51 protein-coding genes, 1 tRNA gene, 1 pseudogene and 1 riboswitch (2 of these 54 only partly in view) are annotated in these 57,671 nt (G+C 56.3%); of the genes and pseudogenes, 20 read left to right on the top strand and 33 right to left on the bottom strand.

The genetic code is table 11. The annotated features are described in order from the left end of the window. The 3 genes from KVT34_RS19110 to KVT34_RS19100 form a co-directional block, all read right to left on the bottom strand. Window positions 1–20 carry the start of an MGDG synthase family glycosyltransferase gene (locus KVT34_RS19110; protein ID WP_217560406.1) on the bottom strand. 1,129 nt of this gene lie to the left of the window's left edge, so only the first 20 of its 1,149 coding nucleotides appear in the window; its start codon is at window positions 18–20; the stop codon falls past the left edge of the window. A gap of 64 nt (window positions 21–84) precedes the next feature. Further along, the gene (locus KVT34_RS19105) at window positions 85–1,254 is read right to left on the bottom strand and encodes an MGDG synthase family glycosyltransferase (RefSeq protein ID WP_217560405.1); all 1,170 of its coding nucleotides are present in this window, start codon (window positions 1,252–1,254) and stop codon (window positions 85–87) included. A 295-nt stretch (window positions 1,255–1,549) separates the two neighbouring features. After that, window positions 1,550–2,407: a glycosyltransferase family 2 protein gene (locus tag KVT34_RS19100; protein WP_217560403.1), complete on the bottom strand. Its 858-nt coding sequence runs from the start codon at window positions 2,405–2,407 to the stop codon at window positions 1,550–1,552. A 338-nt stretch (window positions 2,408–2,745) separates the two neighbouring features. Between KVT34_RS19100 and KVT34_RS19095 the strand changes: the two genes are divergently transcribed. Beyond that, the gene (locus KVT34_RS19095) at window positions 2,746–3,444 is read left to right on the top strand and encodes a response regulator transcription factor (RefSeq protein ID WP_042234170.1); all 699 of its coding nucleotides are present in this window, start codon (window positions 2,746–2,748) and stop codon (window positions 3,442–3,444) included. Window positions 3,445–3,557: 113 nt separating this feature from the next. On the opposite strand, the gene KVT34_RS19090 is transcribed toward KVT34_RS19095, so the two are convergent. Beyond that, window positions 3,558–5,408 (bottom strand): ATP-binding protein, encoded by a 1,851-nt coding sequence (locus tag KVT34_RS19090; protein WP_217560402.1) that lies wholly within the window; start codon window positions 5,406–5,408, stop codon window positions 3,558–3,560. Window positions 5,409–5,643: 235 nt separating this feature from the next. Here KVT34_RS19090 and KVT34_RS19085 point away from each other — a divergent pair, with 235 nt between their 5' ends. Both KVT34_RS19085 and KVT34_RS19080 read left to right on the top strand, forming a co-directional pair. After that, the gene (locus tag KVT34_RS19085; protein ID WP_217560401.1) at window positions 5,644–5,883 is read left to right on the top strand and encodes a hypothetical protein; all 240 of its coding nucleotides are present in this window, start codon (window positions 5,644–5,646) and stop codon (window positions 5,881–5,883) included. Window positions 5,884–6,218: 335 nt separating this feature from the next. Next, window positions 6,219–6,878, top strand: a complete 660-nt coding sequence (locus tag KVT34_RS19080; protein ID WP_217560400.1) for a thiamine diphosphokinase — start codon at window positions 6,219–6,221, stop codon at window positions 6,876–6,878. Window positions 6,879–7,202: 324 nt separating this feature from the next. On the opposite strand, the gene KVT34_RS19075 is transcribed toward KVT34_RS19080, so the two are convergent. Further along, window positions 7,203–7,733: a YfiT family bacillithiol transferase gene (locus KVT34_RS19075; protein ID WP_217560399.1), complete on the bottom strand. Its 531-nt coding sequence runs from the start codon at window positions 7,731–7,733 to the stop codon at window positions 7,203–7,205. 230 nt (window positions 7,734–7,963) lie between these two features. Beyond that, a riboswitch (purine riboswitch) is annotated at window positions 7,964–8,064 on the top strand. Window positions 8,065–8,246: 182 nt separating this feature from the next. Between KVT34_RS19075 and KVT34_RS19070 the strand changes: the two genes are divergently transcribed. The 3 genes from KVT34_RS19070 to KVT34_RS19060 all read left to right on the top strand — a co-directional run bounded on the left by KVT34_RS19070 (window position 8,247) and on the right by KVT34_RS19060 (window position 12,120). Beyond that, window positions 8,247–8,858, top strand: coding sequence for a xanthine phosphoribosyltransferase (locus KVT34_RS19070; RefSeq protein WP_217560398.1), 612 nt, complete (start codon window positions 8,247–8,249; stop codon window positions 8,856–8,858). Further along, window positions 8,842–10,176, top strand: coding sequence for a nucleobase:cation symporter-2 family protein (locus tag KVT34_RS19065; RefSeq protein ID WP_217560397.1), 1,335 nt, complete (start codon window positions 8,842–8,844; stop codon window positions 10,174–10,176). Before KVT34_RS19070 ends, KVT34_RS19065 begins: the two co-directional genes overlap by 17 nt. Window positions 10,177–10,518: 342 nt before the next feature. Beyond that, the gene (locus KVT34_RS19060) at window positions 10,519–12,120 is read left to right on the top strand and encodes an S-layer homology domain-containing protein (protein ID WP_217560396.1); all 1,602 of its coding nucleotides are present in this window, start codon (window positions 10,519–10,521) and stop codon (window positions 12,118–12,120) included. Between the two features lie 248 nt (window positions 12,121–12,368). On the opposite strand, the gene KVT34_RS19055 is transcribed toward KVT34_RS19060, so the two are convergent. The 4 genes from KVT34_RS19055 to KVT34_RS19040 form a co-directional block, all read right to left on the bottom strand. Further along, window positions 12,369–12,824 carry a MarR family winged helix-turn-helix transcriptional regulator gene (locus tag KVT34_RS19055; RefSeq protein ID WP_217560395.1) on the bottom strand — a complete coding sequence of 152 codons (456 nt, stop codon included), beginning with the start codon at window positions 12,822–12,824 and terminating at the stop codon, window positions 12,369–12,371. 22 nt (window positions 12,825–12,846) lie between these two features. After that, window positions 12,847–13,326: a glutathione peroxidase gene (locus tag KVT34_RS19050; RefSeq protein WP_217560394.1), complete on the bottom strand. Its 480-nt coding sequence runs from the start codon at window positions 13,324–13,326 to the stop codon at window positions 12,847–12,849. 265 nt (window positions 13,327–13,591) lie between these two features. Next, window positions 13,592–14,329 (bottom strand): UMP kinase, encoded by a 738-nt coding sequence (pyrH, locus tag KVT34_RS19045; RefSeq protein WP_217560393.1) that lies wholly within the window; start codon window positions 14,327–14,329, stop codon window positions 13,592–13,594. Between the two features lie 210 nt (window positions 14,330–14,539). Next, window positions 14,540–14,983 carry an Lrp/AsnC family transcriptional regulator gene (locus KVT34_RS19040; RefSeq protein ID WP_042234228.1) on the bottom strand — a complete coding sequence of 148 codons (444 nt, stop codon included), beginning with the start codon at window positions 14,981–14,983 and terminating at the stop codon, window positions 14,540–14,542. 159 nt (window positions 14,984–15,142) lie between these two features. Between KVT34_RS19040 and KVT34_RS19035 the strand changes: the two genes are divergently transcribed. After that, complete coding sequence (locus tag KVT34_RS19035) at window positions 15,143–15,697, top strand: cysteine hydrolase family protein (RefSeq protein ID WP_217560517.1); 555 nt, start codon at window positions 15,143–15,145, stop codon at window positions 15,695–15,697. 439 nt (window positions 15,698–16,136) lie between these two features. Here KVT34_RS19035 and KVT34_RS19030 read toward each other — a convergent pair whose 3' ends face one another. Together KVT34_RS19030 and KVT34_RS19025 are read right to left on the bottom strand one after the other, a co-directional pair. Then, complete coding sequence (locus tag KVT34_RS19030) at window positions 16,137–17,333, bottom strand: MFS transporter (protein ID WP_217560392.1); 1,197 nt, start codon at window positions 17,331–17,333, stop codon at window positions 16,137–16,139. A gap of 142 nt (window positions 17,334–17,475) precedes the next feature. Continuing rightward, window positions 17,476–17,547, bottom strand: a tRNA-Thr gene (locus KVT34_RS19025). A gap of 248 nt (window positions 17,548–17,795) precedes the next feature. Between KVT34_RS19025 and KVT34_RS19020 the strand changes: the two genes are divergently transcribed. From KVT34_RS19020 to KVT34_RS19005, 4 genes are all read left to right on the top strand, one after another. Beyond that, window positions 17,796–19,070, top strand: coding sequence for an SPL family radical SAM protein (locus KVT34_RS19020; RefSeq protein WP_217560390.1), 1,275 nt, complete (start codon window positions 17,796–17,798; stop codon window positions 19,068–19,070). A gap of 141 nt (window positions 19,071–19,211) precedes the next feature. After that, entirely contained in the window at window positions 19,212–19,874 is a 663-nt protein-coding gene (locus KVT34_RS19015; protein WP_217560388.1) for an NUDIX hydrolase, read from the top strand. A gap of 72 nt (window positions 19,875–19,946) precedes the next feature. Continuing rightward, entirely contained in the window at window positions 19,947–20,846 is a 900-nt protein-coding gene (locus tag KVT34_RS19010; RefSeq protein ID WP_217560387.1) for an SDR family oxidoreductase, read from the top strand. 139 nt (window positions 20,847–20,985) lie between these two features. Beyond that, entirely contained in the window at window positions 20,986–22,464 is a 1,479-nt protein-coding gene (locus KVT34_RS19005) for a basic amino acid/polyamine antiporter (RefSeq protein WP_217560386.1), read from the top strand. A 193-nt stretch (window positions 22,465–22,657) separates the two neighbouring features. Here the strand turns inward: KVT34_RS19005 and KVT34_RS19000 are convergent, their stop codons facing one another. The 3 genes from KVT34_RS19000 to KVT34_RS18990 all read right to left on the bottom strand — a co-directional run bounded on the left by KVT34_RS19000 (window position 22,658) and on the right by KVT34_RS18990 (window position 26,342). Next, a complete protein-coding gene (locus KVT34_RS19000; protein ID WP_217560385.1) occupies window positions 22,658–24,661 on the bottom strand; it encodes a methyl-accepting chemotaxis protein in 2,004 nt (667 codons plus the stop codon). 217 nt (window positions 24,662–24,878) lie between these two features. After that, window positions 24,879–25,205: a DMT family transporter gene (locus KVT34_RS18995; protein WP_217560384.1), complete on the bottom strand. Its 327-nt coding sequence runs from the start codon at window positions 25,203–25,205 to the stop codon at window positions 24,879–24,881. A gap of 141 nt (window positions 25,206–25,346) precedes the next feature. Beyond that, window positions 25,347–26,342 (bottom strand): metallophosphoesterase family protein, encoded by a 996-nt coding sequence (locus tag KVT34_RS18990; protein WP_217560383.1) that lies wholly within the window; start codon window positions 26,340–26,342, stop codon window positions 25,347–25,349. Between the two features lie 735 nt (window positions 26,343–27,077). On the opposite strand from KVT34_RS18990, the gene KVT34_RS18985 reads away from it, so the two are divergent. Together KVT34_RS18985 and KVT34_RS18980 are read left to right on the top strand one after the other, a co-directional pair. Next, a complete protein-coding gene (locus KVT34_RS18985; protein ID WP_217560382.1) occupies window positions 27,078–27,278 on the top strand; it encodes a cold-shock protein in 201 nt (66 codons plus the stop codon). Between the two features lie 128 nt (window positions 27,279–27,406). Beyond that, a complete protein-coding gene (locus KVT34_RS18980) occupies window positions 27,407–27,613 on the top strand; it encodes a cold-shock protein (RefSeq protein ID WP_009674668.1) in 207 nt (68 codons plus the stop codon). A 171-nt stretch (window positions 27,614–27,784) separates the two neighbouring features. Here KVT34_RS18980 and KVT34_RS18975 read toward each other — a convergent pair whose 3' ends face one another. The 4 genes and pseudogenes from KVT34_RS18975 to KVT34_RS18960 form a co-directional block, all read right to left on the bottom strand. Next, a complete protein-coding gene (locus tag KVT34_RS18975) occupies window positions 27,785–28,978 on the bottom strand; it encodes a cytochrome P450 (protein ID WP_217560381.1) in 1,194 nt (397 codons plus the stop codon). 163 nt (window positions 28,979–29,141) lie between these two features. Beyond that, window positions 29,142–30,084 (bottom strand): annotated as a pseudogene (locus KVT34_RS18970) (alpha/beta hydrolase). A 402-nt stretch (window positions 30,085–30,486) separates the two neighbouring features. Continuing rightward, a complete protein-coding gene (locus KVT34_RS18965) occupies window positions 30,487–31,038 on the bottom strand; it encodes a DNA-3-methyladenine glycosylase (RefSeq protein WP_217560380.1) in 552 nt (183 codons plus the stop codon). 14 nt (window positions 31,039–31,052) lie between these two features. Further along, window positions 31,053–31,529, bottom strand: a complete 477-nt coding sequence (locus KVT34_RS18960; RefSeq protein ID WP_217560379.1) for a hypothetical protein — start codon at window positions 31,527–31,529, stop codon at window positions 31,053–31,055. Between the two features lie 176 nt (window positions 31,530–31,705). Here KVT34_RS18960 and KVT34_RS18955 point away from each other — a divergent pair, with 176 nt between their 5' ends. Both KVT34_RS18955 and KVT34_RS18950 read left to right on the top strand, forming a co-directional pair. Next, a complete protein-coding gene (locus tag KVT34_RS18955) occupies window positions 31,706–32,092 on the top strand; it encodes a DUF4183 domain-containing protein (RefSeq protein ID WP_217560378.1) in 387 nt (128 codons plus the stop codon). 22 nt (window positions 32,093–32,114) lie between these two features. Then, entirely contained in the window at window positions 32,115–32,543 is a 429-nt protein-coding gene (locus KVT34_RS18950) for a DUF4183 domain-containing protein (RefSeq protein WP_217560377.1), read from the top strand. Between the two features lie 69 nt (window positions 32,544–32,612). On the opposite strand, the gene KVT34_RS18945 is transcribed toward KVT34_RS18950, so the two are convergent. Next, window positions 32,613–33,518 (bottom strand): polysaccharide deacetylase family protein, encoded by a 906-nt coding sequence (locus KVT34_RS18945; protein ID WP_217560375.1) that lies wholly within the window; start codon window positions 33,516–33,518, stop codon window positions 32,613–32,615. 64 nt (window positions 33,519–33,582) lie between these two features. Between KVT34_RS18945 and KVT34_RS18940 the strand changes: the two genes are divergently transcribed. Both KVT34_RS18940 and KVT34_RS18935 read left to right on the top strand, forming a co-directional pair. Continuing rightward, complete coding sequence (locus KVT34_RS18940; protein WP_217560374.1) at window positions 33,583–34,164, top strand: TetR/AcrR family transcriptional regulator; 582 nt, start codon at window positions 33,583–33,585, stop codon at window positions 34,162–34,164. Window positions 34,165–34,226: 62 nt separating this feature from the next. Further along, on the top strand, window positions 34,227–36,122 hold the full coding sequence (locus KVT34_RS18935; RefSeq protein WP_217560373.1) for an alpha/beta fold hydrolase: 1,896 nt from the start codon (window positions 34,227–34,229) through the stop codon (window positions 36,120–36,122). Window positions 36,123–36,258: 136 nt separating this feature from the next. Here KVT34_RS18935 and KVT34_RS18930 read toward each other — a convergent pair whose 3' ends face one another. From KVT34_RS18930 to KVT34_RS18885, 10 genes are all read right to left on the bottom strand, one after another. After that, window positions 36,259–38,064 carry a glycoside hydrolase family 35 protein gene (locus KVT34_RS18930; protein ID WP_217560372.1) on the bottom strand — a complete coding sequence of 602 codons (1,806 nt, stop codon included), beginning with the start codon at window positions 38,062–38,064 and terminating at the stop codon, window positions 36,259–36,261. A gap of 260 nt (window positions 38,065–38,324) precedes the next feature. Next, the gene (locus tag KVT34_RS18925; RefSeq protein WP_217560371.1) at window positions 38,325–38,630 is read right to left on the bottom strand and encodes a hypothetical protein; all 306 of its coding nucleotides are present in this window, start codon (window positions 38,628–38,630) and stop codon (window positions 38,325–38,327) included. A 147-nt stretch (window positions 38,631–38,777) separates the two neighbouring features. Next, window positions 38,778–39,539 (bottom strand): MerR family transcriptional regulator, encoded by a 762-nt coding sequence (locus KVT34_RS18920; protein WP_217560369.1) that lies wholly within the window; start codon window positions 39,537–39,539, stop codon window positions 38,778–38,780. Between the two features lie 120 nt (window positions 39,540–39,659). Then, window positions 39,660–40,250: a DedA family protein gene (locus KVT34_RS18915; protein ID WP_217560368.1), complete on the bottom strand. Its 591-nt coding sequence runs from the start codon at window positions 40,248–40,250 to the stop codon at window positions 39,660–39,662. Between the two features lie 461 nt (window positions 40,251–40,711). Beyond that, a complete protein-coding gene (locus KVT34_RS18910; protein ID WP_217560366.1) occupies window positions 40,712–41,710 on the bottom strand; it encodes a zinc-dependent alcohol dehydrogenase in 999 nt (332 codons plus the stop codon). A gap of 503 nt (window positions 41,711–42,213) precedes the next feature. Continuing rightward, complete coding sequence (locus KVT34_RS18905; protein WP_217560365.1) at window positions 42,214–44,493, bottom strand: helix-turn-helix transcriptional regulator; 2,280 nt, start codon at window positions 44,491–44,493, stop codon at window positions 42,214–42,216. A 78-nt stretch (window positions 44,494–44,571) separates the two neighbouring features. Next, a complete protein-coding gene (locus KVT34_RS18900) occupies window positions 44,572–45,450 on the bottom strand; it encodes a carbohydrate ABC transporter permease (RefSeq protein WP_217560364.1) in 879 nt (292 codons plus the stop codon). Further along, window positions 45,444–46,409 (bottom strand): ABC transporter permease, encoded by a 966-nt coding sequence (locus tag KVT34_RS18895; protein ID WP_217560363.1) that lies wholly within the window; start codon window positions 46,407–46,409, stop codon window positions 45,444–45,446. The genes KVT34_RS18900 and KVT34_RS18895 overlap by 7 nt, the downstream gene beginning before the upstream one ends. Window positions 46,410–46,496: 87 nt before the next feature. Then, a complete protein-coding gene (locus tag KVT34_RS18890; RefSeq protein ID WP_217560362.1) occupies window positions 46,497–48,089 on the bottom strand; it encodes an extracellular solute-binding protein in 1,593 nt (530 codons plus the stop codon). Window positions 48,090–48,621: 532 nt separating this feature from the next. Then, window positions 48,622–49,644 carry an alkaline phosphatase family protein gene (locus KVT34_RS18885; protein ID WP_217560361.1) on the bottom strand — a complete coding sequence of 341 codons (1,023 nt, stop codon included), beginning with the start codon at window positions 49,642–49,644 and terminating at the stop codon, window positions 48,622–48,624. A 280-nt stretch (window positions 49,645–49,924) separates the two neighbouring features. Between KVT34_RS18885 and KVT34_RS18880 the strand changes: the two genes are divergently transcribed. From KVT34_RS18880 to KVT34_RS18870, 3 genes are read left to right on the top strand one after another with little or no spacing between them, the layout of a single operon-like run. Beyond that, complete coding sequence (locus KVT34_RS18880) at window positions 49,925–51,679, top strand: ABC transporter ATP-binding protein (RefSeq protein ID WP_217560360.1); 1,755 nt, start codon at window positions 49,925–49,927, stop codon at window positions 51,677–51,679. 50 nt (window positions 51,680–51,729) lie between these two features. Then, window positions 51,730–52,407 carry a response regulator transcription factor gene (locus KVT34_RS18875; protein WP_042231977.1) on the top strand — a complete coding sequence of 226 codons (678 nt, stop codon included), beginning with the start codon at window positions 51,730–51,732 and terminating at the stop codon, window positions 52,405–52,407. Then, complete coding sequence (locus KVT34_RS18870) at window positions 52,404–53,477, top strand: HAMP domain-containing sensor histidine kinase (RefSeq protein WP_217560358.1); 1,074 nt, start codon at window positions 52,404–52,406, stop codon at window positions 53,475–53,477. Before KVT34_RS18875 ends, KVT34_RS18870 begins: the two co-directional genes overlap by 4 nt. 547 nt (window positions 53,478–54,024) lie before the next feature. On the opposite strand, the gene KVT34_RS18865 is transcribed toward KVT34_RS18870, so the two are convergent. The 4 genes from KVT34_RS18865 to opp4C form a co-directional block, all read right to left on the bottom strand. Then, entirely contained in the window at window positions 54,025–54,993 is a 969-nt protein-coding gene (locus KVT34_RS18865) for an ArsR/SmtB family transcription factor (protein ID WP_254634987.1), read from the bottom strand. Window positions 54,994–55,103: 110 nt separating this feature from the next. Then, window positions 55,104–56,069, bottom strand: coding sequence for an ABC transporter ATP-binding protein (locus KVT34_RS18860; RefSeq protein ID WP_217560357.1), 966 nt, complete (start codon window positions 56,067–56,069; stop codon window positions 55,104–55,106). After that, window positions 56,066–57,046 (bottom strand): ABC transporter ATP-binding protein, encoded by a 981-nt coding sequence (locus KVT34_RS18855; protein WP_217560356.1) that lies wholly within the window; start codon window positions 57,044–57,046, stop codon window positions 56,066–56,068. Before KVT34_RS18855 ends, KVT34_RS18860 begins: the two co-directional genes overlap by 4 nt. Window positions 57,047–57,051: 5 nt before the next feature. Next, window positions 57,052–57,671, bottom strand: partial view of an oligopeptide ABC transporter permease gene (gene opp4C / locus KVT34_RS18850; protein ID WP_217560355.1) — the 3' portion only. Its footprint extends 310 nt past the window's final position; only the last 620 of its 930 coding nucleotides appear in the window; the start codon falls outside the window, past its right edge; its stop codon occupies window positions 57,052–57,054.

Below are 57,671 nucleotides of genomic sequence, written 5' to 3'. Positions count from 1 at the left end.
GCATCGGGGTTCATGAGCATAACCACGCTTCCTGCTATGGAATAGGGTTATTATACGAAGTTTGCGTAAACATTATTGGCGCTTTTACCAAATTTCTTGTAAAGCCGCCGCATAGCGCCGTTCGCTGCGGGTTTCCAGCACGATGCGCACCGCTTCGGCCGACGCGTTGGACCGTCGCGTTCTGCCCAGGTTCTCCCGCATGGTGTACAGCAGCGACGGACTTCTCAGCAGAATGCCGAGCTGTCCGATCAAATCGTTCATGTTCTTCGCTTTCACGGCGATTCCCGCCTGCAGAAGGAACCGGGCATTGTCCTCTTCCTGTCCGGGAAGGGACTTGTAGATCACGATCGGCAGCTTCATGGCCATCGCTTCCGAGATGGTGAGGCCCCCCGGCTTCGTGACGAGTAGATCCGCCGCGGCCATCCATTCGTGTACGTTGTTCACGTAACCGGTAGCGAGAATCCGATGGCGGGAATGAGACGCCAGCTCCGTAATCTGCGCGCGGAGCTTCTCGTTGTTCCCGCAGACGACGACCAGCTGCGTCCGGACCGGCAGCGCTTCGAAAGCTTCGAGCTTGCTCGCCAGCTCGCCGCCCATCATCCCGCAGCCTCCTCCCATGAACAGGATCGTCGGCAGCTTCGGATCGAGTCCGAGCAGGCGGCGTGTCTGGGCACTCTCGTAGGTGCCCTGGAATTCCGGACGGATAGGGATGCCCGTTACCTCGATGCGTCCTGCGGGCACACCCGCCTGGATCAGGCCATCCCTGACGGTGTCGGAACCGACCAGGTACTTGTCGGTCTCCGGGTACACCCAGTAGCTGTGGTCCGTATGATCCGTTATTACCGTTGCCGTAGGCACATCGTACAGGCCGTAAGCCCGGACGGCGGACATCGCTCCCGCAGCCGGAGGGAAGGTGGACACGACCACCGTCGGCTCCACTTCACGGAGCAGCTTCATCATGCGGCCTAAGCCGAACCGGTTGAACTGCTTCAAAATGTACGAGAAAAAGTTGGCTTCTCTCGTTTTGTTATATACATATCCGTACGCTGACGGGAACGTCTGTAGTCCTTTCAAAAACATGTACCGCCCGATGGAATTCATGAAGGGATGCGTCCACTCCATAAAATCGAGCAGGACCGTCTCCGCTCCCGGATACCTCTGAGCGATCTCGCGGCGAATCGCTTCCGCCGCCTGTTTATGCCCGTCTCCATAGCTTCCCGAGAGAATCAATACTTTATGTCCGTTCTTTTTCATGGTCCGCAACCCTTTCCGTTAACCTTGTTCTTGTCACTATTCTACTCGGTCGGGAGGGGGAATCAGAACCGACTCACGACGGTTTTTATACCTGGTCTTAGGTCCAGGTAGCCCAGGCAGCCCGATTTCCTCCCGTCACTTCGTATATCCGGCAAGAGCAGACAACAAAAAGCCTTCCGGGCAGCAGCGGCTGCAGAAGGCTTCTGTTCTAAGAGGTTGCGCTTGGTTGAGTAAGCTTCTGTGCCGTCCATCCGTGTTATCCGCACCTTACGGGGGATAACACGGATGCTTCCAGTTAAACAGACTCGGGTTGTTCCGCCAGACGCGAGACCACCGGCTCGCCGTCCCATATAATCGTGGACGAGGCTTCTCTTTGACGCATGTGCGGTTTGTCCAGCAGGGTGAAAAAGTTTTCCGAAGGCAGCTCACCCAGACCGTGTTTGGTACACAGCCTGCCGAGGTACGGGTTCCCTTCCTGCCGGTTTCCCGAAACGTTATCCCCTTTCGGAGAAAAAGCGTAGAGTACGCTCGCGACGGGAACTCTGACGATTTTATAAGAGCCGGCGGTACGGAGAAAAAAGTCCCAGTCCCAATAATGATGCACATCGGGGTCGTACTCGCCCAAAGTGTCGTGGATGCCCCTCCGGTACAAGGTGCCCGACGGGACATACGTCGAAAATTTCCTCATCTCCGCGAGATCGAACTCGTAAGCGAACAACCGGCGGCTGACCGGAATACGCGTGCGGCCTTCCACCCGGTAATCAAACAGCTCCACATCGGAATAGGCGAAGTCCGCTCCGGTCTCTTCGAGAGCGGCAAGCATGCGCCTGATATGCCCCGGCGTTAAGAGATCATCGTCGTCGCAAAGCAGAATCAACTCTCCGCGAGCGCGGCGGAGCGCCTCGTTGCGGGCATGCACATGCTTTAAATTGACCGGCTGGTTAATGACCGTGACGGCCAGCTCCGGGAAGGCTTCCGCCACAAAATCCACGGACACGCCGGCATCGTTCACCACCAGCACTTCCAGGTTCGGGTAGTTCTGCGCCGCCAGCGTCTCCAGCAGCTCGCCCAATACGTAAGGGCGGTTATATGTAGGGACAACAGCCGATATCAGCGGTTCTTTGGGTATTTTCGGTGATAGCGATTCTCTCACTTGGGAATCCGTTCCTTTCCGTTCCAGCAGGAGTCATCAAATCGTTTCCTCTTTACTATACATGATGGAACCCGTCCCCGTCTGTATGTTCATAAGCCTGTTGATAAGTATGCCGTTCTATGTCATTATGAATAAAGATTTTGAAAAATAGGGCTTAGTGCCTATATATAGTACCTAGGCATTTACGAAATCAAGGATTTTTCCTTTCATTTTAGGCAAAAAAAGGATAGAATGTAGGGTATAAACCTTTTTTGTTAGGAAAAAAGTAACGGCTTGTCAAGTTTTACTTGGAGTTTTTTTCCTTTTTTAAGCACGGGCAGCAGCTAGGAGGTTTCTTCATGCAGGCAAGTAAAATTCTTGTTGTCGACGATGATCACCATATTTTGGAGATCGTTTCCCTGTATTTACGGCGCGACGGCTTCGAAGTCATTACCGCCGATCACGGGGATCATGTGCTTCAACTGATCACGGAACAACGTCCCGACCTTATTCTTTTGGATATTCTGCTTCCCGGCATGGACGGTATCGAACTGTGCCGCCAACTGCGGAAAACAAGCGACATCCCGGTTATTTTCCTGTCGGCCAAGAGCGAAGACATCGACATCATTCTCGGGCTGAGCATAGGAGGAGACGACTACGTCACGAAGCCGTTCAGCCCCGCGCAGCTTGTCGCCCGCGTGAAAGCGCTGCTACGGAGATGCTCTTCATCCCGCAATCTTGCGGACCAGCACGTGCTGAAATTTCCGGATCTGGAGATTGATCTGCACAGTCATATCGTGAAGGTTCAGGAGCGGCCTATCGCCTTGTCCGCCAAAGAATTCGATCTGCTCAGCCTGCTGGCGCAAAATCCGAACCGCGTCTACCGAATTGAGCAGCTTTTCGAGCAGGTCTGGAGCCTGGAGAGTTTCGGCGATCCCCGGACTCTCATCGTTCACATCAGCAACCTCCGCAAAAAAATCGAACCGAACCCGTCGGACCCCCGGTATATCATTACCGTACGCGGAGTCGGTTACAAATTCAACGGAAGTCCCGTCTGATCGGACGTCGGCACGTTAACGCAGGGCACGGCACGACGGAAAGGCGCCCACGACGGTTCGCCAAAGCATTACGGCCTGACACCGTGGCACGAAAAAACGGCGTAACCGGACGGTTACGCCGTTTTGATATGGACAGGCAGTATGATATCAATGGTCGTTCCGAGACCCAATCGGCTGGAAACCCGCAGGATGCCCGCATGGTTCTCGATAATTTTATTGCTGACCATGAGGCCCAGCCCCGTCCCGTTTTCTTTCGTCGTAAAGAACGGTTCGCCGATCCTCGTAAGGTGGCCGGGCTCGATTCCTTTTCCCTGATCGGCGAAACGGATTCCTACCTTGTTCTTGGGTAGCGCGGACACCGTAATGTGCAGCAGCCCGCCCTCCGGCATCGCTTCGATCGCATTTTTTACCATATTAATGAAGACCTGCTTAAGCTGGTTCGGATCGCAGTCTATTTTCGGAATCGCGCCTTCTTCCTCAAGAATGGCGCTCACCCCCGCCTCTTTGCGCTGGTTATCGAAAAGCTGGAGCGTTTCCCTGAGCAGAGGCAGCACTTCGTGCCGGTCGAAACGGCTGTTTACAGGCTTGGACAGCAGCAGAAAATCGTCGATGATCTCGTTCATCCGGTTTACTTCGGAGCTCATCATGGCCAGATACGGCGCATCCGGCGCCTGCTTCCGCGAAAGCTGCAGAAAACCGGAGATAATCGTCAACGGATTACGGAGTTCATGAGCCATTCCCGCGGACATCTGACCGACGAGTGAAAGTTTCTCCGAGCGTTTGAGCTGGAGCATAATGTCTGCAAACTGGCGGATAAGCAGCACGACCAGCAGCAGGATAAAGACCGAGATCCCCAGATACGTCATAGGCGAAAACTGGATGATAATGTTCAGCCGGTTCTGGAAAATATCGATCAGGCCGGTCAGGCAGATGACCCCGATTCCGACCAGAAGCAGTTTCGCCCCCCGGTTTCCCTTCATCGCGCAGACCGCCGCCCGGACGATCACAAGCGGCATGCTTAGAACCAGCAGCAGCTGGTACCAATCGACGATTTCCACGACGGAGACGACACGGCATGCGTGCAAAAGCAGAGTCCCCGCGCTATATGCGAGATGCAGCTGCCAGGCTCTTCTTATGTATGCGCCCCTACCGGAGCCAAGCAGATGCTCCACAAACATCAGGATGCCGATTACGCCTCCGAACAGGGCGATCAGCTCCGCATAGGTCAATATGGCCGGGTGGTCGAAAACGAGATAAACGACCGAGGAGCGGCAGATGCTGTAAATGCCGAAACAAAAGGAAAATAAGCTGAAATCAAGAAAAACTTTGTGGCTCCGCAAACCGAGAAAAACACAAAAGGCCATGATTCCGACCAGTATGTAGCTGACTCCCAGCACGGCCCGGAAAAACTCCTGCCGGACCATCCGCTTGATAAAACCGCTTTCGGAGCCGTACATGGCCCCGTCCTCTATCCCGATATTCCGCGACTCCGACTGAAGATGAACATACAGCATCCCCTGCGTATTTTCCGGCAGCGGGACAATTCTTCTGGGCGTTCCGTAATAACGGTATTTCCGCCCTTCCTGCCAATCCCCGAAGCGGTAGGCAAGCCCTTGTTCCGTGTATACTTCGACGTTGTCGAAAGCACGGATAAGCAGGCCCGGATCAGCCGCTTTATGAGGAGGGAGCGGCACCCGCAGCCACAAATGGTTGCGGCCCTTCCGGTCCTGCGGATTCAGCAGTCGATCGGCCGCTTTCCAATCTCCGCTGCTGTACGGCGGCCCTTCCGGTCGTCCGGCCCCCTCTTCCTCCGACCAGCAGTACTCCCAGTTCTCCAGCAGGACGGGCGGGGCATTCACACGCATAGGCAGGGAAGTTTCGGCCCGGACGTCTTTCACTCCGATGAATAAGAAAAGAGCCGTAAATACGAGCCCTAATGCAATAGCTTGAATGAACTTAGTCATGTTCTACCCTCTTGCCAACCTCAATTGCCTGATTTTCGACAATTCTTGGTTTTTCTGTAAGTAGATATGGTTCTTTTACCTACTTTTCGATTCGGAAGGACGGTTTCCTGTCCCTCTATCAAATTTTTATGATTTTCAACAATTATCGACATTTTATGCGAAAAAGATTAGGATTCTCCCGAATTTTTTTGTCGAAATAAGGACCATATTATATGAAGAGAAAGGAGGGTGAGTCATGTCCAAAGACAAAACCATGGACCCTATGAGCCACGAAACGGTTGAAACGGACGGCATATATGCGGATGAAGCCGGCCGGGAAGTCACGTTGAAACGGGGCGATAAGTTCCCCGCCGATCTTGTATTGGGCGAAACGACCTGGGAGATGAAAGGCTTCTCCCTGAACGAAGCGGAAATCGATCACCAGCAGACAGAAAATACGCCGCCTCGCCAACATGCCAAAACCGGCGACCGGTAATTGCCGAACAGCGGGCCCCAGGGCCCGTTTTTTTATACACCTCTACCCAATACGGGCTAAGTCAAAATAGGTCGCAAGCCTCCGCATCCGTACTGCCCTGCCGGATTAAGCCGGACCGGAAGATTCCCCTGCCGCTCCGTTTGAACCCAGGGCTGTCGCAGGCCGTCCCCGTCCGCCCGCGCCAGGGTGAGCGTGCCTGCGGAGTTTTGCCGCCTCGCCGCTGTTTCCTTACGTGTCTCAAGTGTTTATCGTGCTTCACGTTCGTTTCCGCTTATCGGCCGCTGTGGTATAATAAAACTTCCATTTCAAAGAACGGAAGGAGCCGTTGTGCCGTTATGACGCTTACGCAGCAGCGGATTTTTATTGTCACCGGGGGAGCGTTCGGCCCTTGGGCGGAAGAGCATCTGAACACGCTGAATCCCGGGACGGATCTACTCGTCGGAGCCGACCGCGGCGCTCTTCATCTGGTCCGCAGCGGTTACCGCCCCCGGCTGTCGCTCGGGGATTTCGATTCCGTCACATCGGAGGAACTGGCCGAAATCCGCAGCGGCAGCGAAGAGTTCACAGCCTGCGATCCCGTGGACAAGAACTGGACGGATACGGAGCTGGCCTATACTTGGGCGCTTGAGCGCAGCCCGTCGGAAATCATTCTTCTCGGCGCACTGGGCACCCGTCTCGATCATACCCTGGCGAATATCCACCTGCTCCGCAAAGGAGCGGATGCGGGAATCCGTTCCCGCATCATCGACGATCACAACGATATCGAGCTGGTACGAGACCGCATCGAGATTACAGCCGGACCTTACGCGCAGGTTTCTCTTCTTCCCTTAACGACGGAAGTAACCGGCATTACGCTGACCGGCTTTCAGTATCCGCTGGAAAATGCGACTCTCCAGATCGGACAGTCGCTCGGAATCAGCAATGTGCTTCAAGCCGGGCAAGGGTCGATCTCCATCCGCTCGGGACTTCTCCTCGTGATCAGAAGCAGGGATTAAAGTCCCGGCCGGAACGTCTCTGAACCCTCAGCCCGGGAATTGGAATCATATGTAATGTATTTGGAGGCGATCGGTCCTCAAATCCTTATATAACAAGCCTTCGGGCAGCATCCCAATTGGAACATTTTAGTACGGACCGGCTTAAAAATCAAACAAGCCCCGGAGCGACAGGGATTTTCACGCCGCTTCCGGGGCTTGTTTATGCAGGCTGCGCCCGGGTTTGTACACATTCTTTGATGAGTGTGTCGTTTTCTTGACTGTGCGGGGGCCCGCAATTTTTTTCCTATTAAAAAAGGAACCGCTCTTTGCTTACCTGCCGCGCCGTCATTGCCAGCTCATCCGCTCTCTGAGCGAGGTGATATGAGCGGTGTGATGCTTGCCGTGCCAGACATACAAGCCGAGACCGCGCGCCAATGTAGTCGGCCCGTTCGCCGGATGCAGGAACGCCCGGGCCCAGCCCGCTTCATCCAAAGTCCGGAGCCACCGCACCCAACGGTCGTGCAGCGCGTCCAGCAGCGCCAGCGAAATCTCTGGCGGAGCCGTCTTCCCGTCTTCGAGTTCGGCCCATAACTGCTCTTCATAGGGCTTAATGACAGGCTCATTCTCCGTCGCGCCCAGCTTGAAGCGGACATAGCTGTTCATATGGCTGTCCGCCACATGGTGGATAACCTGGCGGACGGTCCAGCCGCCGGGGCGGTACGGCGTATCGAGCTGCTCCTCGGTCAGCCCGGCAACGGCCCTGCGCAGCCGAGAGGGAGCGGCCGCAAGTTCTTCGAGCCAGTCCCGAATTTGTTCCGGGGAAATTTCTCCCTCGTATGTAAAAGTTCCGATCGGATAACGCAAATCTTCTCCCATATCGTGAACGCCTCCTCCGCTTTTGGGCCATTATAGCACAAGCCCCTGCCGGCGCTGAACCACTTTTCCCTTTCCCTGGACATTACAAGGGTCAATTCCCTCCTCATCTGCCATGAACTGGCATATAAACGAACAAAGAAATCCCGTTTCTATCGAAAAGTTCGGCTTTTCGACATTTTCTTCTTTTCAACCCTCCACTCTCTGGAGTATAATGAAGCCATCATTCAACAGCCAACCGTAAACAGCCAGCTCGTATAAAGGCAGGAATAGGCCTGCCAGTCTCTACCCGGTCACCGTAAATGACCGGACTACGGGTGATGACAAATTCCGGATCCACGGACGGTTTAATCCGCAGGAAGGCCTTTGCGCCCTCTCTGGGACTACCCGCTTCCGCGCATTTGCGGTTATTTGCCTTTGTCACTCGATGAACACGGCCCTCCGGGGTCCGGTGCAGATTCGGGTTTTTTGCGTTTTTCGTTTCAACTTAATATTTCATTTATGGGGGATGCCAGCATGGAACTTTTAAAAAGAAAAATCGAAGAGGAAGGAACGGTCCTGTCCGGACAAGTTCTGAAAGTGGACGCTTTCCTGAATCACCAGATCGACCCGGTTCTGATGTTGGAAATCGGCAAAGAATTCAGCCGTCTCTTCGCCGGCGAAGGCGTAACCAAGGTTCTGACGCTGGAATCCTCCGGCATTGCCCCGTCCGTAATGGCGGCGCTCGAAATGAAGGTGCCCGTCGTGTTCGCCCGCAAGCAGAAATCGCTCACGCTGACCGACAATCTGTATGTGGAGCGCGTCTATTCCTTTACCAAACAGCAAACAAACGAAGTCACTGTCGCCAAAAAGTTCCTGTCCGCCGATGACCGTATTCTCATTATCGACGACTTCCTCGCCAACGGCGAAGCCGCTCTCGGTCTGGCCAATATCGTCAAAGCGGCCGGCGCCGAAGTAGCGGGGATCGGCATCGTGATCGAAAAGTCGTTCCAGCCGGGCGCGGACAAGCTCAAAGCCGCCGGCTACCGCGTCGAGTCGCTTGCTCGCGTAGCTTCGCTGGAGAACGGAAAAGTAACCTTTCTGAATAACAGCGTCTCCGAGGAGGATACTCATGTTCAACTGGTTTAAGACCGGCTCTCTGGGACTCCAGCACGTTCTCGCCATGTACGCAGGCGCCGTGATCGTACCGATCATCGTGGCGGGCCAGCTTCATCTCCCGCCCGAGCAGCTCTCCTACCTGATCTCGATCGACCTGCTCACCTGTGGGATCGCGACTCTTCTCCAGGTATGGGGCAACCGTATCTTCGGCATTAAGCTGCCCGTAATGCTCGGCTGTGCGTTCCAAGCCGTCGTTCCGATGATCGCCATCGGCGGCGAGCACGGCATGACGGCGATTTACGGCTCCATCATCGCGTCGGGCCTGATCATCTTCGTGTTCGGAGGTCTGCTCGGCAAGCTCGCCCGCTTCTTCCCGCCGGTCGTCACCGGGTCCGTCGTTACTATCATCGGCCTCACGCTCATTCCCGTCGCCATTCAAGACATGGGCGGCGGCCAGAACAGCGCCGATTTCGGCAGCCTGCAAAATCTGGCCCTGTCTTTCGGGGTTCTGCTCTTCATCCTGATCATGAACCGCTTCTTCGGCGGCTTCATCCGGGCCGTTTCTATTCTGCTCGGCCTGATCTTCGGCACGATTGCCGCCGCCTTCATGGGCAAAGTCAGCTTCCAAGGCGTGCTTGACGCTTCGTGGTTTCACATGGTCCAGCCGTTTTATTTCGGCGTCCCGACCTTCCATCTCACGTCCATTCTGACCATGACGCTCGTGGCTATCGTTTCCGTCATGGAATCGACCGGCGTGTTCATGGCGCTCAGCAAAATTTGCGACAAAGACCTCACGGACCGTGATCTTGCCAGAGGCTACCGCGCGGAAGGGCTCGCAAGCATCATCGGCGGCCTGTTCAACTCCTTCCCTTACACGACTTACTCGCAAAACGTCGGGCTCGTCCAGCTGACGAAAGTCAAAAAGAGAAGCGTGATCGCCGCCGCGGGCGTGATTCTGATCCTGCTCGGCTCCGTGCCTAAAATCGCGGCGCTCACCATGCTGATCCCGACCGCCGTACTCGGCGGGGCGACGATTGCCATGTTCGGCATGGTCGTTTCCTCCGGTATCAAGCTGCTCAGCTCGGTTGACCTGAACCAGCATGAAAATCTGCTGGTCGTCGCCTGCTCCGTAGGCATGGGCCTCGGCGTAACGGTAGCTCCGACTCTGTTCAGCCACCTTCCCGAAAGCGTGCAGATATTGACGGGCAACGGTATCGTAGCCGGAAGCTTCACGGCGATTGTGCTGAACCTGATTTTCTCCATCGGCAAATCACGTTCCAAAACTCCGGAGGCCCACAGCGCTCCGAATCAGGAAAAGCATGAATTCAGCCTGAAAGCGTCGAGCTGATTAGAATAAATTTAACCCGATCCGGGAGTTCCCTGAATCCCCGGATCGGTTCAGAACCCGCTTCGCTCCATAGAGCCGAAGCGGGTTCTTGGCGTATGATGCGACGTTGGCCTTTCTGCCTCCGGTTCTAACGCCCGGTCCCGGCCGCCTTCCTCTGCTGCGGTTTGTGGCGTCCGGTCGGCTTCTCATCGGCGGGGATTGAGTCCGGCAGGCCGGCTTTCTTTTCTAATAATTGCGGGTGCTACAGCCGATATAAACGATAAGTGTGAATACGGTCCGCCATATTGGGACTTTTATACGTATTTATACTCACCCATCACCCGAAATGAAGAGGAATCCGATATGAAAACGAGACTCTTATCTTTGAAAATCATTCTGGCGATTTTACTCATTCTGCCGCTGTTTCCGGCAGGGCCTGCGCGGGCGGGCTTAACCGCTACCCCGTTTCCTGATGTGGATAGTGCGAAATACAGCTGGGCGGTCCAATCCATCACTTTTATGGCCCAAAGCGGAGTTCTGCAGGGCTATCCGGACGGAACCTTCAAGCCGGGACGGTACGTAAACAAAGAGGAATGGGCAGTTATGGTCTACCGGCTGTTCGACAAATACCGGCCGAGCCTCAGATCGGACGCATTGAATTACAGCCGGCCGTCGTACGCCGATGTTCCTCCTTCCCACTGGGCTTACCGGGAAATCAGCGATACGTTCGTGGCGGTAGGAGATATGACCGTAACCGCACGCAGCGGCAAACCTCTGTTCAATCCCGAATATGCGTTTACGCGCTGGGATTTGGCCATGATGCTCTACGGACTTTACGGGATCGACGGGGGACCGGAATCCACCAACGTATGCGGCGACATGAACCGGTTCAAGGATATTACGACCCGGCTGTTTAATACCGAGAACGAGCTGGAATCTTTCCGGAGTAAGGACAACCGCTACAATTCGGAGCTCCCTCCTGGCACCATTTATCCGATTCTTTTCCTGAAGGAAGCGGACGGTACGTGCGGCGCCAACTACGATGACTACAGCGCACTCGCCGCCGGCGCGCTGATTGAGATGAACAAAACGGGCATCCTGACGGCCGACGCGGCCGGCAAGTTCTATCCTTCGGCCAAACTGACGCGAGCCGAGGCGGTGACGGTGCTCCACCGGATTCTCGACCACCTGAAGACGCGGGGAGTGCTCGGCAATTATTCCAGCATCAACCCCACCGGCATCCTCCGCCCGGTTCCCATGCCCGCACCTAAACCCGGCGAAGCCGCGGAAGGACCGGGACCGTTCGACCGCGATCTTCAGCGGGACGGCGAGTTCAACACGATCGTTTACCCGAACGGGAAAAAATATATGCGGCTCGAGCTGACATCCAAGGACGCTGCCGATCTGTACCTGTACATGAACGGAGACATTGCGTTCCTTCGTCAGGAAGAGCTGCCCCGATACATCCAGGTAGACCGCGTCAGCCAGATCGGGATCAAGTCCCAGAGCCGCAATCCGGAGAAACGGTCGCCGCTGGCCGCCTACCCGGCTACGCTTAAGGTGACGTTCTACGACGAGATTCCCTCCACGGGAACGGGGACGGGGACAGGTACAGGCACGGGCACCGGTAAGCCGGGCAAAGACAACGGCGGACAAACCGGCGGCATAACGGCACCTCCCGGAGCGGCGGCTGTGCAGGACCTGAGAAGCCAGGGCGAAATCAGTCAGACTTTTGCCCCGAATGGCTCGAAGTACATGAATGTTAACCTGGTATCCCAGGATAAAGTCGATGTTTATGTACAGCTTGGGACGGGCACGGCTTTCCTTAAGCAGGAGGAACTGCCGGCCAAGGTCAACGTGCAAGGCATGTCTTCCGTTACGGTCAGAACCCAGAGCCGCAATCCGGAGAAACGGACCAGCCAGCAGACCTACAACGCTTATCTGTATGTGACTTTCTCCAACTGACAGCAGGTCCCGTAGAAGCGTTTCCCGGAACGAAAATGCGGCCCCCCCCCCGGCAAGTGTCAGAGGCGGTCCTAAGGAAATTAAAATAGCCGTGAAATCGAAAAAACGCAAGGTTCTCTTCTCGAGAACCTTGCGTTTTTCATAGGTGGATTCGGGTTAACGGCCGCCTCCAAAACTCATACCGTCATCCCGTTCGGAGAACGGTCTGAAGCGATTGTGGATTCCTGCCGGAGTTCAGCGTCATCCGTCTACTCTTCGCTGTTGCGGTTAGCGTGGTTCACTGCCGCCAGCAGCTGCTTCACCTGCACCAGCAGTTCGCCGACCTGGTCTTCCGTTCCGCCCGCGCGGGCCATAAGCTGCGCCGGTATGCACGTGCTGGGCTGCTCCAGCGCGCGTCCTTTGTCCGTGAGCGTAATGACGACACTCCGCTCGTCACGGCTGGAACGGGTACGCTTCAGGAGACCGGAGGCTTCCATTCTTTTGAGCATCGGAGTCAGGGTGCCCGAATCGAGGAAGAGCCGTTCGCCGAGCTCTTTTACGGTCGATTCGTCTTTTTCCCACAGCACGAGCAGAACCAGGTACTGGGGATACGTTAAACCCAGCTCTTCGAGCATGGGGTGGTACATCCGCGTAATTTCACGCGAACAGGCATATAGCGCAAAGCAAAGCTGATTCTCTAGCTTCTGCTCATAGGGTGAATTCATAGGGCCTCAATCCTTATTCTGCTTATTCCGCCAGCAGCTTCTCGATATCTCCGGAAATTTTGGACGGTGCGGTCGTCGGCGCATACCGGCTGACCACGTCGCCCGAACGGTTAACGAGAAACTTGGAGAAATTCCATTTGACCTCTTTGGACAAAATTCCTGCCGTATGGCGGGTTAAATATTGGAACAGCGGGTGCGCGTCGCTTCCTTTGACATCAATTTTGGAGTACATCGGAAACGTAACGCCGTAATTGACTTGGCAGAACTGCTCAATCTCTTCATTGGTTCCCGGTTCCTGCTCCATAAACTGGTTGCTGGGAAAACCGAGTACGACAAGACCTTGGTCCTTGTAGGTGTCATACAACTCTTGCAGTCCTTGATACTGCGGGGTAAAGCCGCACTTGCTCGCCGTGTTGACGATGAGCAGCACTTTGCCCTTGTAGTCTTCAAGCGATTGTTCTTCTCCGTTAATCCGTTGAGCCGTAAACTCATACACACCCATCTTCATAACCTCCCGGGTTCATTCGACTGCTTCATTTATTAGATTGTGCAAAATTAAAACACTTAAAATTAATATACGTCTGCGGGAAGAAAAAGTCAAATGACCTTGGGAATGGATGCACCTGACAACGGGTGCTGTTTCATTCAGGGACAAGGAACCGGGGGATCATCCCTGGATCCCGGGATCCAGGGATTCAGGGTCCGGGGACCCGTGCCGTTCATACAAGTCCGGCATGCCCTACTGCCGTGTTCCGGCGACGCTTCTGCTATACGCTGAAAGTCAGCTTCGCCGCTTCATGGATCGTGGTGCCCGAATGAATGCCGGTCACGATTTTTTTCATGGAACCCGGCTTATCGAAGTTAAACACGTGAATCGGCATCCCATAGTCCCTTGCGAGGATAAAAGCAGACTGGTCCATTACGCGCAGATCGTTCTGCAGCACATCGTTGTAATGCAGCGATTCGTACATACGGGCATCCCCGTATACGTTCGGGTCCTTGTCGTAAACGCCGTCTACCCCCTGCTTCGCCACCAGAATGGCGTCGCAGTTAACTTCGATGGCTCTCTGAACCGAGGGATAGTCCGTCGTAACGAAAGGCTGGCCGTTGCCGCCCGCGAAGATGACGATGTAGCCTTTTTCCAGATGGTGAATCGCTCGCAAACGTATATAAGGCTCCGCTACCGACGTAACGGGAATCGCGGTCATCACGCGCACTTCGGCATTCGTTCTCGCTTTCAGCACGCCGCGAAGCATAAGGCTGTTAATGACCGTAGCCAGCGTGCCGATATTATCGGCCTCCGCCCGCTCGATGCCCCAGTTCTCTCCCATATTGCCGCGGAAAATGTTCCCTCCCCCGATCACAAGCGACACTTCCACCCCGAGCTCCAGCACCGACAAAATTTCACGGGCGATATGCTCCAGTCTCTCCGGGTCGAATCCGAAATCGCCGCTGCCGGCTACCGCTCCTCCGCTCAGCTTGATCAATACGCGTCTGTACTTCATCCCTTCACCTCCGGAAAAATAAAAAACACCAAAGCCTGAACGGCCTCAGTGTTCCAAATAGGAAATAGGAAACGATGCTTGCTTCTGAATACTCCGGTTCCACCGCTTCATATCCCCCACACCTTTCCCAATGTCTCAAGAAACTATTATAAACGTATGAGCAAAGATTGCAAACATGCACACGGACCGCCGGATTTCTTCCTGAATGATTTACAAAACCGACTCTTTCACAGGCAGAATCGGAGCCTGAGCGAGCGGCGAAGATAAGACCACGAGCGTGGACGGCTTGCCGAACTCCATAGACGCGTCGATAAAGGTCTCCAGTTCGCGGACGGAGCTGGTCACCAGCTTGGTCAAATAACTGTACGGCCCCGCAATGCGGTGGCATTCGGCAACTTCCGGAACCTGACGGACAAATTCCACATACCGGCGGCAGTGCTCCGTTTCCATCAGGATATAAGCGATGACCGCTTTACCTACGGCTTCCGGCGATACGACGGCGCGGTACCCCTTCAAAACTCCCTTATCCTCCAAGCGCCGAACCCGTTCGGCGGCCGCCGGCGAAGTAAGACCCACCTGCTTGCCGAGCTCCGTCATGCTCATTCTCCCGTTCTCCTGAAGCAGCGCGAGTATGCTGCGGTCTGTCTGATCCAACTCTTTCTCCCCCATTTCTTTCTTTTTTAAAATGCGACCGTTCAAAAACTTTCAAAGTCAAGGCGTACGAACATCTTTCCTTTCAGTATACCCTGTAATCCGAGCGCTTCGGCAAGTAAAATGAATAGCAACTACGAAAGGAGTTGTCAACGGATGCAACTGAACGATAAAGCGGTTCTGCTAGTGATTGATGTCCAGATGGCGTTTGACGATCCGCGCTGGGGCAGGCGAAACAACCCCGAAGCGGAGAACAACATCGCCCTTCTGCTGAAAGCCTGGAGAGAGACCGGACGGCCGGTCATCCATGTGCATCATATCGGGGTGACGCCGCAGTCCTTGTTCCGGGCCGGCAGCGCTGCGGTAGAGCCTAAGCCCGAGGCGCTGCCTATGCCTTACGAAGCCGTTATCCGCAAGTCGGTGAACAGCGCCTTCATCGGAACGGACCTGGAGGCCCGTCTTCGCGTGCTCGGCTGCACCGAGGTGGTCGTCGCCGGCCTCACGACCAACCACTGCGTGGAGACGACCACCCGCATGTCCGGGAACCTCGGATTCCGTACGATTCTCGCGGCCGACGCTGCGGCGACTTTCGATCGGACGGGTCCGGACGGACGCGTTCATGCGGCCGAGGACATCCACGCGATGACGCTGGCGAACCTGCACGGCGAGTTCGCCGAGATCGCGGACACACGCACCCTGCTGGAAGCGGTGAAGTGAGCGTGCACTGGCGGACGGCGTCAGGCGGCGAGGTCGTTTGCCGGGCGCCGTTTTTGGCGATTACGGCCTTTAGCTTGCGCCTGCGCGCGCTGCTTGCCGTTTATCGCTTAGGCGCACACGCGCATGCCCCGGATCTTTTCTTCTTTTAGATGACATAAAGTCCATGGCGTGTATGATTAAAGCAGCGAATGTTTCGCGGGGCTGATGGCTCGTATCTTCAATCATTACCGTCGTTAGCTATCCGCACATAATTTCGGAATAGTACCGGCTTCTTATAACCGGCTGCACCTCTTTATTCCAAAAAAGATGATCCTATGAAAAGAGAGGCGGGCGAAGCTCCGACTTTACTTCGGCCCGGGGGCCGGACTCCCCTGCACAAAAAGCGGCCCGGGTAACCGGAACCGCTTTTCCTTTTCTATATGCGCCGAGAGTACCGGCATCACGCCGTATGGACGGTCTTGGCCGTTTTATCGTCCAGCGCCTGAAGTACCTGGAGGCAGATGAATCCGCACAGCCCGATCAACCCGTAAATCACCCAAGGCCAGACTGTTCCGCCGTACTCTCCGATCAGCCACGTGCCCAGGTAATTGCCGATCGTCCCGCCGACCGCGTAAGAGAGCCCGAAAGCCCCGTAGAAGGCGCCCGTATCCTCGTTCATGCTGTACTCCGCTATCGCAATGTCCACTCCCGGCAGCACAAGCGTCTCGCCCGATGTAAACACCAGCACGCAAAGCAGGACCCAGAGTACCGAAGGCACCCACGGAACCGCGAGAAGGCCCAGCCCGATAATCAGCATGCCGTACTTGACGATCACGCCCGCCGGATTTCGCTGAAAAACTCCCCGCAGCAGAAACATAAACAGAACCGCGTACAGTCCGTTGAAAATTACGACACTGCTGACCAGGCGTTCGTTACCGCTCATCCGGTAAACTTCGAGCGGCAGCGAGACGGACAACTGCGTAAACATGATCCAGAACATCGCCATTGCACCTGAAAACGCGAGGAACGGCCGGTTTCGCAGCACTTTTTTGTAGCTGTCGAGCATTTTGGCGGAATGCCGGCCTTTCGGAAAGCTTTTGGCCTGGGTCAGAAGCAGCAGGGAAACAAGCAGAAACAGACCGGTCCCGAACAGCATCGGGTAAGATGTATGGAAAGAAACGAGAACGCCTCCGGTAACGGCCCCCAGAACAGCACCCGCATTCAGCGCCTGATTGAAGTAGGTGAACGCGCGCCTTCTCAAAACAGGCGGCAGGTTGCCGAACAGCGATTTGATGGACGGCTCGTACATGGCCGGGCCTATGCCGATAAAACAAGCGGCGAGCACAAGTCCGCCGAAGCTGTCCAACGCGTAGATACCCAGGTACCCCAGCGCAGCCAGAAAGGTCCCGGCTACCAGCATCGTGCTGTAGCCGATCCGGTCCCCGATCATGCCGGAAAAGAGCGGCACCACCTGGTTGATCAGCAGGGCGACCGTCAGGACGGTTCCGGACTGCCAGGCGGGGAACTGCAGCGTATGGGTCAAATAGACGGCCAGAAACGTAAATACGGAAAACCGGCCCATATTAATGAAAACGGTGGCCGCTATGATTTTCCGGGCGAAGCCGAGCAGGGTCATGTTGTTCTTCTCTTCTGGCATGGTAGTAATGTCTCCTTCCGGCTGGTGGGGAATCTGGCTGACTGCGGACGTACGGCCCGTGAAACCGTAAACAATCGGGACAATATAAAAACGCGACCCCTCGAAAGCGAGAAACCGCGTTATTCCAATGGTTGTATAAAGATGCTGGTGAAGGGAATTGAACCCCCGGCCTACGCATTACGAGTGCGTTGCTCTACCCCTGAGCTACACCAGCATATTCCGAAGCAAATCGCGCCGGGCAAAACCGACATGTATAAGAATATACCCGCCCGCAAAAATTGTCAAGACTCTTTCCGACCTCTTTCGGCTGACAAAAACAAGATCCGACAAAGCTTGTCCCGCTCCGGTAAAACAAGGAAAAACAGCCATGTTCCTCCCCGTATGAAGGGCGGTTCGGGTATGCTATACTAAATACAAACATATGTTCTGTTTTACTATTCTGAAACGGGAAGGTAACCTGCCATGAACCCTGTCCGCTATGAAAAGATTACGGCCAAACAAGTACTTAATCCGGTGAAAACACCGGCGATGCCTTTCGAACATTCCATCAATCCGTACCGCGGCTGCCAGCACGGGTGCAGCTTCTGCTACGCTCGGGCGATGCACGCCTTCCTCGGGCTGAACGGCGATGATACCTTCCAGACGAATATCCTGATGAAGGAGAACGCGCCCGAAGCGCTGCGGGAGCAGCTCCGCAAAGCCGCGCGCTCCCGCAAAGGCCTGGCCGGGATCGGCCGCATCGCCATCGGAACGGCGACCGATCCGTACCAGCAGGCGGAGGGCCGCGCCAAGCTGACGCGCGGCTGCCTCGAGGTCCTCACGGAGTACCCCGTGCCGCTGACGATCACGACCCGGTCCCCGCTCATTCTGCGGGATCTGGACTTGCTCCGGAAGCTGCCCGTATACGCCGTGAACATCAGCCTGAACACGCTGAACCGGACGACCTGGCGCAACTTCGAGCCGGGCGCCCCTTCCCCGGCGAAGCGGCTGGAGACGGTGCGCGCATTGACCGATGCCGGGATACCGGCCGGCATCTTCATGGCCCCCATGCTCCCTTACATTACGGACGGCCGGGATGAGCTCGAAGAGCTTATTGCGGCCGCGGCGGAGCATGGCGCGCAGTTCGTGATGGCGTCGTACCTGCGCCTGAGCGTCTCGGACGTCAAGGTGTGGTTTTTCGAAACGATCCGGCGGCACTATCCGCAGCTCGTCGGCAAGTACGCCCGGCTGTATGCGTCCTCCCCATACGCGCCTCGCGAGTACCGCGATCCCGTCCGCCGGTACGTCGACGAACTGCTGGAGCGGTACGGGCTGCGTGACATGGACGAGGAGGAAGAGGCGCCTCGTCCGGGGGAGCGGGCTGCCGCCGGCGCTGCAGCCTCCGGCCGTTCAAGCGGGAAGCCGCTTGAAATCCCCTGGCAGCCGCCCGCGGGCAGCCCCGGCAATGCCTGCGGCGGCTGCCCTGCCGCGAGCGCTGCGGTGGGCGCGGGTGCTGCGGCAAGCGCAGGTGCTGTAGCGAGCGCAGGTGCCGCCGCGGACGGCGGATACACCGGCGCAGCCGGAGACAGCGCAAGCCGCAGTGGGCTCGCCGGCGGCTCGCGCACGGCGCGGCAGGGCGCGGGGACACCCGGCGCAGCTCAGGCAGTCGCGGCCGCGGCCGGAACGCCAGCCGAAGCGGGAACGCCGCTGGCGCTTGAGCCCGGCTCGCCTCCGGCGCAGCTCGTGTTCTCCTTTTAACCGCTGCGCTTTGGAGGCTTTGCCTTTGTCGGTGCCGTATTAGAGCCCGGGTTGCTCCGGGCTCTTTTTTCGTTTACGCTTCAAGATAAGACACCGGGTGGAGCCGCATTCCGGACAAACACAATAGAAAGAGGGAATTCCATGACTCCCGAAATGTTCGATATTTACGACGAAGACGCCAACCGGATCGGGACCGCTTCACGCGAGGAAGTCCATACGGCGGGATATTGGCATCAGACCTTTCACTGCTGGCTTGTCCGGCCCGAGGGAAACCGCCGTATGGTGCTGTTTCAGCTCCGCTCGCCTTCCAAGGATACGTTCCCTGACCGGTTCGATATTACGGCGGCGGGCCATTTGACCGCAGGTGAAACGATCCAGGAAGCGTCCCGCGAGCTTCAGGAAGAGCTGGGCCTCTGCGTCCCATTCGACAGGCTTTCCCTTCTGTTTACCGTGCGCACCGATGAGCAGGGAACCGTGCGCGGCAGAACGTTTATCGATCGCGAAATCAGCCATGTATTCGGCTATGAAAGCGACTGGCCCCTGGATGCGTACACACTTCAGGAGGAAGAAGTCTCCGGGCTGTATGAGGCCGAGCTGCGCGCGCTGACCGATCTTTTCGAAGGCGCGATCGACTCCCTGGAAGTCCGGGGCGTACTGGCGCCAAGTACGAACGCGGGCGGGAACGGCGGCTTGCCTCAAGCCGGTCCCGGCGCCGAATCGGTCCGCACCGTCGCCAAGCAAGATTTCGTCCCCCATCCGGACGACTACTACCTGCGCGTGTTTGAACTGCTCGGGAAGATCTAGGCACCCGAACGGGCACGGAGGAATACGATGGAGCATGATAATCGCCTATCCTTGTTATTCAGGAGGTTCAGCATGTATCCCATCTATCCTTATGTAGGCAAAGAAACGATATGCAAGGAACAGCCGATCCCGTTTCCGGCACAGCATCAACCCCGCCAGCCCGGCATCGAATCCGAAATGATTCCCCGGCCGATCGCCGAAAATCCTTATTACACCGGGAGCGGCAAGCTGCTGGACCGTGTGGCTCTCATTACGGGCGGAGACAGCGGCATCGGCCGTGCGACAGCCATTTCATTCGCCAAAGAAGGCGCGGCCGTGGCTATTGTCTTTCTGTACGAATGGAGCGATGCCGAAGAGACGCGCGCCCGGATTGAGCAGCTGGGCGGCCGCTGTCTCCTGATTCAAGCGGATCTGCGCGCGAAAGCGGCCAGCTGCGAAGTCGTCGCCAGAACGTTGTCGGCGTTCGGCAGACTGGATATCCTGGTGAACAATCACGGGGTACAATTCCCTCAGCAAAGCATCCTGGACATCTCCGAGGAACAGCTTTACGATACGTACCGGACCAATATTTTCCCGTTCTTTTTCATGACCCAAGCGGCTCTGCCCCATCTGTGCTGCGGGTCTTCCATCATCAACACCGCCTCCATCACGGCTTACAAAGGCCAGAAGGATCTTATCGATTACTCTTCCACCAAAGGCGCCGTCGTCTCCTTCACGCGCTCCCTGGCCCTGTCGCTAGTGGACGAAGGCATCCGGGTAAACGCGGTCGCCCCGGGTCCTATCTGGACGCCCCTCATTCCTTCCAGTTTCTCGGCCGAAGAAGTCCGGACTTTCGGGACGGAAGTGCCAATGAAGCGGGCCGGGCAGCCTTTCGAACTGGCTCCCGCCTACGTGTATCTGGCCAGCGACGATTCCAGCTACGTAACCGGGCAGACCATTCACGTCAACGGCGGAGGTATGATCACATCGTAAGCCGGTAAAGCTCACCCTATGGCGACGCGACCACTCCTAAATAATCCAGGAATCCTTTATTGCTTTATCAGAGTAAAAGATCTATAATACTTCCCTACACTAAATTTCACGCACATAAGCAATAAAGGAGTCCTTATTCATGTCTAACGAGCCGCGCAAACTCGGTTTGCTCCCTCTCATTTCCCTTGTCGTAGGTTCCATGATCGGCGGAGGGATTTTCAGCATGCCTGCCGATATGGCGCAGGATGCGGGAAGCGGCGCCGCCCTGATAGGCTGGGCGCTCACCGGCATCGGAGTCATCATGCTCGCCCTGACCTTCCAGAGTCTCGCCAACCGGCTGCCAAGCCTGGACAACGGCATTGTCCGCTACGCCGAAACCGGCTTCGGCCGCTTCGTCGGTTTTATTAGCGCCTGGGGCTACTGGCTCGCCAATATGATTACGATCGTGGCAAGCTCGGTTCTGCTGTTCGGCGCCCTTGATTATTTCATTCCCGTATTCGACGGGGGCAATAATGTGCTTGCCATCGTGTGCGCTTCGCTGCTCGTATGGCTGCTCCACAGCCTACAGCTCTCGGGAATCCGGGAAGCGACTCTCGTTCATATCGTAACGACGATGGCCAAGTTAATCCCGATCCTGGTCTTTATAGCGGCGCTGGCGACCGTCTTTCATTCGCCTACTTTTATAACGGACCTGTGGAAAACCGCAACCGAAACCGCAACTGCCGAGTCTCCCATCGGGTTATCGGCTATAGGAAGCCAGGTCAAGCAGGCCATGTTTGTTACCGTCTGGGCGTTCCTCGGCGTAGAAGGCGCCGTCGTGCTTTCCGGCCGCGCCAAACGCAAATCGGACGTCGGCAAAGCAACGGTCATCGGTCTCATCGGTACGCTTGTCCTGTATATGCTCGTGTCGCTGCTTTCTTACGGGGCGATGAGCAGGGCGGCTCTCGCCTCCCTGCCTACCCCGTCGGCCGCTTACGTACTGGAAGCGGCTGTCGGCAAGTGGGGCGCCGTCCTGATCAACGTCGGCCTCATCGTCTCCCTGCTCGGGCTTCTGCTCGGCATGTCTCTGCTATCCGCGGAGACGCTCTACGTAGCCGGGAAGCAGAAGCTCATGCCGGCCTGGCTGTCCGGCGAGAACAAGAACGGCGCCCCCAAAGGCGCCCTATGGATGACGACGGGAGCGGTGCAGCTTTTTCTGATCCTGGTCGTCACCGCCTCGTCCACCTACCATGCGCTTTACCTTGTTGCGACAACGGCGGCGCTTATGCCTTACCTGCTGTCTTCGCTCTTTCTCGTTAAAACGGCACTAGGCGGAAAATCGTACGCCCCGCAGGATTCGACCGGCGAATCCCCCCTCTGGAACGGACCGCGCAAGCGCGAACTGGCTTACGGGGCGGCAGCTACGCTCTACTCGCTGTTCCTGCTCTACGCGGCAGGGCTCACGAATCTGCTCTATGTTTGCATGCTGTACACCCTGGGTCTTGCCTTCTATTCCTTCTCTGGAAGAGAAAAAGGCATCCGGGCGATGTACCGGCCCGCCGAAGCTTTTGCCGCAGCGGCAATCGTAGTGCTGGGGCTCTACTCGGCTCTCCAGTTCATATCCGGACATGCCGGATAAGCTTTGGCGGCTTGCATTTGAAGAAGCAAGCGACGGTGTTTTTTTCCTGTACAGATCGCGCAGATTGCGCAGCTCTGCGCGCAATATTCCGCCCGCATGACGGCGGTCAACCGCATGCAAAAAAACGCGCGGCCTCCGTAGAAGCTCGCGCGGTTTCCCGGCAGGCCGCTCGGCCTGCTTTTTTTGTACATGTCTATTTGATTGTAAAAGCGGAAGCCAGTTTCTGCATCTCTTCCGCCATCGAGCTTAGCGATTCGGCCGACGACGAAATGTCGTTCATCGAATGAAGCTGCCCGTTCATGCTCTGGGCGACCTGCTGCATCTGATTCAGCGTCTGCTTCGAAATATCGACCATTTCCTGCGAGGAAGCGGACACTTCTTCCGTGCCTGCCGAGATTTCCTGAGTGGCTGCGGACACTTCTTCAATTTGAGCGGATACATCCAGGATGGCCGTCTGAATGGAACGGAACGACTGCTCCATCGCGTTCATCAGTTCCTCGCCCTGGGCCACCTCTTCCAGGCTGCTTTCGATGGACTGCGTGCTTCTGCCCGTTGCGGCGACAATTTCATCCAGAATCTCCTGGATCTCTACGGTAGAATGGCTCGTTTGTTCCGCGAGCTTCTTGACCTCGCCCGCCACGACCGCAAAGCCCCGGCCGTGTTCGCCGGCTCTGGCCGCTTCGATGGACGCGTTAAGCGCAAGCAGATTCGTCTGGCGGGCAATGTCGGAAATCGTGCTCGCGATCTTCTGGATTTCCGCGGATTTCTCCTGCAGCGAATAAATCGTACCCGCCGAATCCCGCACGTTGCTGCCTACCGCCTTCATCTGGTTCAGCGTCCGCTGAACCGTCTCGCTGCCCCGGTTTACCTCGGAGCGTACGCTGTCCGACGTTTCGGCTACCTGTGTGGAGGAAGCCGCGATCTTCTGGATACCGATCGCCATCTCCTCCATCGCTTGTGCGGTCTGCTGCGCCGCGTCATGCTGAGTCTCGGCTCCCACGGCGGTGGAATTGGCCGTCTGGGACGTGCGGGATGCGACTCCCGCCGACTCGGCGGAAATGGCCGTCAGCTCTTCGCTGGACGACGCCATATGGTCGATCGCGTTTTTCATCCGGTCCAGGATGGAACTGAAGGAATCCATCATGCCGTTAATGTCCTCATTGAGCAGACCCATTTCGTCTCTTCCCTTCACGTCGAGCCTTCCGGTCAAATCGCCGGCAGCGGCTTTGCGCATCATCCCCGAAATGTTCATCAGCGGGCGCAAAATAGCGCGGGAAGTAAGTATCGAAATCAGAATAACGAGAAGGACGGAAACCGCGATGATGATGCCCGCAAGTGTTTTCGCCTTGGACACCGTGCTGTAAACCTCGGTTTTCGGAGCGCTTATGAACAACTTCCAGCCGGTCTTCTGCACTTCGGAATAAGCGACGGCCGCCTCTCCTACCGTCCCGTCGTCGGCGTATAAATAGCCCTTTGGGTCCGCTGAAGCCTCCAGCTTGCCGTCCAGATCCGGCGCGATATCCTTAACGGGCTTTCCGATATCAGCCGCATCCGGGTGCAGAAGCATATTGCGGTTGCCGGACAGCAGGAAGGCATAGCCTTTTTCACCGAAATGAATCCGGGACACGAGCGAAACGATCTGCTTCGGACTTACGATCGCTTGAATAATTCCGGCATATTCGCCGTTCTTGTCCAGAATCGGCTGGTCGATAATGATAATATCTTCTTTGGAGCCTACATCTTTCAAAATATCCGTGACGGCCAACTTTTTGGACACCTTCGCATTTTTAACGTTCTGAAAAGCCGATACGTCCGTAACTCCGCCTTCTGTACCGTAAGAAACGTCTTTACGATCGATGTAGGCAAAATAGAACATTTCAGGATCACTGTCCTGCAAATTTTTCAGAAAAGGCAGCACTTCCTTCTCCGAAGCCGCCGTCGCAAATTCGGGGTGCGCTTTTACGAGCCCTTCCACGGCGTTTATTTTCTGTCCCATCCACAAATCGATATCGGCAGCTCCCATCTCCGCCCGTATTCTCATGTTTTCTTCCGTTTGCTTGGATATGTAGCCGTTGGAGTTCGACATCAGGATCAGGGTCGCCGCTATTAAGGGAACCGAGGTAATCACGAGCAAAAGCAGGGAAATCTTGATCCGCAAAGACAAATCGCGGAATTTGAAAGTTAAACCGGGTTTCATCAATTTCACTCCTTGACAAGTTTCTATTTCTATGTCTTCATTTCCCCATTTTCGACAACTTTTTACATACCTCCTTCGCAATAAGTTCCAAACCTTAAATTTCGGTAAAGTTTTCCGGCTGCATACGTCCCGCGGGCATACAAAAAACGGGAAGCCATACAGGCCTCCCGTCCTCAGCGTTTCAACGTTTCCGGAATCCAAGTTATACCTTCCGGGTTCAGGCATGCCCCTTGTTAGTCAAGTTCAGCAGGGCCACCCCGGCAATAATGAGAATAATGCCGATGACACCGGCCACGCTCAGTTTCTCTCTCCAGACCAGAAAACCGAGGATGGCGGTAAAAGCGGTCCCCACTCCCGACCATATCGCGTAGCTGAGGCCCAGCGGCAATGTTTTGAGTGCCAGGGACAAGCAGTAAAACGCCGTTCCGTAGCCGAGAATGACGCCCGCGCTCGGAAGCCATTTTGTAAAGCCTTCTGAAGATTTCAGCAGGCTGGTCGCAAAAATTTCACCTATGATGGCAATGGCCAAGTACACATATCCCATTCCAGTCAAACTCCCCTGTCAAATTTATCTAGCCGCTAGTCCTCTTCATTATACCGTAAAATCACGCAAAAAATGAAAACCGGCACCAGCCGTAAGGCCGATGCCGGTGCAATCCGGAAAAATTCAGGCACTCTCATTCCTTTATTTCCGGACGGGTACTTTAAATTGCGCTTCCGGAATCCACTTCTTGGCGTAAAAATCCCGGCCTTGAATCGATACCCGGTCTTCATACACTTCTACGTACAAGCCTTCGCTTTCCTTAGCGTCTTTAAGCTTTTCTCCCCCTTGGCCGTCGGATGTCCACGGACGTTCCACGGAAGAAGAATTGACCATCGTAAACTTGTCCCTCACGAGAGTGTTCGGCTGCCTAAGCTCCCAATGCGTGTGACCGCTGAAAAAGATCACTTGCGGATACTTCGACAAAATGCTTCTCAGCTCCTCATGCTGGACGACCGGACGCTTGTTGGAAGCCACCGACGTTCCGGCTACCGTTCCGGGAAGCGGCTGATGCAGGAAGACGAAAATCGGCTTCCCCGACTCTTGTCCGTGCCTCGCGAGCGACTGCTCCAGCCAGTTCAGCTGCTCCTTGGAAAGGTAGGCGTCCTCCATATTGTCGGGATTGGTCTGGCGGTACTGCTCCGAGCCCAGAAATATAAACGGGTATCCCTTGATTTCCTCTTCATAGTAAACCTTCTTCTCCCCGGTAAAGGACAAAAACCTGCCGATGGACGCCGCTTCGGTCTCTTTATTGGGGAAGCTGTTCGGACTCCAGTTTCCTTTGGCGTTCAGCCATGCGGAATAAAATTCATGATTGCCGATAGTTGCGAATGTTTTTTGCGGATGCGGAGTGCTCATCATCAGTTCCTTAAGCCGCGTGTAATCGCGGGCGGAACCGCCGGTCAAATCCCCGTTGATCACCAGAGCGTCGGCATTCGGATTAACCCGGTTGAGATCTTCCAGAGCTTCCGTAAACTTACGCTGGGAATCTTTCTTCGCGGCGTCTACATGCACATCGCTGATCACCGGAAAAGTCAGCACCGGCTTGTCCGCTCTTTCCTGTACCGCACCCGCGGGAACGGTGGAAAGTACGAGCAAACTCGCCGACAACAGAAGCGTCAAACCTGCTTTATTCTTCATACACATTCCCTCCATTTCATCTAAGGACGGGAGAAAAGGTCAAGTCAGGAGGGGCTGAAACGTTTACCCGCGGAAAAGAAAGAAGCACGTTCAAAAGAGACCGTGCCCCCATCCGTTTTGTGCCGACGGCGTCTGAACAGCGTTGCAAAAACATTCCGTGCCGTCTTCTATGTGGCGAGACATTCTTGTGTCTGACTCCGGTCCCGTTCGTTTCTCTATATCATTTCTCCGCCTCTATTCGATTTCTCCAATTAACACAGGTCTCTCTCCTCCTACGAAAAAGCAGCGGCATAGATCCGCTGAACTTGTGTCAGGCTTGACCTTTTCTCCCTTTTAATTGGAAAATCATAACTTTTACTACCCGTTCCGAATGAAAGGTAAACCCTTATGTTCCGCGGGATGCAAACTTACACATCATCCAAAATGTGCCTTTTTTGATTATATAGATTCCGGGCAAAAAAAGACACCCTTGCGGGTGCCTTTCGGAAAAGAATCTTTCCAAGAACCGAATATTGGACCGCAGACCGCCGAATATCAGGTTGGTTACCCAGCATTTGGGTCCCCCTAAAGTTGCTATAGAGGAAAATATATGGTAAAATGAGTTATTCGTATATTTTTAGTTCTTAGTTCACATATTACAAAGGATATCACGGAATGGGTGCACTTTGTAATGTGTGAACTTTTTTCCTAAAAGGATATGGGTAAATCTTTAAATTTCCGGGAGGTTTTACAAGCATGGAAACAGGAACAGTTAAGTGGTTTAACGCTGAGAAAGGCTTCGGTTTCATCGAAGTTGAAGGCGGCAAAGACGTTTTCGTTCATTTCTCCGCGATCCAAGGCGAAGGCTTCAAGTCTCTTGACGAAGGCCAACGCGTTCAATTCGACATCGCTCAAGGCAACCGTGGTCCACAAGCCGAGAACGTTGTAAAACTGTAAGCAACTACACAAACTTATAGAAGGAACTGCCTTTCCTAGGATTAGGCAGTTCTTTTTCATGAACTTCTATAACCTATACGGTCTTGCGTAGACTATAGAGAAGGCCGACTATCTGAAGGAGGGTCACTATGCATTATTCTAAGAAGAACATGGAACCTGTTCCAGAAGAAGAGATCACCGTTTGGGCGTGCAGCCAAGAAAGCTGCGTATGCTGGATGCGGGAAAATTTCTCGTTTAATCAAGTCCCTCTCTGTCCGATTTGCAAATCCGAAATGGTTAAGCAAGTCAAGATGCTTCCTGTGCTTACAAACCACAACCATAACGCCCTGGGTTAACACCGTCCCGTTTCATTAAATCAACAAAAAAAGCCGAGACCTCACGGTCTGGGCTTTTTTTGCGTTGTTTGAGCCGCTGCGGGCCGGCGGTGGCAGGCCGGGCAAACCAGACGACCGGCGGCGCAGCACGGCCCGGCCGGTTGTCTCGCCGCGGTCACGCCGCCGGACGGACTAGGCGAGCCGCTTCGTTGGCGTAAACGTGAGCGGCAGACTGCTCACGCCGTGGACGATAAACCCGCGGGCTGGCGTCAGCGGGTCTTGATCCGCCCGGGCCAGATCCGGCAGGCGCTCCAGGACAGCCTGAAGCGCTACACGCGCTTCCAGGCGGGCCAGCGGAGCGCCGAGGCAGAAGTGCATGCCGTGGCCGAAGGCGATGTGCGGGTTCGATTCGCGTGCGATATCGAACTGGTCTGCATCGGCGAATTTGCCGGCGTCGCGGTTCGCCGAGCCCATCCAGGCCACGACACGGCTGCCGGCCGGGATCACCTGGCCGCCGATCTCCACGTCCCGCGCGGCGGTGCGGAACATCGCCTGCAGCGGCGACTTGAAGCGCAGCACCTCCTCGATCGCGGACGGCAGAAGCTCCGGCTGGGCACGCAGCTTCGCCAGCTGGTACGGGTTCTCCAGCAGCGACAGCACGGCGTTACCGATCAGATTCGTCGTCGTTTCGTTGCCGGCCACCAGCAGAAGCGCGCAGAAGGAGAGAATATCGCCTTCGGACAAATGCGTGTTGGACTCCTCGGCGGCAAGCAGCGCGCTGATCAGGTCGTCCCGGGGCTCTTCGCGACGGAGGGCGATGATTTTACGGAAATAAACGTTCATTTCCTCATGCGCTTGCTGGGATTCGCTATTCGTCGCTCCGACGACGGAGTCAGCCGACGCAACAACCTCATCCGACCAGTGCTTGAACTGCTCGCGGTCCTCGCTCGGGATGCCGAGCATTTCCGCAATGACAATGACGGGCAGCGGGTACGAAAAATCACGGATCAGATCGATGCGGCCCGTTTCCGAAACTTGATCGAGCAGCTCGTGGGTAATCGCCGCGATACGCGACTCCAATGCCGCGACCGCCTTGGGCGTGAACGCCTTGCTCACCAGGGTCCGCAATTGAGTATGCCGGGGCGGGTCCATCGTAATGAGGCTGAATCCGCCTCCCCGCTGCTCCTGCTCCGTCCCTTCCTCAAACTTCGGGCGAAACTCGGAAGAAAACCGGGCATGGTCGAAAAGCACCTGCTTAACGTGTTCATAATCGAAAACGGACCAGATTCCGAGCGGTTCCATAAACAAGACAGGCTGATTTTGACGAAACTGGGCGTACAGAGGATAAGGATTTCTCAGAAAATCGGGCGAAAAAAGCGCATTCATGATTATACCGCCTCCAAATAGGGATTAAGAGAGTGTCAGCCCTCACGAACGGGAATGAGAACGAACCAGTTAGGTTCTGCCGAGTTTTAAAGGTTCTCCGAGGTTTCCGGGGTTTCCGAGGTTCTCCTGCCGGTTGTCTTTTCGTCTGTGTCTTTTTATAGGGTTACCGTGTATCCGTACCCAGAGCCAGCCGAAGCTGCGAGGCCATCCCATCCAGCGCCTCTTGTGCGGCAGGGACGAACTTGTGAAAATTGGCGAAGCCGTGAATCAGGGTCTCGTAATTCTTGTACGTCACTTCGACTCCCGCCCGGATGAGCTTGTCCGCATAAGCCTTGCCGCTGTCCCGCAGCGGGTCGTACTGGGCAGTCACAATCATCGCGGGCGGAAGTCCGCTAACATCTTTATAGTGAATGGGATAAGTATAAGGATTGCGAATTTCTTCCTCCGTGTTCAAATACTGCTTCGAAAACCATTCCATCATCCCCACGGTCAGCAGGTAACCTTCCTTGTTCTCGCGCAGCGATGCCGGGTCCTCTTCGAGAAAGCCTGCGGCCGGATAACATAGCAGCTGGTAAACGATCTCCGGGCCGACCGCTTCCTTCGACTTGATGCAGCTTACGGCTGCGAGCGTCCCTCCCGCGCTGTCGCCGCCGACGGCGATTCGCGCGGGATCAATGCCGAATTCGTCCGGATGGGAAGCGATCCATTGAAGGGCATCATAAGCGTCGTCCACCGCCGCCGGAAACTTGTGTTCCGGTGCCAGTCGGTAATCCACGGAAATCACCCGGGCATGAACCGAGTTCGCCAAGTTCCCGCAGATGGAGTCATGCGATTCCAAGTCCCCGACTACAAAGCCGCCCCCGTGAAAAAAAACGAACGCGGGCCATGGGCCAAGCCCTTCAGGCGTATAAATCCGGACTATGAATATCCCGCCCTTTGAGCGGAAGCTTCCGGTCCTCCACCTGTTTGACCTCCTCCACCCCGAAGGTGAAGGCCGCATTCCCCGTACCTTTGCGAAGATCCTCCGGCTTCAGATCCTCCCAAGAAGGCAGCGGGTGTGAATTCATCTGTTTAAGCATCATGGCAATACGCGGTTCCACCGGCATAACACGACTTCCCTTCGATATTAAGCGTTACCCCTGAGGGAATGAAGCGCAAATAAGGGGGACAAAAAGGAACGGGAGACATTCGCACGATCGGATACGGACTCCGGCATTTGGTTTCATAGTGAAATATTTAAACACGGAACATTTCACTTATCTAAATGGTAAATGGCAGGGAACCGAAAGTCAAATTTAGCCGGCTTGCCTAGTTTCTAAAGGACTCTACATGCTGCAGCACATACAAAAAACAACCCGTCTCAGCTTGTTCGAGACGGGCTGTTTCTATTTCGGCGCGTAGACGCGGAAATAGGCTTGCCCGGTATAGCGGGGGACTTGGCGTTAGGAATCCGTGCGGAGCGGAGCAACCGTGCTTCCTCCGCCCCTCTCCTGCCTCCGCCGGGCGCTTCACTCGGCGACAAAACGCCACGGGTAGTCCACCGCTTTGGTGATGCCGATCCGCGGCGTGACGAGAATCGGGCCCGCAGGAGGGGCTCCGCGCTTCAGCGCCAGTCCTTGCGGCGGTTCCGCAAGCAAGTCGCAGCCGTTCAGGTCCCGGGTGATCCCGAGGCCCTGCGCCAGCTTGCCGGGACCGTTCAGCAGGTTCCGGTCCGGAGCGCCCCCGCGGTTGCCGCGGATCTGCTCCAGCCCCTCCAGGGGCCTGGCCGCACGCAGCAGCACCGCTCCCACCCCGCCGGGCTCGTGGGCCACGACGTTGATGCACAGGTGCATCCCGTAGATGAGGTACACGTACAGCCGACCGACCTCGCCGAACATAAGCCGGTTGCGCGGGGTGACGGCCCGGCAGGCATGGCTGGCCGGATCATCGGAGCCTTGGTAGGCTTCCGTTTCCGTAATCGCCACACGGATAAGCCCCGCCTCTGTTTGCCGGACCAGCTCACAGCCGAGCAGTTCTTTCGCAACCGTAACGGTATCGCGTTCCAGAAATGACGCGTCCAATTTTTCGCCCCCTCTTAATTGCCGTATTTCTCCCGCCACGCCTCACTCCAATCCGGATAAGTGACGGAATGGACTTCTTCCAGCGTTTTACCGTCCAGCGACCAGCCTCCACCGTCCGCACCGTATTGATCCTGAGGAAACGAGGTTCCGCCGAACGGCTCTCCCTCATTTTCGTACACATAAACGTCGACCTTTCCTTTGGAAAGGGGATGTCCCTTGACGACGAATTTTTGGACACGGATCATTTTGCCCAAATATTGTTCAGGATCTACGGTTTGCAGGCCCCAGTACTTCATCCCGGGCAATTTTCTGAGCACATCCTTCGTCAGCTCGTAGCTTTGGACCTCGCCCTCGTAAGACATAATGCGGTAGCCTTTGTCCTCCAGATAGCTTTGGGCCAAACTGTGTTCCCGCGGGACCTGGACTTCCTTGCCGTCTTGACATGCCGTTAGCACAAGGAGAATCAGGAGCGCGGCCCAGCCGGTTTTCATAGAGTTTCCTCCTTTGAACCCTTTATGAACTTGACGGGCATTCTTTTAACGCTGTAAAAGACAGGCCCGCTGCACGATTGCGGCTCGTAGCCTAGGAAACGCCCGGTTTACGGCAGCCTCCTTTGCATATATAAACAAAAAGAAGAGTTTTCCCTCTGAGGAAGGAGGCAGGCACGGTGCGGTTAAAACGAAAGAAACGAATCCGCAAAACAAAACGATCGGGTTCCCTGCGCGTTCTTCAGGCGAAAACGGCCGTTTTTGTCACGTTTTCCGACGGAGTCCGGCGCCTATACAGAAACCGCGACCAGGATCCCTCCTACGGCCGGGTACGTATCCCGGATCCCCGCACCGTGTCCTACATGAACCTGTTCGTAAACGCGGTCCTCCAGCCGTCCAGCGTCTACCGGGTAAGCCGGGGGAAACTGAAACTCCGCTCGCCGGAATTGCCGGAAAAAGGCGTGCCGATCATGCTGCAATTCGTCACGATTTTGGGAAAGCACTCCCGCGGATGCCGGGGGCGAAAGACCGCGACAACCTGCCGTTCACCGCATAAGGTAAGGTAAACAAGCAAAGAGGTGATCACGCATGCCCCCATCTTTAATCAAGCTGTTCGTTGCGGCGAGCAGCGTCATTACGGGTACCGTCACCACGACGACCACAACGGCGGTGAACGACAGCGTCAGACGGTTCGATGCGGTCGTCACCGCGCCGATGATCGACGCGGGCGCAGGCACGACGACAATCCCGGACACAAGCTTCCGGGACGACTCCGGCACTGCCCTGGCCGCAGGCGCGCTCCCCGTTCCGCCGGCGGGCGGTTACTATAACCTGTATGCGAACGGAGTGCTGCAGGAAGGCGGCCTCTCTACGCTGTCCGCGACAAATCTTGTCATCACTACGGCCGCGCTGCTTCCCGGAACGCCCGTTATCGTGGAAGTTCACGATTATACCGGCACGACGTCCGCTTCCGCGTCAACGCCGAACCTAACCGTAACGACAACGGTAAACACGTAAACGGTTCCCCCTCTTCAGCGGGAAACATCCGGCCAAGCAGTGCGGCCGCCCCCGGACAGGGGGATTTTTTTAACGGGGCGCCCTCTGCAATCTTTGAAGCTCCGACCAGCCGATGAGACGGATTCCTTCGGCGGCAAGCAGTCCTTTTATTTCGGGATCGCGGAAAAGGCGGAACTCCCATTCGCGCTTTTGCCAATGAGGGTTGATCGCCTTTAATTCCTCGGCAGGCAGAGCCGGATGAAGAATGAACTCCGAGACTCCGGGCTTAAGAGCCCTCAAAAGCCGCATGACGCTTCCCCGGAAGCTCTCGTAGGTCTCCCCTTTTTCCATATGAAAAGGAAGCCCCAGCAAATAATCCAGAATCACCACGCCTTTGGCATCGGCTTGAGCGGCGCGCAGACCGGCCGTCTTGGCCGCTTCGGCCGGCACCTCCAGTCCCGTGTCCACGTACCGGGGAATCCGGAAAGGCAGCCCGTAGGACGCGCAGATGTCAAACACGATGCCGAGAAAATCCCGGCCGGTGCCAAGGCCGTACAAGCTTCCCATGTGATTGTCCAGATGAGTCGGCATCACGCCCATCCGCATCGCCAGCTCGATCTGGCTCACGATCTCCGTCCGCACCTCTTCGGGGTCCGCTCTACGCTCGAATGAGGCGGAATCCGCCGGGAAGTATCCTTCCTGCGTAACGAGCGACGCGACGCTGCCGTGCCGGGTAACCGGCCCCCATTTGTACGGCGTCCATTCGCTCGTAAACGTCAGGTGGACGCCCACATCCGTCTGGGGATGGGCCGCCGCCCACTCCGCGGCTTCTTTCGCCCAGCCGCACGGCATCATGACGGTCGCCGACGAGACCGCCCCCTCGGCCAGAAGTTGCGCGATTCCTTCGTTCGCGGCATGACACATGCCGTAATCGTCCGCGTTGACGATAAGCAGTTTTTCATCCGGGCGATAGCCCAACGATTCCGCAAGACTCATCTTTTCCCCTTCTTTCCGAAAGTAAAGATTGACGAAACCCTTTTTAGTACTATACAGTAGTATCATGAAAACGACCAAACGAACTTCCAACCGGGACAAGGCCCTGAATACCGCCGAACACCTTTTTCTGACAAAAGGGTTTCTCCTTACCAGTATGGATGAAATTGTAACCGAGAGCAAAGTATCCAAAACGAATATCTACTACCATTTTAAAAGCAAGGAGGAGCTTCTCGGGGCCATTACGGAAAGACTCGTCGGACGTTACGAGGAGCTTATCCGCGAAGCCGGTTCCCGGAGGGGACTGACTGTCCCGCAAAAAATTGCGGCGATCGGCGACTTGCTGATGCGGGGTGAAGACGATTTCCTCGGAGGCTGCCCGTTTCTGACGCTGTACGTACAAACCTCCCGCGAGGCCGGATTCGTCAGGGAGCGGATCGGACGTTTTTTCCGGGAACAGACCCTGTACCTTGAAGAACTTCTCGCGGAAGGCGTCCGCAGCGGAGAATTAAGATCAAGTCTGGAACCGGGTCCTGCGGCCGCATTGATCCTTTCCGGTATAGAAGGCGCGCTTTTCCTCCAGCATGCCAGCCCTGATTCTACTTATATGCAACAAGTGCTTCCCGCTTTAGCCCAGCTGCTAAAGTAATTTTTTTGAGTATTTTTAGTACTGTTTAGTAGTATATTTTCAGAAAGCAGAGGTGTTCTTGAATGGCACACATCTTTATTACCGGCGGAACCGGCTTTATCGGCCGTCACGTTCTCCGCGCTTTATCCCTTCCTGGGTCGGGGCCGGGGGAATGGGAATCCCATCGCCTTACCGTCCTGGTCCGGTCTCTCACCCGCTTCAATTCTATTCTGAAAAAGGAGGGTCTGGAGTACTCCCCGCATATCCGTCCCGTGAAAGGCGACCTGTCTCTGCCTTCGCTCGGATTGGACGATATCGGCTTAGAGCTTGCCGGGCAGGCGGATATTCTCCTGCACATGGGCGGGCCCATGGACATCGGGCTCGGGCGGGAGGAGGCCGAGAACGTGTTTTTCCGCTCCAGCGAAGAGATGGTGTCCCTGGCGAAACAGATCCATAAGAACCGGGGACTGAAGCATTTTATCCATCTGGTGGGCTTCAAGAGCCCTTACCACGAAAAAAACGCCGATCTTCCCGAGCACATCGGGCATCCCGGCGAACCTCCATACGAGAACCGGAAGCTGGCCGCAGACCTGCATATCCGCAAAGCGCTGTACCGCGAAGGAATTCCGCTCTCCGTCGTAAATCCCAGCGTCGTGATCGGGGATTCCGCCACCGGCGTCACCGAGCAAACGGGAGGTCTCGGCATTCTCGTCGACTCGGTCCGGCGCGGTCTTATGCCCCTCTCCCCCGGCGGTGCCGGGCACTGGCTCCCCATGGTGCACGCCGACCATGCGGCCGCATTCATCGCGGCGCTGGTCCGGGAAGAGGAGCCCGGGAACGGCACCTATTTTCTGCTCGACGAAAAAAGCGGCAGCCCCGATATGCGTGAACTGGCCCGGAGCATCGCCAAAGAAGTGCGTGTCCGGGGCCCCTTCGGCGCGATGCCTCTGCCCCTGCTGACCAAGGCTCTGGGGACAAAATGGGGCCGTAAAACCGGCATTCCGGCGGAGTCCATAAATTTTATCGCGGACGGCGATTTTCCTCTTGCCTCCAAGCAAGCCGTGGAGCGGAAATACAAGCTGGATACGGGGCTGAACAGGGATATTCTGCCCGGCACCATAGCCGATCTGGATTACCGGCTCTCTCACGGGGAAGCGGGGCTGCCGGGGGCTGAATTTAAACCGGGCCGTCTGGGCAAGCTCGCCGTATGGTCCCGCCAGGAAGGCTCCGGCATCCCGGTGGTGCTCCTGCACGGGTCCTTCAGCGGGGCGTTCCCGCTGCTCCCGGCCGCTTCACGGCTGAACGGTCATCCCGTATACGCCGCGGATTTGCCGGGTTTCGGGCGCTCGCCCTATCACCACGGAAACGATGTAATCGCCGGTTATGTCGAGGCGGTCACGGGCGCATTGATGGAGCTTGGGGAGCCGGTTGTGCTGGCCGGTCACTCCTTCGGAGGGCTTATCGCCGCCAAGGTGATGGAGCGGCTGCCGGGCTATGTCCGCGGAGCGGTGCTTCTGCAGCCGGCCCTTCATCCGGCTCATGCCGGCGTCCCCGCCTGGATCGCGGGCGCTTATATGAAGAGGATGACGGAGCGGGCGCTGGTCCGGAAGCTGCTGGAATCGGGCAGCTTTGCGGACGAGGAGGAAGTCCCGCAGGAGTACGTGCGCTATGTGCTCCGTGATTTGGCTTCGCCCCGGGTCCGCAAAACGAACGCGGACGTATTCGCCGCTCTCGGGAACGCCGGAGCGTTCGGCCTGAGTCCCGGGAAGTGGGACACGGGCAAAGTCCGTCTCATCTGGGGAGGGCTGGATCGGCGGTACCGCCTGCCCCAAGCTTTCCGGCATCTGCCCGTAACGGAAATCCCCGCCGGGCACCAATTTCCGATTTCCCATCCGGACCTTACGGCCGGGCTGATTCTGTCGCATGCGGAAAATTGCGGATCTGAGCGGACGGCCATGGAACGGCAGCCTCTTTTTTAGACCCTCTCCCGCTTGAGAGGTGGCCGCCCGGCTTTATCCGCACAGCCTCCGTGCAAGTTATATCGCGCCGCATACACCGCATTACGGCATGCAAGAGCATAAAAAAGAGCGCGGACTATACATCCGCGCTCTTTTTTTACTCTCCCGTGAAATTCAATATGCTCTGGTCCACGGCAGCTTCTGTCCCCAAGTCCGGCTTGTCTTCAAGCCGGACGGAAAGCCGCTCTGTGCCGTGAAGCTCGAACAGGACAATCTCGTTCGTCCCTTTGCGCAGCAGAGGCCCCGGCACATACAGCGATTTCTGCGGGCCGCGCTCCCAGTAGCGTCCCAGGTTGAAGCCGTTGACGTACGCAACGCCCTTCGTCCATCCTTCCAGCCGGAGGAACGTGTCGGCCGCCTCCTCCGCTTCGAAGAAGCCCCGGTAGAACGCGGGCTTCTCGCCTGCCGTGTCCGCGTCTTCCAAGCCTGCAGCCTCTGAGAACTCAAGCCCGTCCATCGAATCCAGCGGAAGCGGATAAATGTCCCAGTCGTACTGGAACTGGTTGTCGATCCGCACGCCTTCCGTGATTCCCTTGTGATCGCGCAGCAGCGGGCCGTAGTTGACGCGCCCCATATTCTCGACGAGAATGTCGAGACGCGCTCCCCCGGCCGGCACCTCCAGCTTGAGCGGCCGGACGTCCCACCGTTCCACGGCGCCGATATAGCTGCCGTCCAGGAACACCAGAGCGCGGTCGCGCACGTCCTGGATATGCAGCTCCTGCCCCCGGCGAGGGCCGGTCACGTGCGTCGAGTACAAAATAAAGCCGTAATTCTGGCCCAGCTTCTCCATCGGTTCCGGCGTTACCCGCCGGACCGGCTGCGACAGCTTGCCGATCTGTGCAAACAGATCCGCACGTTCTGTCATCTCCACCTCGCCGTATTCCTTTACCGGGAGAGGCTCGGGCAGAGCGCAGCCTGATTCGCCTTCGTGCTTGGAGATAACTTCACGGAACGCTTCGTACTTCGCCGTTAAGTCCCCCCGCTCCGTCAAGGGAGCGTCATAGTCGTAGCTCGTCACCGTAGGCTCGTACGTCTTGATATGATTCGCTCCGCTGTAGAAGCCGAAGTTCGTCCCGCCGTGGAACATATAAAAGTTGACGGAAGCGCCGGCGCCGAACATGTCGTCCAGCACCCGGGCGGCGTCTTCTCCGTCGCGCGTATGGTGTTCTTCCATCCAATGATCGAACCAGCCGTTCCAGAACTCCATACACATGAGCGGTTCATCCGGCCGGTACTCTCTAAACTTGGCGAACGATTCTTCCGATCTGGAGCCGAAATTCACCGTGGCAAGCACATCCGGCAGCGTTCCGCCCTGCAGCATTTCGTCGGTCGGCCCGTCCGAGGTAAACAGGAGAACGTCGATGCCCCGGTCGATCATGCCGTCCCGCAGATAGCGCAAATACGCCTTGTCATTACCGTAGCTGCCGTATTCGTTCTCCACCTGCATGGCAATGATCGGGCCCCCGTTCGTGCATAGAAGCGGAACGAACTTCGGCAGCAGCACGTCATAGTAGGCGTCGACCTTCGCCAGAAACTTAGGATCGGAGCAGCGCAGCTGCATCTCCGAGTCCTTAAGAAGCCAAGCCGGCAGGCCCCCGAACTCCCATTCGGCGCAAATATACGGGCTCGGCCGCACGATCACATGGAGGCCCAGTTCCCCGGCAAGCTCTACAAAAGCGGTTACATCCGCTATACCGCCGAACTCGAATTTTCCTTCCTCCGGCTCGTGAACGTTCCACGCCACGTACGTTTCCACCGTGTTACAGCCGCAGGCTTTCATTTTCAGCAGCCGGTCACGCCAATATTCCGGAACAACGCGAAAATAGTGAAGAGCCCCGGAAATAATCCGGAACGGTTTATCGTTCAAGAGAAATTGGCTGCCTTTCACTTTAAAGCTTGTCATAAGTTTTATCTATCCTTTCAAGCCGCCCACATGGATGCCGGCAGTTATTTTACCCTGAAGAAGGGCGTACAGCACGAGCGTAGGAATCATTCGTGCTCTTCCCCTTCTACCTTACTGAATATCCCGCCGCTTGAACATGAACAGAAATGACCGATGTATGCATTTTTTTGACTTTTCGAGGCAGCAAAAAGAAGCCCCCGGCGGAGCTCCTTTTATACGGTCCCATATGGCGCGCACATTCCCTCCGGGGGTTGGCTTCTTCAATCAAGCAGCCTAAACCGCTCCAACTGGTCGTGAATGCCTTCTTTCCGCAAGATTTCTTTCTGCTTGGGGCCGATCAGGTCAAAATGCGGAAACGGGGCCCGGTTATGAATGTACCTGGGATTCAGCCCGTGGGAGATGCACCAGTCGGACAAGCGGTCGAGGTCGGAACACCCGACTTTCGTGACCGTCGTGATTCCGGGAAAACGCGGCTCCAGCCAGTAATGCGTCAGGTAAGCGATATCCCCACGGGAAACCGCCGCTTTCCAGCGCTGCAATTCCTCTCTTTTTACTCCAAAAGCCACCGGTTCTCCCCCTTTCCGGGCAGGATGATGTCATGCGTTTAAAGCGGCTATGCGCACCGCGCGCGGGCGCCGACCGAGAAACTAATTATACCGCAAAAAACCGCCGGGCAACATACGCCCGGCGGTCGTTTGCAATACGTTTCGCCGTTATTGTGCGGACGCCCATGATTCGGCGGCGGCGCGCAAATAATAAGCCAAACCGGTCTGCTGGCTCTCCAGCATCTGCCGGTGAAAATCGTCTTCCATAAAAAACTTCGCCTGATTGACGTAGTCTTGAGGTCCGAATGCGTGCCCTGCTTTATTCAGGAAATCCAGGTGGTCCCGGAGCAGCGTCCGCACGTCTTCGTGATCGAACTTCACTCCGTCTTTGAGGGCGGCGGCCATCCCGTCCGTAAATCGCTTTGCCTCCGCAGCCTGTTCGTTCAACGCCTCCACGTCGATCGTTTCTTTCTCCAGAAGATCGTACCCGTACGTTTCTTTCAAATACTCGTTCTGTTCCGTCAGCGCCTCTTTCCATTCCTCTTCCTTGCCGAATCCCTTGAACATGTCTGCCATTTCCATTCTTTCTCCCTCCGAGGCGTACCGGATGGACTGCCGCAGCGTCAGGAGAAGCTGTTCCAGCCTTACCTTCCGCGCCGTAAGCAGCTCCTCCTGCTCCGATAAAACAGCCGTCCGCTGCGGCTTTTCTTCCAGCACCCTCCTGATTTTTTCCAGCGGTACATCCAGTTCCCGATAAAACAAAATCTCCTGCAGACGCTGAAGCTCCTCCATCCCGTACAGCCGGTAGCCCGCTTCACTAATCTCCCTGGGCGGGAGTAGACCGATTTTGTGGTAATGATGCAGGGTCTTTACCGTTACACCCGACACCCGCGCGGTTTCCTTGACGGTCAAGAGCTTGTCGCTTAGCATGGTATTCCTCCTTTCCTGTCAAAGTCTAAAGGCTCCTCCAAGAGGAGGGTCAAGACGAATCCGCAAAAAAATTTATATCGTTCACCGGTATCCGGGTTTTTAGCAGGGGATATGGCGTGTCTAGGTTTGTGATTTTTTGGTTCTATTTCTCCAGAAAAGGAATAAAACCGCCGCGGCGCAGCCGATAACCAGGAAGAGCTTCGTTTCCGGGACGATCAGAAGCTGGGACAGATTGCCGCCCCACTGACGCCCGATTCCGTAAAAAAGAAGCGTCCATACCCAGGCTCCGCTATATGCGTACAGAGCGAATTTGGCATAGCGTTTGCCGTATGCGCCCATAAAAATCGGGACGATATACCGGACACACGGGATAAAACAACTGATGCAGATCGCTGCCGTGCCGTACTTATCGAGAAGCTGCTCGGAAGACGCAAAATACCGGGCGAATCTTTCCTTTCCGCGCAGCCGGTTAATCAGACGTTTGCCGAATGCCCGGCCGATCACATACCCGATCGTGACTGCCGTGACCAGCCCTAGAAAAATACACACATAAACGAGCCAGGGATTAAGCAGCCCTTCGGCTCCGATAACGCCGCCTGTCATTACAGTCACTTCATTGGGTACCGGAATGCCGAAAGGCCCCAGCGCCAGAGCCGCGTAAAAAAACGCATATCCGTACTGGTCCACCAGCTCCAGGATGAGATCCCCCATCGCCCTCCGACCTCCTTCGTTCGTGGTTAAGTACCTTTACGACTCCAATCTTAAATTAAAATTGTTACGTTTTTTTGATGCGGAACTTGAGAAATACCGGAAATACTCGTGCCCGCAAAAAAAAGAAGATACAAATAAGCGAAACGTCACCTTGAGACAAGGATCGGTTTCGCTTTGTTCACGTAGATTTAACTGGGAGCAGTACTTTCGCGAGAGAACGAGGAGTTCCGCCTTGGCCGTCTTATGCCGCCGCAGCCGTTTTTTCCGCGTGTAAAAGCCTCGAGATTCCGGTTAAGGGGCCGCTCCGCGTGGGACAGGCCCCGGGGTCTCCGGTCAAGAGGCGCACGATCCGCATGGACAGGCCCGGGCTGCCGGCCAAAGGATCGGTCCGCACGGACGGGGACTGACTGCCGGTCAAAGGGGCGGTCCGCCACGGCAAGCGGCAGCTAAGCGGACCAACCTTAGTCCGCTCCGTACCGGAGCAGCACACCGAGCGCCGGTTCGCTTCCGCGGAAGCTTTCGTATGCTTCCGCGGCCCGGCCGAACGGAAGCGAGGTCAGCAGCGGGGCCGCCGAGATGCGGCCTTCCGCGAGCAGACGGATGTACTCCGCGGTATTGCGGCCTTCCGTCCAGCGGACGTAGCCGACGGGGTAATCCCGGTTGTCGCGCTCGTACATCGGGTCGTAGCGTCCGGGGCCTCCCGCCCGGGAGATCAGCACGCGGGCCTCCTTGCCGAACATCTGGCCGCGCGAGAAATTCGCGCTCACGTCGCCGACAAGGACGACCGATCCGCGGTCCCGCAGCCAGCCGAACGCGCGGTTGATCAGCGGCTCCCCGTCGCCGCCCACGCAGAGCAGGACGCTGTCGGCGCCGAGACCGCCGGTCACCCGCGCGAGCTGCGCTTCCAGCTCATCGGCGTCCGCGAACGCCTCGACGCCGCCCATGCGCAGCCGCTCCGCGCGTCCGGCGTCAAGGTCCAGGCCCGCCGTCCGGATGGCGGCGGCCGAGGCGATCTGCGCCGTCAGGTTGCCGAGGATGCCGAGCCCGACCACGACGACGGACTCGCCGAACCGCAGGTCGGCCGTACGCAGCGCGTGGATCGCGATGGCGCCGAGCCCGGCGAACGCCGCCTCTTCCGGCCGGACGTGATCCGGCACCGGGGCGGCCAGATTCGCCGGAACGGCCAACGTCTCGGCGTGCCGGACGTAAGGGGCGCCGTAGCAGGCGACGCGCTGTCCCGGCTCCAAGCCGCGGACGCCCTCGCCGGCCCGCGTGACGATGCCGACCGCGCTGTAGCCCAGCTCGACCGGCTTCTCGCCGGACCGGCGGAGCATCGACAGCTCCGTTCCGGGGCTGATCCCCGAATATTCGGTACGGATCAGAATATGCCCCGGCAGGAGCGGCGGTTCCTCCAGTTCACGCAGAACAATTTTTCCATGTTGTGCCGCAACGCATTTCATTTCTTTTTGCCTCCATGCCCTTCGTCAGCTTCCCGTATGCCCGCCCGAATGAGGCCTGCTCGGAGAGAGCGGTATCCGGGCGGGGTATCCCGGGTATAAGGGTAGTGTCTTCGTTATTCGATGTGTCTTTCTTCGGTGTTTCGTTATTCGATGTGTCTTTATTCGGTGTTTCGTTATTCGATATTTCGTTATTCGATATTTCGTTATTCGGTGCCTCGTCATCCAGTTTCACGTCATTCAATGTGCATGTAGTTCCGTTATTCATGTTTTCGCTAATCTCTATGCCCGTAGTTAGGGTGTTTTTAATTACGCATCATTAAATGATTGCCCCATGAGTTATTGGCCGCCTTAGTTATTGGTCTCGTTAGTTATTGGGCGCGTTACTAATTTATCCACGTTCATCTTAAGGCCGTTCTTTATCGACCGGTCAACCTTTCGCCAGGCAACCTTCGTTCCTCGCTTCAAGCGATCCTTGGCTGCGTGAACCTCTCTCGGCATCCCCGTCAGGAAATCGACTTCCTCCGGTATTCGCTGGGCGAAATGCCGTTGTATTTTTTAAACGTGCTCGTGAAGGTCGACGAATTGAGATATCCCGATTTCTCGCCGATTTCCGCAACCGACCAGTCGGTCGTTTTCAGCCATTCCTTGGCGTGCGCCATTCGGACCTTGTTGAGATATTCCACGAAATTGATGCCGAACGCTTTCTTGAAGTAGTTCGAGAAATATTTCGGGGTCGTGCCCAGCAGCTCGGCCATATGATCCAGGTGCAGATTTTCCTTGTAATGCAGGTTGATATACTGGGCGATGAATTCAGCTTCCAGCTTCGTGTCTCCCGCCGGTTTCCGCCATTCCGCAAAGCGGCGCGCGGCATATTCCAGCGCGGTTTCGATCTCCCGGTAGTCCACCGCTTGATGGACCGCCCGGATGAAGCCGTCCTGCAGCCGGATCAGCTCCTGCCCGTCGACTTTGCCCGGCTCCACGTACTGCTGCATGTGATAGTACATGCACTCGGCAACGGGAACCAGTTGGTGATGATGGACTTGCCGCTCGGCGTTCTTCTCCAGAATGGCGCGGATCATCGCAAGGCATGCCTCCACGTTCCCGCCCGCGAGATGATTGGAGAGCTTCTCGATTTCATGCAGCGGGAAGTACACCTTCCACGTATACCGGATCGCCTGCGTGTCCGTGATGGGGCTTGCCTCCGAGAGATCCCGGTACATCAGGCCACGCTTCACCTCGCGGTAAGCGTCCTGGCAGTACTGGATCTTCGAGGCGTAAAGCCTGCTGACGGCCGCCATAACGGCGACGTCCTTCAGCGGTCCGTTCCCGGCCTGCTTCAGTATCTGCCCCATGCGCCGGATGACCGGCTCGCGGTCCGAAGGCCGCTCAAGGCCGATCAGCGCCAGGAACTGCAGGCTTCCCGCGTGGAAAACGGAGCAGTGGCCTCGGGCCTCTCCGGCCGCTTCACGCAGCATGGCCTGCAGCGCCTGCTCCAGGGCAGCGGCCCGCATCGGCGCCGGCGGTTCGCTTCCGGCTTCCGGGCTTTCCTTCGGCCGCAGATGAATGGCGGCCATCATGAACTGACCCGTCCGGAAGAAATCCGCGAAGATGTGCTGCATCCGGTTCTCGAATTCGCGCGAATGCGAGAATTCGTCGAGGGCATGCAGGAACACGCCGCGTCGGATTTCGGAATGCACCGTCTCCATCTGGACTTTGACGGAAGCATTCTCCAGCTGGATCTGCTCGATGCCGCTTCGGATACGGTTGTAATCCGCCTGCGGTTCCGCCGTTTTTCCGCCCAGCAGGCGGACCAGATCCCGGATCGGCCGGTACAGGTAGTGGCTGAGGACGATGGATAGACCCACCGCCGACAAAATGGCGATAATCATGATCATCCGGTTCCACGCGACTACCGGTGCGGTGCCCGCGAGCTCAACCGGCATTTTATCGATATAAATAAAATCGTTATAGTCGGATTTATAAAACAGATACTCGTAATCCCGGCTTTTGACCATCGCTTCCTGCCCCGGGTTAAAATACACCTCGTTCAGCATTTCCACCAGATCCCACTCCGGGTCCGTACTCAGAATACGGTTGCGCTCGGCATCCATCACCATCAGGGAAGTGCCCTGCATCATCGCGGTCTGGTTGACATGCTTCAGCAGCTTATCCACGTCGATCAGCAGCATAATGTTGTACGTCGAAATCTGATTGCTTCCCATCAGCACGATGAGATTGCGGTTCTGGACAAGCCGGTCCGCGAATTTCACTTTGAATACGCTTGCAGGAAATACTTTCTGTGTCCGGTTCGTCTCGGCAAAAGACCTCCAGTATTCCGCGTTGTACGTATCGTGCCGGTACTGTTCGTTGAAGAGCGCCTCCAGGCTCGACGTCCCTTGCGAGGTAATCGCGATGGCGGACCCTTTCTCGAACAGGACGACTTCCTCCAGATAATCCATGGATGACACCAGGGTCGTCATGTTTTTCTGCATCAGATACACGTCGTTCATGTTGATCCGGTCATCCTCCATCACCTCCCAGGACTTGTAGGGCAGGGCATGGATCGAATAGATGAGGTCGTTCATTTCTTTAAAAGCCTGATCGAACGACCGGATGACGTGCTTCACAACCAGTTTGTTATTCTCGCTGACTTGACGATAAATACCCGAAATCGAATTCTCGAAGACCAAGTAATTGGATGCGAACATGACAATGGCCACCAGCAGAAGCGAAAAGAAAATCTTCAGCAGCCCCATGTTCGCTTTCCAGCGGATCCTCGGCATATTCCGTCCCCCTCGCTCTATAACGGAAATGACGCTGTTAGTTCCCTTAATCTTCGACATCCGGCCGGGCATCCCTTCTCAGCCTTTTTCGGAGCCGAGCATAATCCCCTTGGCAAAATACTTCTGCGCAAACGGATAAATCAGCAGCACCGGAATCATCGAAATGAAGATGGTCGCGTTTTTCATCGCCTCCGGCGTCAGCGCAGCCTGATCCACAAGCCCCGACTCCTTGGCCTGATCGAAGATAAGCATATCCCGGAGCACCACCTGCAGCGGATAAAGGTTGGCGTCGTTGAGATAAATAAGCGGCAGGAAAAAGCTGTTCCAATGGCCCATGAAGTAGAACAGGCCGATAGAAGCGAGCGCCGGCTTGGACAGCGGAATGATAATGCTGAACAGGATCCGGTATTCCGAGGCGCCGTCGATCAGGGCCGATTCGCGCAAGGACGAGGACATCGACTCGTAAAAGCTTTTGAGAATGAGCAGCTCGATTGTCCAGATCGCGTTGGGCAGTACGAGGGCCCAGATGGAATCCAGCAGGTGGAGCTTCTGCACGACGATGTAAGTCGGGATAATGCCGCCGTTCAGGAACATCGTGATCACAATGGCGATCATAAAATATTTCCGCCCGAAGAACGTCTTCCGGGAGAGAGGATAAGCGGCCACCGCCGTCATCAGCAGGTTGATGAAAGTGCCCGCGCCCGTGTACAGAATCGTATTGAGATAAGCGCGCGGAATACGCGGATTTTGCAGAATCTCCTTGTAAGCGTCCAGGTTGAATCCGCGCGGCCACAGGAACACTTTATTCTGCACGATGTAAGCCGAATCGCTGAACGAAATTGCGATGATGTACAGCACCGGATAGACGGTTGCGGCCGCGACCAGACTGAGAATGATCACATTCATCAGATCGAAAAGGCCGAATTTGCGAACTTTGCTTCCCTTTGCGGTTACCATAAGCTGCTTCCTCCCGCTCTCCGGCTGATCATGTTGCTGACCAGCAGCATCACGAGCGCGACCAGCGCCTCGAACAAGCCTACGGCAGCGGCATAGCTGTAGTTCGTTTCAAGCAGACCTTTGCGATAGACATACGTGGAGAACACGTCCGCCACGTCGTAAGTCATCGGGTTGTAGAGCAGAAGCACCTTCTCGTAACCGATCCGGAACATCGCGCCCGTTTTCAAGATGAACATAATCGTAAGGGTCGGCAAAATACTCGGAATCGTGATATAGCGCATCATCTGGAACCGCGTACAGCCGTCCACGCGCGCCGCTTCGTACAAGGTTGGACTGACGCCCGCGATTGCGGCCAAATAAATAATGGCGTCATATCCGATCGTCGCCCAGATTTCCGAGGACACGTAAATGGTACGGAACCATTCGGGGTCGATCAGGAAATAGGTCCGGGTAAAGCCGAGCGCCTCAATAATCGTATTGATCAGCCCCCGGGTCGGCGACAGGAAATCGATAATCATGGAGGAGATAATGACGACGGACAGGAACGCCGGCAGATAGCTTAGCGTCTGCACCGTTTTTTTGAAAAATTGCAGGCGCACTTCATTAAGCAGCAGGGCGAACAGAATCGGGAACGGAAAGCCCCACAAGAGGGTAAACAAGCCGAGCAGGATCGTGTTGCGGAACAGCATCCAGAAATCCCGGCTGGAGAAAAACGCTTTGAAATGCTCCAGTCCCACCCATTCGCTGCCCAGGATGCCCTCGTACACGTTGTAATTTTTAAACGCGATGATCAGCCCGTACAGGGGGCCGTAGCGGAACAGGATGAAGAAGACGATGCAGGGGAGGAACAAAAGCAGGAGCTGGCGGTCCCTCTTGATGTGCCGCAAAATTTCGGCTCCTTTGGAACGTTTCGGTTGGCTGACCGCCGTTTGGGCCAGCTCGGACTGTGCCTGATGCATGCAGGGTACCTCCTTCAAGGCGGAAGGGGCACCCGACTGATTGCGGATGCCGTCCGTCTTTGCTCTGTATCTTTATGAAAGGCGCGTTTATTTGCTGTCGAACCGTTTCTGCGCGTTGTTGTAAGCTTCAATGTAGGCGGCAGCGCCCATTTTCTCGGCCGTTTGCAGCCATTCATTCCACTGCGTGTCCCCGTAGCTCTTGTTCAGAATGTACTTGGTGCTGAACTCGTTGGCGGATTTCTGCAGAGATGTCAGGACATCGGCGATTTTCTTCGTCTCGGGGTCGGTAAATTTCAGAACGGGGTCCAGCACGTCGATCTTGTTGTTTTTGACCATTTTGTCCTGGGCCTCTTGCTCCTTCTCCGTAAAGTTGTAGTACACGCTGCGGCTGTCCGCGCGGACGTACATCCCTTCCAGCCAGAGCCCGTAGCGGTCCTTGAGAACGCCGATGTCTACGTTCGGCACATCTTTCAGCTCGGGATAGACGGCCTTGCCGCCTTCCATCTTGAAGGTTTCTCCTTCGACGCCCATCGTGACCAATGCCGCCCCGGACGGGCTGGACAAGTAATCGAGCAGCTTCAGCGCCACTTCCTTGTTCTTGTTGTTGGATACGACGATGCCGAAATTGTCGATCTTGGAAAGCTGCTTGATTTTGCCCGTCGGTCCTACCGGATTCCCGTAGCGCAGGTTGTAATCCGGGTTCTGGGACTTGACCTGGTTATGGAACAGATCCAGACGGCCGATCCAGTCGAACGTGACGAAAGACTTGTTGTTCGTCGTCATTTTGGCGGTCCAGGACGCCTCGGTATCGGTGATGAATTCGGGATCGAGAAGCCCCTCGTTGTACAGCTTCTTCATGAAATCGAGCATTTGCTTATATTCCGGCTGGATAAAAGCAAGCTTCCACATCTTCGCATTCTCGTCGTAGGTCGCCGGATAACTCGCTCCGCCGATCCCCCAGCCCGGCGCCCAGTCCCGGAAAATATAATCTTTCATTTTGGACGCGTACGGATAAGAAGTCGGGTACGCTTCTTTCAGTTTTTTCAGCACCTGGTAAAATTCCTCGGTGGTGTTCCATTCCTGGATGCCCAGCTTGTCGAAAATATCTTTGCGGTATAGGAAGCCGTGATTGACATCCCGGTTGATGTTGTAAATCGGCCACGTATAGAGGTTGTCTTTGTCGTCGGACCAGGACTTCATCACCCAGCTGCTGTCTTTGTTGTCTACATAAAGGCTTTTGAAGTTAGGCAGCTTGTCGAGGTAGGAATTGATCGGAGTCAGCGCCCCTTGCGAGCCTAATTTGTTGGCTTCCGCCAGTGTAAGTCCGTGAAAAACGTCCGGCAGCTTGCCCGAAGCCATCACCACTTTTAATTTATCTTTATAATTAGCGCTGGAGTAAGCCTGGATGTTCAGCTTGATACCGGTCCTTTTTTCGATCTCTTTTACGATGAGCTTGTTGCTTAGATCCGGATTGTCGCTGACCAGCATCCAGTTCAAGGTCACGGGTTCGTCCACCAGCGGAAGCTTGAGCCCGCCCGTGTCCCGGTAGTCTGCCGCGGCGGCGGTGCTCGGTTTCGTATTTGCAGAAGATGCCCCCTCCTGCTTGCCCCCGGCGCACGCCGATGCGATCGTTGCAAACAGCGTCAGGGATAAAAACGTCGATAGAAGCTTACGGGTCATACTTGTGCCTCCTTGACCTCAATGATGGATTTGCGCTGGAGGCGTTCCGGCTATCCGTTGTTCGGCTTCTGGCGCCCTCAGCACATCCCCAGTATAGAAAGCCTGGAGAGTTTTCGTAAATAAAGCGTTTTCATAAATCTGCGGATTTTTCTTGCACCCTCCCCGAAAAATGACCAAAGTCCTTGACAGACAAGGGATAAAGACGATGTGGAAAATGATAAAGCGGTAGAAAATAATAAAATTGCCGTTCTTTCCGCGCATGTCCCTGACCGTACAAAAAGCACCCTCGCCAGGTGCTTTCGCAATGGTTGTCTTATCGGCGTTTCTTCTTCGCCCGCATAAAAAAACCGGGGATTTCTCCCCGGTCCTGCCGTCTCATCGTGCCGCCGATCGTACACGGCTGGGACACGCCGCCTTCTCCCGCGTCCAGGATTCACTGCCCTATGCGGGCCGGCCGTGAATCCTGGACGCGCGTTGCGACGCTGCGCGGTGGCCGTCAGGCCCGCTTTGCTTCGTCTGAGCCGAGCCGCTCTTACTGGATCAGCCCGACCGCGCGGCCGTCCAGGTTCCAGCTGCTGCTGACCGGCACGCCGAGATGTTTAAGAGCCGTTACCATAACGTCGGCCTGATTGGTCGTTCCCGTCAGTTGTCCTTTAACGGTGCTTTCCCCGCTCGCGATCAGGAAAATGGTCGTTTCTTCACTGCTGCTGCCGCCGTGCGAAGTGCCCTTGCCTCCGTGATCGGTACTGACGAGAATGAGCCAGTCTTCCTGGGCGTAAGTACTGCGGGCTTTGACCGCGTCCAGAATGGTGCCGATCTGAGCGTCCACGCCTTCGATCGCTTTTGTGTACTGGGACACTTTCGGACTGAAACCGTACGTATGACCGGCGTGATCTATGTCGTCGAAATGAAGGAAAAGAAAGTCCGGATTACCGGTTTTCAGCAGATTCACCGTATCCGAAACCACTTCGGCATCGGTAGCGACGGTTTTCTCCAAGTCAATGCCTTCTACCAGCTTATCGTTGATCGGCCCCCAGTGTACGATGGAAGCCGTCGACAGAGCCGGGTTGTACAGCTCCGCGCGCTTCATCAGGGAAGGATATTGGCCGAATTTGCTGCCCGTCCACGTGTTATCCTTAACGCCGTGCTTCTGGTACCAGACGCCCGTATGGATGGTGGACCAGCCGGTCGCGCTCCACGTGTAGTTGGAGTTCGCCTTCGTCGTCCAGCTGTAAGCGCCGTTGGCGGCCAGCGCGTCCAGATTGACCGCGTTGGCGGCTTGCAGAGCGTCCGGACGCGTGCCGTCCAGCCCGATCACGAGGACCTTCTTCTTCTTCACTGCCGCGGGGGGGGGGGCAGCCTGCCCGGCTTCCGGCTTCCACGCGTCCGACTGTGCCGCGCTGCTTTCCGGTCCTCCGGCAGTGTTCCCGGCGATGGAGGGTGCAGCACTCGTCTCCTGCGATGCGGCGGCTCCGGCAAGCGATGCCGGAAGAAGCAGGCCCGCAAGCAGGGCGGCTCCAGCTGTTTTTTTCAAATCGTTCAGCACGTGTAACATGAATTCCACTCCTTTATTTTTTCATTTAAACAAGAAAAAACATGTCATTTTCCGGTTTTTTAATGGAATTACGTGTTTTTACTTGTTTTTGCCAGTATATGGACTTATTGTTAGCCCCGTGTTAGAGAGGTTTTAATCTTTCATGTAGGTTGAAAAGGTGTGCCCCTTCCATTTCCAGTTAATATGGAGTTCATAAATGCATGATAAATTTACGGCATGAACACAAACCACAGAAAAAGATTGTGTGGCCACACAGTTTTGCGGGAGGAGAACACTTGAGATGCAAGAAACTATACAAGACAAGAAACAATTAGGAAATTGGCGGCTGTTTATCCGCATGATTCAGGATACTCATCCTTCGAAGCTGCTTTTAATCGCCGCCCTTGTGATGAGCGTGGCAACGACGGGGGTCGGCTTTGTCGTTCCTCTCTTTACGAAGAGTCTCGTGGACGGCTTCTCGATTCAATCGCTGAATCCGTGGCAGATCGGCCTGCTTGTGCTGGCGTTCGTTCTGCAGGCGGTGGCCAGCGGCCTGTCCATTTACCTGCTTAACCGGGTCGGTCATCATGTGGTGGCGAATTTGCGCGACCGTTTGTGGAAGAAGCTGCTCCACCTACCGATCTCGTTTTACGACACGAATGAATCCGGGGAAATGTTAAGCCGGGTAACGAACGATACCGCTGTCGTCAAAGAGGTCATCACGGAGCATCTCGCCAACTGTATCACCGGAGTTCTGTCCATTATCGGTTCGGTTATCATCCTGCTCTTTCTCGATTGGAAAATGACGCTGGTCATGCTGCTGGCGGTGCCGCTGGCCATGGTCGTGCTTATGCTGCTCGGCAAAAAAATGTTCACCATTTCCCGCGGCATGCAGGAAGAAACCGCCAAGTTTACCGCGGTGCTCAACCAGGTTCTGCCTGAAACGCGTCTGGTCAAAGCGTCCAATGCCGAGGAAATCGAATACGAGCGGGGAAAAACGGGCATCACGAACCTGTTCCGGTTCGGCCTGCGCGAAGCGAAAATCCATGCGCTGATCAGTCCGCTCATTTCGTTCGTCCTGATGGTCGTGCTTGTCGCCATTATCGGATACGGCGGCGTCCGCGTATCGTCCGGAGCGCTGACAGCGGGAGACATGGTCGCCTTCATTCTCTATCTGATCCAGATCATCATCCCGGTCACCCAGTTGACCATGTTCTTTACTCACCTTCAGAAAGCGATGGGCGCTACGGAAAGAATGATGTCCGTCCTGGAGCAGGATGAAGAGAAGCTGTACGAAGGAGCCGCTCTGAAGGACGTCTCCCGGCCGATTCGTGTGAAGGACGTGGATTTCGCTTACGGAGACGAGCGCATTTTAACCGGACTGAACTTTACGATCGAGCCGGGCAAAGTAACAGCCATTGTCGGTCCGAGCGGCGGCGGCAAAACGACGACGTTCTCGCTGCTGGAGCGCTACTATAAGCCGACGGGCGGCGCCATTACGCTGGGAGATACGCCGATCGAGCAGTTTTCGCTGCACTCCTGGAGAAGCCATATCGGCTACGTCGCCCAGGAAAGCGCCCTGATTTCGGGAACGATCCGCGATAACATCTGCTACGGGGTCGAGCGGGAAGTGACCGATGCCGAGCTGAACAAGGTCGTGGAAATGGCTTACGCCAGCGAATTTATCGCCGAACTGCCGCAGAAATTCGACACCGAAGTCGGCGAACGGGGCATCAAGCTGTCCGGCGGCCAGCGCCAGCGGATCGCCATCGCCCGCGCCCTGCTCCGGGACCCGCAGATTCTGATGCTGGACGAAGCGACATCCAGCCTCGACAGCCAGTCCGAGATTTACGTCCAGAAAGCGCTGGACAATCTGATGAAGGGCCGGACGACACTGGTCATCGCCCACCGCCTCTCCACTGTCGTGGATGCCGACAATATCCTTTTTATCGAGAAAGGACATATTACCGGAAGCGGCACGCATGAACAGTTGTTCCAGACTCACTCAATGTACAGGGAGTTCGCCTCCCAGCAGTTGAGGCTTCAAGAAGCGTAAATTTCGCAAAGCTAAGACGATGAAAGACTATTCAAAAGGAGGCACAGCCGATGGCGAACATTCTGGTTGTCGACGATGATGCGCATATCCGGGAGCTTGTGCTGATCTTTTTGCAGGCGGAGGGGCTGCAGGTGATCGAGGCCGTCGACGGTCTCGACGCGCTCTCCAAGCTCGAAACTCACAAGATCGATATGGTCATTCTCGATATTATGATGCCGAAGATGGACGGATGGCAGCTCTGCCGCGAAATCCGTGCCCATCACGGCGACCTTCCCCTGCTTATGCTGACCGCCAAAGGCGAAACGAGCCAGAAGGTCAAAGGGTTCAACCTGGGGACCGACGATTATCTCGTCAAGCCGTTCGAGCCGGCCGAGCTGACAGTCCGGGTAAAATCGCTGTTGAAGCGATACCGGATTTCGGTCTCGCAGGCGGTCGAAGTCGGCTCGGTGACGATGCGGCGCAGCACGTACGAGCTTTTGTGGAACGGTGAGAACCTGACGCTGCCTCTGAAGGAGTATGAGCTGCTGTTCAAGCTGGGAAGCTATCCCGGCAAAACGTTCTCGCGCGACCAGCTTATCGAGGAGATTTGGGGCTACGATTACGCGGGTGACGAGCGGACCGTCGACGTGCATATCCGGCGGCTCCGGGAGCGGTTTCCCGAGGAAGACTGCGGGTTTAGAATCCGCACCATCCGGGGGCTGGGCTACCGCCTGGAAACGGCGGAATGAGAAGAAGCTCCGCGGCCCGGGCCCGTACGGCCGTTCTCATCCTGCTTGCCGCCACGGCCATCATGCTGCTCTGCACCTACGTGGCATACACCGGCTTGCCCTACCTGTATTCCCTGCTCGGCGCGGAGCCGGACCCGTACTGGAAGCAGGTGATTTTCGCCACCGTCTTCTTCATTCTCTTCGTCGGCTGTGTCGGCGCGATCTCTTCCTTGATGAGCAAAAGGCACATGATCGTCTGGGATATGATCCAGGACGCCATGCGGCGTATCGCCAAGGGAGATTTCTCCGTCAGCATCGATCTGCCGATGGATGAGAAGGACCGGCTCGGCACAATCGTTTCCAATGTGAATCAGATGGCCGTAGAGCTCGGTGCCCTGGAAAAAATGCGGCAGGAGTTCATCTCCAACGTGTCGCACGAAATCCAGTCTCCCCTGACGTCTATCCAAGGCTTCGCCAAGGCGATCAAGCAGGAAAATCTCTCGCCGGAAGCGCGGCTGCGCTACATTACCATCATCGAGACGGAGAGCGAACGTTTATCCAAAATCAGCGACAACCTGCTCAAGCTGACTTCGCTGGAATCGAAGCATCACCCGTTCGAGCAGATTCCGTACAGGCTCGATAAGCAGCTTCGCAATGTCGTGCTGGCCAGTGAACCGAAATGGCTGGAAAAGAAGCTGGACATGGAGGTCGAACTGGAGCCGCTAACGGTCCGGGCGGACCGGGATTTGATGAGCCAGGTATGGATCAACCTCTTGTCCAACGCCATCAAATTTACGCCGGAGGGCGGTACGATCCGTATCGGACTGTCCTCTGGAGAGGGCCGTGCCCGCGTGAGCGTAGCCGACACCGGAATCGGGCTGACCGAGGAAGACCGCCAGCATGTGTTTGAACGCTTCTACAAAGCGGACAAATCCAGAACTTCTTCCGCCGGAGGAAGCGGGCTGGGGCTGTCGATCGTGCAGAAGATCATCGAAATGCACGGCGGCGAAATCTCGGTTGAAAGCCGGCTGGGCGAAGGCACCGTCTTCCTTGTGACACTGCTTCTGGAGGCTCAGGAGCCGGACGCGTGAAAGTCCCGTTTTCCGCTTGTCCGCTCTTGGAAGCATAGAGGCCCGATGAAACATAAGCCGCTCTTTTTAAAAGCATACCTTTACCGGGATAGAACCGATGCACGAAGCTGTATGTGCCGTTTTTTCCGTGTAGCAGAAAGACTCCGCCAAGAAAACCGTTGTTCAATTGTTCCGGTTCCACTACAATGTTGATAATTATTCTCAATTATTGGAAGGGAAACGGATATGAACCGGGGGATCGGGCAGGAGTCTTTTTCTGATCGGGCAAATCGCCGAAGATATTCTGGAAAAAAACAAACGCTAGGCTTACTCCTTACGCCGAAAACGCAAAAAGGCCGGATCTCTGAAAAAGAGGAAATCCGGCTTTTTGCTTACTTCGGGCTTTGGGCTCGGGGCTCGGCTTCGGGTTTCGGACCCAGCTTCGGACCTCTGGCCCGGCTCCTTTCCCCACTCGTTGCCTTTGCTCTAGCGGGTTTTGCCTTCTGCCCTTCTGCGCTCCCGCCTTTCAGCTTGCCCGGTACCGGGCAAGCTGCCCCCGCAGCTTCGGCTAGTCTTCGAGGTACGCCAGCAGCAGTTCCTGCAGCTCGCCTACGGCCGATGTCCGCAGACTGTACCCCGTGACGGTTTCCCCCGTCACATGGGCTTTGAGCAGCCCGGCGCACCGCAGGCTGAACAGATGCTCGTGGGTGATCCCTTTGGATATACCCAAGTAACGCACCACCTCGATAAAGCTATGGGGCTCGCTGCGCAAAAAGCGGAGGATCCGCAGACGGCTTTTCTCGCTAAGGCTGCGTAGCATCCGGTACAATTTCGGCGACGGCCCTTCCTCGTGGTCGTGCCCGGGCAAACTGGCCGGGTACTGGCAGAGCGTAACGGGCCCGAAGCTGTAAAACACATTCCCCGGCACAAAGTGAAACTGCGGGGTCAACACGACCTTCGCCAAGCTGCCTCCCGGCTCGAAATACATGCCGCTAGTCGTCTGCTCCGCCAACTCGGCGGCAGGCATCCGTCCGATGAGGGCGCGGTTCTTCTCCGCGTCCTCATCGAGAGCGGCTACGATGCCGGGCTCAACCTTGGCGAAGTACTGGCTGTTCCACTCCGACAGGAGGTGGACAAACTTGTCCCGCACCGCCTGCATGTCGGCGGGAAAGTTCTGGATGTACGGCGACAGGAGAACGTACAGATCCCCGAGGGATAAGCTTTCAAGCCACCGCAGGAAGCCGGGCACGTCTTTCTTTTCGGGAGACAAGTAAGCGAAAAGAAAGATCAGCCGCCACTCCGGCGATAATTCCGTCGAATCGAGCTCCTGCCGGAAATCGTCCGTGAGTCCCGTACGGATTTCGGGGGCCCAGTCCGGGCCGAGACCGATTCTTTTATACCAAATCTTGCACAAATACGTATGCAGACTGACGATCAGTTCGTTCGCAGGCTGAAACGAAAATTCAACTTCATATGCCATGCCGTTCACGCTTCCCTTCGATCCCAGGCTGTAGCTGTCCGGTTGCCTGTACGGCATGCCCCCGCTAAGAGGAGGGCGGTCAGACAGCTTGCACGAGATACTCGGCGGACAATTCACTCAAGCGTCCACTCAAAGTATACGGACTGCTAGAAGAAGTTTACATGGCGTCAAACCAAATGGCAAGCGACATAGTGCTCGCCCCCCACGTTGCGGTATTCGGGGACGGCCTCCTTGCACACCTGCTTGGCGAACGGGCACCGGGTATGGAATTTGCAGCCGGACGGCGGGTCGACCGGACTCGGAATATCTCCGGTCAGCACGATCCGCTCACGGCGGATTTCCGGGTCGGGGATCGGGATGGCCGACAGAAGCGCCCGCGTATACGGGTGAAGCGGATTCGCAAACAGCTCGTCGCGCGGAGCCAGTTCCATCAGGGAGCCGAGGTACATGACGCCGATCCGGTTGCACAAATGCTCCACGACACTGAGATCGTGGGAAATAAAAAGATAAGTCAGATCCTTCTGGTCCCGCAAATCACTGAACAGATTAATAATCTGGGCCTGAATGGACACGTCCAGTGCGGATACGGGCTCATCGGCGACGATGAAATCCGGATTAAGAATAAGCGCCCGCGCAATGCCGATCCGCTGTCGCTGCCCGCCCGAGAACTCGTGCGGAAACCGGTCGATATGATGCGGAGCCAGCCCGCATACCGACATGATCTCCAGCACCCGTTCCCGGATCTCCGCCTTGGAGGCGAGCCCGTGGTCAAGCACGGCTTCCCCGATGGCGTCCCCTACCCGGATGCGGGGATTCAGGGAGCTGTACGGGTCCTGGAAAATAATCTGCATGTCGGTGCGGAGTGTGCGCATGTCCCCTTTGGACAGCGAGAAGATATCGCGGTCTTTGTAGATCACTTCACCGGCGGTTTTGTCCGTCAGACGAAGGAGGGTCCTGCCGGTAGTGCTTTTGCCGCTTCCGGATTCTCCGACCAGGCCGAAGGCGTCGCCTTTGTTGATCGTGAAGCTGATATCGTCGACCGCTTTGACGTGATTCACCGTCCGGTTAAGAAAGCCGCCGGAAACCGGGAAATATTTTTTCAGGCCTTTGACTTCAAGCAGTTTCGTACTCACCGGATTCCCTCCTCGTATAACCAGCAGGCCGTTCTGTGGCCCGTGCCCGTCTCGAGCATCGGAGGCTGTTTCGTGCGGCAGATCTCCATGCAATGCTCGCAGCGGTCGCTGAAATAGCACGACTCCTGCAGATCCACCAGTTTAGGCACCTGCCCCGGAATCGTGTAGAGCCGCTCCTTGCGCTGGTTGACGACGGGCTTGGCCCGCAGAAGCCCCTGCGTATACGGATGCTTCGGATTGCGGAACAGATCCAGCACCGGGGATTCCTCAATGACCTGACCGGCGTACATGACGACGACATGGTCGGCCATCTCCGCCACGACCCCCAGATCGTGCGTGATCAGCAGGATCGAGGTGCGGCGCTCTTCCTTGATTTTGCGCAGCAGATCGAGAATCTGCGCCTGAATCGTCACATCGAGCGCCGTTGTCGGTTCGTCGGCGACGAGCAGCCGCGGATTGCAGGAGAGCGCGATGGCGATCATGATGCGCTGCAGCATGCCGCCGCTCAGCTCGTGCGGGTAGCTGTCGTAGATGGACTCGGCGCGTGCGATGCCGACCATCCCGATCAGCTCCAGCGCCTGCTTCTTCGCCTGCTTCCGGGAGACGAGCTGGTGCTCGATAATGGGCTCGATCATCTGCTCGCCTACGGTGAGCACCGGGTTGAGCGACGTCATCGGCTCCTGGAAGATCATCGCGATCTCATTGCCGCGCAGATGACGGATGTCTTTCGGCCCCGCCTTCAGCAGGTCCTTGTCGTCGAACCAGACCTCTCCCGCGACCGTCTTCCCGCCCGGCTCCTGAACGAGCCTCATCAGCGACATGGCGGTTACGCTCTTGCCGCAGCCGGATTCACCCACGATGCACAGCGTCTCCCCTTCTTTCAAGCTCAGACTGACGTTGTCTACGGCTTTCACCGTTCCTTCATCGGTATAGAAATGCGTACTCATCTGTTTAATTTCAAGCAACGGTTTGTTCATTGCGCTCACCTGCTTTTCATTTTCGGATCCATGGCGTCTCTCAGTCCGTCACCCAGCAAATTCACGGCAATGACCGTGATAAAGATGGCGAAGCCCGGAGGCGCCCACAGCCACGGCCGCTTCTGGAAATCGATCAGCGAATTGGCCGCGTCGATCATGTTCCCCCAGGAGGCCGTCGGAGGCACGACACCGAGCCCGAAGTAGCTCAGCGTCGACTCGCCGATGATGGCCCCGCCAACCCGCAGCGTCGCGACGACAATGAGCAGCGGAATCGTATTCGGCAGCAAATGGTAGAACAATTTGCGCCTGTCCCTCAGGCCGAGGGCATCGGCGGCCTGGATGAATTCGCGTTCGCGCAGGCCCAGAATCTGGCTGCGCACCATTCGGGCGAGTCCCGGCCATCCCACCAGGCTGAGCATAATCATGACGATATACAGCCGGTAATCGGAAGGCACTTTCCATTCGGACAGAACGGCGCCCATAATGAACAGCATCGGCAGCTCGGGAATCGTCATCAGCACGTCGGCCACGCGCATAATGACTTGGTCGACGACTCCCCGGTAAAAACCCGCGAGGATGCCGAGCACCGATCCGATCAGGACCGACAGCACCATGGATGCGAGGC

This window comes from Paenibacillus sp. GbtcB18 (assembly GCF_019091125.1).
Taxonomy (GTDB): Bacteria; Bacillota; Bacilli; order Paenibacillales; family NBRC-103111; genus Paenibacillus_F; species Paenibacillus_F chitinolyticus.
This window is presented reverse-complemented; position numbering and strand designations above follow the sequence as displayed.

Bases quoted from the DNA above. Each gene is read 5' to 3' on its own strand.
- KVT34_RS19085 (WP_217560401.1), top strand. From the start codon at position 5,644: ATGTCCAAAGACAAAACCATGGACCCTATGAGCCACGAAACGGTTGAA.
- KVT34_RS19055 (WP_217560395.1), bottom strand. From the start codon at position 12,824: ATGAATTCACCCTATGAGCAGAAGCTAGAGAATCAGCTTTGCTTTGCG.
- KVT34_RS18960 (WP_217560379.1), bottom strand. From the start codon at position 31,529: ATGAAAACCGGCTGGGCCGCGCTCCTGATTCTCCTTGTGCTAACGGCA.
- KVT34_RS18920 (WP_217560369.1), bottom strand. From the start codon at position 39,539: ATGCTAAGCGACAAGCTCTTGACCGTCAAGGAAACCGCGCGGGTGTCG.
- KVT34_RS19030 (WP_217560392.1), bottom strand. From the start codon at position 17,333: ATGCCAGAAGAGAAGAACAACATGACCCTGCTCGGCTTCGCCCGGAAA.
- KVT34_RS18865 (WP_254634987.1), bottom strand. From the start codon at position 54,993: ATGCCGTACAGGCAACCGGACAGCTACAGCCTGGGATCGAAGGGAAGC.
- KVT34_RS18930 (WP_217560372.1), bottom strand. From the start codon at position 38,064: ATGACAAGCTTTAAAGTGAAAGGCAGCCAATTTCTCTTGAACGATAAA.
- KVT34_RS19010 (WP_217560387.1), top strand. From the start codon at position 19,947: ATGTATCCCATCTATCCTTATGTAGGCAAAGAAACGATATGCAAGGAA.
- KVT34_RS18950 (WP_217560377.1), top strand. From the start codon at position 32,115: ATGCCCCCATCTTTAATCAAGCTGTTCGTTGCGGCGAGCAGCGTCATT.
- KVT34_RS18910 (WP_217560366.1), bottom strand. From the start codon at position 41,710: ATGAAATGCGTTGCGGCACAACATGGAAAAATTGTTCTGCGTGAACTG.
- KVT34_RS19105 (WP_217560405.1), bottom strand. From the start codon at position 1,254: ATGAAAAAGAACGGACATAAAGTATTGATTCTCTCGGGAAGCTATGGA.
- KVT34_RS19065 (WP_217560397.1), top strand. From the start codon at position 8,842: ATGTTCAACTGGTTTAAGACCGGCTCTCTGGGACTCCAGCACGTTCTC.
- KVT34_RS18855 (WP_217560356.1), bottom strand. From the start codon at position 57,046: ATGAACAAACCGTTGCTTGAAATTAAACAGATGAGTACGCATTTCTAT.
- KVT34_RS19080 (WP_217560400.1), top strand. From the start codon at position 6,219: ATGACGCTTACGCAGCAGCGGATTTTTATTGTCACCGGGGGAGCGTTC.
- KVT34_RS18975 (WP_217560381.1), bottom strand. From the start codon at position 28,978: ATGAATGCGCTTTTTTCGCCCGATTTTCTGAGAAATCCTTATCCTCTG.
- KVT34_RS18885 (WP_217560361.1), bottom strand. From the start codon at position 49,644: ATGTTACACGTGCTGAACGATTTGAAAAAAACAGCTGGAGCCGCCCTG.
- KVT34_RS18935 (WP_217560373.1), top strand. From the start codon at position 34,227: ATGGCACACATCTTTATTACCGGCGGAACCGGCTTTATCGGCCGTCAC.
- KVT34_RS18990 (WP_217560383.1), bottom strand. From the start codon at position 26,342: ATGAAGAATAAAGCAGGTTTGACGCTTCTGTTGTCGGCGAGTTTGCTC.
- KVT34_RS18940 (WP_217560374.1), top strand. From the start codon at position 33,583: ATGAAAACGACCAAACGAACTTCCAACCGGGACAAGGCCCTGAATACC.
- KVT34_RS18875 (WP_042231977.1), top strand. From the start codon at position 51,730: ATGGCGAACATTCTGGTTGTCGACGATGATGCGCATATCCGGGAGCTT.
- KVT34_RS19095 (WP_042234170.1), top strand. From the start codon at position 2,746: ATGCAGGCAAGTAAAATTCTTGTTGTCGACGATGATCACCATATTTTG.
- KVT34_RS18980 (WP_009674668.1), top strand. From the start codon at position 27,407: ATGCATTATTCTAAGAAGAACATGGAACCTGTTCCAGAAGAAGAGATC.
- KVT34_RS19070 (WP_217560398.1), top strand. From the start codon at position 8,247: ATGGAACTTTTAAAAAGAAAAATCGAAGAGGAAGGAACGGTCCTGTCC.
- KVT34_RS18905 (WP_217560365.1), bottom strand. From the start codon at position 44,493: ATGCCGAGGATCCGCTGGAAAGCGAACATGGGGCTGCTGAAGATTTTC.
- KVT34_RS19000 (WP_217560385.1), bottom strand. From the start codon at position 24,661: ATGAAACCCGGTTTAACTTTCAAATTCCGCGATTTGTCTTTGCGGATC.
- KVT34_RS19060 (WP_217560396.1), top strand. From the start codon at position 10,519: ATGAAAACGAGACTCTTATCTTTGAAAATCATTCTGGCGATTTTACTC.
- KVT34_RS18900 (WP_217560364.1), bottom strand. From the start codon at position 45,450: ATGGTAACCGCAAAGGGAAGCAAAGTTCGCAAATTCGGCCTTTTCGAT.
- pyrH (WP_217560393.1), bottom strand. From the start codon at position 14,329: ATGAAGTACAGACGCGTATTGATCAAGCTGAGCGGAGGAGCGGTAGCC.
- KVT34_RS18945 (WP_217560375.1), bottom strand. From the start codon at position 33,518: ATGAGTCTTGCGGAATCGTTGGGCTATCGCCCGGATGAAAAACTGCTT.
- KVT34_RS18870 (WP_217560358.1), top strand. From the start codon at position 52,404: ATGAGAAGAAGCTCCGCGGCCCGGGCCCGTACGGCCGTTCTCATCCTG.
- KVT34_RS18915 (WP_217560368.1), bottom strand. From the start codon at position 40,250: ATGGGGGATCTCATCCTGGAGCTGGTGGACCAGTACGGATATGCGTTT.
- KVT34_RS19090 (WP_217560402.1), bottom strand. From the start codon at position 5,408: ATGACTAAGTTCATTCAAGCTATTGCATTAGGGCTCGTATTTACGGCT.
- KVT34_RS19050 (WP_217560394.1), bottom strand. From the start codon at position 13,326: ATGGGTGTGTATGAGTTTACGGCTCAACGGATTAACGGAGAAGAACAA.
- KVT34_RS18995 (WP_217560384.1), bottom strand. From the start codon at position 25,205: ATGGGATATGTGTACTTGGCCATTGCCATCATAGGTGAAATTTTTGCG.
- KVT34_RS18895 (WP_217560363.1), bottom strand. From the start codon at position 46,409: ATGCATCAGGCACAGTCCGAGCTGGCCCAAACGGCGGTCAGCCAACCG.
- KVT34_RS19015 (WP_217560388.1), top strand. From the start codon at position 19,212: ATGACTCCCGAAATGTTCGATATTTACGACGAAGACGCCAACCGGATC.
- KVT34_RS19005 (WP_217560386.1), top strand. From the start codon at position 20,986: ATGTCTAACGAGCCGCGCAAACTCGGTTTGCTCCCTCTCATTTCCCTT.
- KVT34_RS19020 (WP_217560390.1), top strand. From the start codon at position 17,796: ATGAACCCTGTCCGCTATGAAAAGATTACGGCCAAACAAGTACTTAAT.
- KVT34_RS18890 (WP_217560362.1), bottom strand. From the start codon at position 48,089: ATGACCCGTAAGCTTCTATCGACGTTTTTATCCCTGACGCTGTTTGCA.
- KVT34_RS19075 (WP_217560399.1), bottom strand. From the start codon at position 7,733: ATGGGAGAAGATTTGCGTTATCCGATCGGAACTTTTACATACGAGGGA.
- KVT34_RS18880 (WP_217560360.1), top strand. From the start codon at position 49,925: ATGCAAGAAACTATACAAGACAAGAAACAATTAGGAAATTGGCGGCTG.
- KVT34_RS18985 (WP_217560382.1), top strand. From the start codon at position 27,078: ATGGAAACAGGAACAGTTAAGTGGTTTAACGCTGAGAAAGGCTTCGGT.